Annotated in this window: 48 protein-coding genes, 1 pseudogene and 1 riboswitch; of the genes and pseudogenes, 16 read left to right on the top strand and 33 right to left on the bottom strand. The window is 62.8% G+C overall.

The features are described from left to right. The 4 genes and pseudogenes from BAUR9175_RS15935 to BAUR9175_RS15920 form a co-directional block, all read right to left on the bottom strand. The coding region (locus BAUR9175_RS15935) for an ISL3 family transposase (RefSeq protein WP_146000922.1) at positions 1 to 751 on the bottom strand (751 nt) is incomplete at its 3' end. A gap of 134 nt (positions 752 to 885) precedes the next feature. Further along, a pseudogene (locus BAUR9175_RS15930) lies at positions 886 to 2,011 on the bottom strand (ISL3 family transposase); the annotation flags it as partial. Positions 2,012 to 2,089: 78 nt separating this feature from the next. Further along, positions 2,090 to 2,344, bottom strand: coding sequence for a hypothetical protein (locus BAUR9175_RS15925; protein ID WP_101584439.1), 255 nt, complete (start codon positions 2,342 to 2,344; stop codon positions 2,090 to 2,092). After that, on the bottom strand, positions 2,338 to 2,859 hold the full coding sequence (locus tag BAUR9175_RS15920) for a phospholipase A2 (protein WP_081448683.1): 522 nt from the start codon (positions 2,857 to 2,859) through the stop codon (positions 2,338 to 2,340). The genes BAUR9175_RS15925 and BAUR9175_RS15920 overlap by 7 nt, the downstream gene beginning before the upstream one ends. Positions 2,860 to 3,214: 355 nt before the next feature. On the opposite strand from BAUR9175_RS15920, the gene BAUR9175_RS19210 reads away from it, so the two are divergent. Both BAUR9175_RS19210 and BAUR9175_RS15915 read left to right on the top strand, forming a co-directional pair. Next, a complete protein-coding gene (locus tag BAUR9175_RS19210) occupies positions 3,215 to 3,493 on the top strand; it encodes a hypothetical protein (RefSeq protein ID WP_125178287.1) in 279 nt (92 codons plus the stop codon). Positions 3,494 to 3,550: 57 nt separating this feature from the next. After that, a complete protein-coding gene (locus tag BAUR9175_RS15915; RefSeq protein ID WP_009885521.1) occupies positions 3,551 to 3,895 on the top strand; it encodes a hypothetical protein in 345 nt (114 codons plus the stop codon). A 369-nt stretch (positions 3,896 to 4,264) separates the two neighbouring features. On the opposite strand, the gene panC is transcribed toward BAUR9175_RS15915, so the two are convergent. Both panC and panB read right to left on the bottom strand, forming a co-directional pair. Continuing rightward, a complete protein-coding gene (gene panC, locus BAUR9175_RS15910) occupies positions 4,265 to 5,116 on the bottom strand; it encodes a pantoate--beta-alanine ligase (RefSeq protein WP_101584438.1) in 852 nt (283 codons plus the stop codon). After that, positions 5,116 to 6,054 (bottom strand): 3-methyl-2-oxobutanoate hydroxymethyltransferase, encoded by a 939-nt coding sequence (gene panB, locus BAUR9175_RS15905; protein WP_009884992.1) that lies wholly within the window; start codon positions 6,052 to 6,054, stop codon positions 5,116 to 5,118. Before panB ends, panC begins: the two co-directional genes overlap by 1 nt. 306 nt (positions 6,055 to 6,360) lie before the next feature. Between panB and nadA the strand changes: the two genes are divergently transcribed. The 4 genes from nadA to BAUR9175_RS15885 are packed head-to-tail and all read left to right on the top strand — an operon-like array spanning position 6,361 to position 11,488. Next, positions 6,361 to 7,644, top strand: a complete 1,284-nt coding sequence (gene nadA, locus BAUR9175_RS15900; protein WP_101584437.1) for a quinolinate synthase NadA — start codon at positions 6,361 to 6,363, stop codon at positions 7,642 to 7,644. 7 nt (positions 7,645 to 7,651) lie between these two features. Next, positions 7,652 to 9,355: an L-aspartate oxidase gene (gene nadB / locus BAUR9175_RS15895; protein ID WP_101584436.1), complete on the top strand. Its 1,704-nt coding sequence runs from the start codon at positions 7,652 to 7,654 to the stop codon at positions 9,353 to 9,355. Continuing rightward, complete coding sequence (gene nadC / locus BAUR9175_RS15890; protein WP_101584435.1) at positions 9,349 to 10,272, top strand: carboxylating nicotinate-nucleotide diphosphorylase; 924 nt, start codon at positions 9,349 to 9,351, stop codon at positions 10,270 to 10,272. Before nadB ends, nadC begins: the two co-directional genes overlap by 7 nt. A gap of 1 nt (position 10,273) precedes the next feature. Beyond that, positions 10,274 to 11,488 carry a cysteine desulfurase family protein gene (locus tag BAUR9175_RS15885; protein WP_101584433.1) on the top strand — a complete coding sequence of 405 codons (1,215 nt, stop codon included), beginning with the start codon at positions 10,274 to 10,276 and terminating at the stop codon, positions 11,486 to 11,488. A gap of 58 nt (positions 11,489 to 11,546) precedes the next feature. Here BAUR9175_RS15885 and BAUR9175_RS15880 read toward each other — a convergent pair whose 3' ends face one another. Continuing rightward, on the bottom strand, positions 11,547 to 13,379 hold the full coding sequence (locus tag BAUR9175_RS15880) for a DUF222 domain-containing protein (protein WP_241211499.1): 1,833 nt from the start codon (positions 13,377 to 13,379) through the stop codon (positions 11,547 to 11,549). 679 nt (positions 13,380 to 14,058) lie between these two features. On the opposite strand from BAUR9175_RS15880, the gene BAUR9175_RS15875 reads away from it, so the two are divergent. Beyond that, entirely contained in the window at positions 14,059 to 14,592 is a 534-nt protein-coding gene (locus BAUR9175_RS15875; RefSeq protein ID WP_101557623.1) for a DUF1648 domain-containing protein, read from the top strand. A gap of 3 nt (positions 14,593 to 14,595) precedes the next feature. Here BAUR9175_RS15875 and BAUR9175_RS15870 read toward each other — a convergent pair whose 3' ends face one another. The 14 genes from BAUR9175_RS15870 to BAUR9175_RS15805 form a co-directional block, all read right to left on the bottom strand. After that, complete coding sequence (locus BAUR9175_RS15870; RefSeq protein WP_096145963.1) at positions 14,596 to 15,327, bottom strand: TenA family protein; 732 nt, start codon at positions 15,325 to 15,327, stop codon at positions 14,596 to 14,598. 94 nt (positions 15,328 to 15,421) lie between these two features. Next, the gene (thiD, locus tag BAUR9175_RS15865) at positions 15,422 to 16,288 is read right to left on the bottom strand and encodes a bifunctional hydroxymethylpyrimidine kinase/phosphomethylpyrimidine kinase (RefSeq protein WP_096145962.1); all 867 of its coding nucleotides are present in this window, start codon (positions 16,286 to 16,288) and stop codon (positions 15,422 to 15,424) included. Beyond that, positions 16,285 to 17,004 carry a thiamine phosphate synthase gene (thiE, locus tag BAUR9175_RS15860; protein WP_009885001.1) on the bottom strand — a complete coding sequence of 240 codons (720 nt, stop codon included), beginning with the start codon at positions 17,002 to 17,004 and terminating at the stop codon, positions 16,285 to 16,287. The genes thiD and thiE overlap by 4 nt, the downstream gene beginning before the upstream one ends. Beyond that, positions 17,001 to 17,867 (bottom strand): hydroxyethylthiazole kinase, encoded by an 867-nt coding sequence (thiM, locus tag BAUR9175_RS15855; protein WP_069600706.1) that lies wholly within the window; start codon positions 17,865 to 17,867, stop codon positions 17,001 to 17,003. Before thiM ends, thiE begins: the two co-directional genes overlap by 4 nt. Further along, a riboswitch (TPP riboswitch) is annotated at positions 17,855 to 17,958 on the bottom strand. (Overlaps the previous gene by 13 nt.) 266 nt (positions 17,959 to 18,224) lie before the next feature. Next, on the bottom strand, positions 18,225 to 19,436 hold the full coding sequence (locus BAUR9175_RS15850; RefSeq protein WP_009885003.1) for a sugar ABC transporter permease: 1,212 nt from the start codon (positions 19,434 to 19,436) through the stop codon (positions 18,225 to 18,227). After that, positions 19,433 to 20,257: an ATP-binding cassette domain-containing protein gene (locus BAUR9175_RS15845; protein ID WP_069600707.1), complete on the bottom strand. Its 825-nt coding sequence runs from the start codon at positions 20,255 to 20,257 to the stop codon at positions 19,433 to 19,435. The genes BAUR9175_RS15850 and BAUR9175_RS15845 overlap by 4 nt, the downstream gene beginning before the upstream one ends. Before the next feature lie 20 nt (positions 20,258 to 20,277). Further along, entirely contained in the window at positions 20,278 to 21,372 is a 1,095-nt protein-coding gene (locus BAUR9175_RS15840; RefSeq protein WP_069600708.1) for a substrate-binding domain-containing protein, read from the bottom strand. Between the two features lie 119 nt (positions 21,373 to 21,491). Then, on the bottom strand, positions 21,492 to 22,514 hold the full coding sequence (locus tag BAUR9175_RS15835; RefSeq protein WP_101584430.1) for a LacI family DNA-binding transcriptional regulator: 1,023 nt from the start codon (positions 22,512 to 22,514) through the stop codon (positions 21,492 to 21,494). 266 nt (positions 22,515 to 22,780) lie between these two features. Next, on the bottom strand, positions 22,781 to 25,306 hold the full coding sequence (locus BAUR9175_RS15830; protein ID WP_096157397.1) for a GNAT family N-acetyltransferase: 2,526 nt from the start codon (positions 25,304 to 25,306) through the stop codon (positions 22,781 to 22,783). Then, positions 25,303 to 26,844, bottom strand: a complete 1,542-nt coding sequence (locus BAUR9175_RS15825) for a lysine N(6)-hydroxylase/L-ornithine N(5)-oxygenase family protein (RefSeq protein ID WP_101584429.1) — start codon at positions 26,842 to 26,844, stop codon at positions 25,303 to 25,305. The genes BAUR9175_RS15830 and BAUR9175_RS15825 overlap by 4 nt, the downstream gene beginning before the upstream one ends. Before the next feature lie 63 nt (positions 26,845 to 26,907). Further along, positions 26,908 to 27,312, bottom strand: a complete 405-nt coding sequence (locus BAUR9175_RS15820) for a hypothetical protein (protein ID WP_226824184.1) — start codon at positions 27,310 to 27,312, stop codon at positions 26,908 to 26,910. A 348-nt stretch (positions 27,313 to 27,660) separates the two neighbouring features. Further along, positions 27,661 to 29,187 carry an IMP dehydrogenase gene (gene guaB, locus BAUR9175_RS15815; RefSeq protein ID WP_101584427.1) on the bottom strand — a complete coding sequence of 509 codons (1,527 nt, stop codon included), beginning with the start codon at positions 29,185 to 29,187 and terminating at the stop codon, positions 27,661 to 27,663. A 148-nt stretch (positions 29,188 to 29,335) separates the two neighbouring features. Next, entirely contained in the window at positions 29,336 to 29,998 is a 663-nt protein-coding gene (locus BAUR9175_RS15810) for a GntR family transcriptional regulator (RefSeq protein WP_101584426.1), read from the bottom strand. A 114-nt stretch (positions 29,999 to 30,112) separates the two neighbouring features. Next, on the bottom strand, positions 30,113 to 31,111 hold the full coding sequence (locus BAUR9175_RS15805) for a pseudouridine synthase (protein WP_096145956.1): 999 nt from the start codon (positions 31,109 to 31,111) through the stop codon (positions 30,113 to 30,115). Between the two features lie 125 nt (positions 31,112 to 31,236). Between BAUR9175_RS15805 and BAUR9175_RS15800 the strand changes: the two genes are divergently transcribed. Further along, positions 31,237 to 31,683: a hypothetical protein gene (locus BAUR9175_RS15800; protein WP_101584424.1), complete on the top strand. Its 447-nt coding sequence runs from the start codon at positions 31,237 to 31,239 to the stop codon at positions 31,681 to 31,683. A 72-nt stretch (positions 31,684 to 31,755) separates the two neighbouring features. On the opposite strand, the gene BAUR9175_RS15795 is transcribed toward BAUR9175_RS15800, so the two are convergent. Beyond that, the gene (locus BAUR9175_RS15795; protein ID WP_180959261.1) at positions 31,756 to 33,357 is read right to left on the bottom strand and encodes a polysaccharide pyruvyl transferase family protein; all 1,602 of its coding nucleotides are present in this window, start codon (positions 33,355 to 33,357) and stop codon (positions 31,756 to 31,758) included. Between the two features lie 173 nt (positions 33,358 to 33,530). Here BAUR9175_RS15795 and BAUR9175_RS15790 point away from each other — a divergent pair, with 173 nt between their 5' ends. From BAUR9175_RS15790 to BAUR9175_RS15780, 3 genes are read left to right on the top strand one after another with little or no spacing between them, the layout of a single operon-like run. Next, the gene (locus tag BAUR9175_RS15790; RefSeq protein ID WP_101584420.1) at positions 33,531 to 33,926 is read left to right on the top strand and encodes a polyketide cyclase; all 396 of its coding nucleotides are present in this window, start codon (positions 33,531 to 33,533) and stop codon (positions 33,924 to 33,926) included. Next, on the top strand, positions 33,910 to 35,055 hold the full coding sequence (locus BAUR9175_RS15785; RefSeq protein WP_101584418.1) for a lysophospholipid acyltransferase family protein: 1,146 nt from the start codon (positions 33,910 to 33,912) through the stop codon (positions 35,053 to 35,055). The genes BAUR9175_RS15790 and BAUR9175_RS15785 overlap by 17 nt, the downstream gene beginning before the upstream one ends. Positions 35,056 to 35,115: 60 nt before the next feature. Further along, positions 35,116 to 37,629, top strand: a complete 2,514-nt coding sequence (locus tag BAUR9175_RS15780; protein WP_101584416.1) for a PEP/pyruvate-binding domain-containing protein — start codon at positions 35,116 to 35,118, stop codon at positions 37,627 to 37,629. A gap of 25 nt (positions 37,630 to 37,654) precedes the next feature. Here BAUR9175_RS15780 and BAUR9175_RS15775 read toward each other — a convergent pair whose 3' ends face one another. The 5 genes from BAUR9175_RS15775 to BAUR9175_RS15755 all read right to left on the bottom strand — a co-directional run bounded on the left by BAUR9175_RS15775 (position 37,655) and on the right by BAUR9175_RS15755 (position 43,597). Continuing rightward, positions 37,655 to 39,076: an FtsX-like permease family protein gene (locus BAUR9175_RS15775; protein WP_096157404.1), complete on the bottom strand. Its 1,422-nt coding sequence runs from the start codon at positions 39,074 to 39,076 to the stop codon at positions 37,655 to 37,657. Continuing rightward, positions 39,073 to 39,858 carry an ABC transporter ATP-binding protein gene (locus BAUR9175_RS15770; RefSeq protein WP_009883263.1) on the bottom strand — a complete coding sequence of 262 codons (786 nt, stop codon included), beginning with the start codon at positions 39,856 to 39,858 and terminating at the stop codon, positions 39,073 to 39,075. Before BAUR9175_RS15770 ends, BAUR9175_RS15775 begins: the two co-directional genes overlap by 4 nt. A gap of 226 nt (positions 39,859 to 40,084) precedes the next feature. Next, complete coding sequence (gene groL, locus BAUR9175_RS15765; RefSeq protein ID WP_009883264.1) at positions 40,085 to 41,677, bottom strand: chaperonin GroEL; 1,593 nt, start codon at positions 41,675 to 41,677, stop codon at positions 40,085 to 40,087. A gap of 36 nt (positions 41,678 to 41,713) precedes the next feature. Further along, positions 41,714 to 42,007 carry a co-chaperone GroES gene (gene groES / locus BAUR9175_RS15760; RefSeq protein ID WP_009883265.1) on the bottom strand — a complete coding sequence of 98 codons (294 nt, stop codon included), beginning with the start codon at positions 42,005 to 42,007 and terminating at the stop codon, positions 41,714 to 41,716. A 423-nt stretch (positions 42,008 to 42,430) separates the two neighbouring features. Continuing rightward, complete coding sequence (locus tag BAUR9175_RS15755) at positions 42,431 to 43,597, bottom strand: resuscitation-promoting factor (protein ID WP_226824182.1); 1,167 nt, start codon at positions 43,595 to 43,597, stop codon at positions 42,431 to 42,433. Positions 43,598 to 44,325: 728 nt separating this feature from the next. Between BAUR9175_RS15755 and BAUR9175_RS19755 the strand changes: the two genes are divergently transcribed. Continuing rightward, a complete protein-coding gene (locus BAUR9175_RS19755) occupies positions 44,326 to 44,448 on the top strand; it encodes a hypothetical protein (protein WP_257944352.1) in 123 nt (40 codons plus the stop codon). Beyond that, positions 44,445 to 45,470 (top strand): IS3 family transposase, encoded by a 1,026-nt coding sequence (locus tag BAUR9175_RS15750; protein ID WP_101584410.1) that lies wholly within the window; start codon positions 44,445 to 44,447, stop codon positions 45,468 to 45,470. The genes BAUR9175_RS19755 and BAUR9175_RS15750 overlap by 4 nt, the downstream gene beginning before the upstream one ends. 126 nt (positions 45,471 to 45,596) lie before the next feature. Here the strand turns inward: BAUR9175_RS15750 and BAUR9175_RS15745 are convergent, their stop codons facing one another. The 6 genes from BAUR9175_RS15745 to BAUR9175_RS15720 all read right to left on the bottom strand — a co-directional run bounded on the left by BAUR9175_RS15745 (position 45,597) and on the right by BAUR9175_RS15720 (position 51,106). Next, positions 45,597 to 46,517 (bottom strand): TatD family hydrolase, encoded by a 921-nt coding sequence (locus BAUR9175_RS15745; protein ID WP_101584403.1) that lies wholly within the window; start codon positions 46,515 to 46,517, stop codon positions 45,597 to 45,599. After that, the gene (gene metG / locus BAUR9175_RS15740) at positions 46,517 to 48,232 is read right to left on the bottom strand and encodes a methionine--tRNA ligase (protein ID WP_101584401.1); all 1,716 of its coding nucleotides are present in this window, start codon (positions 48,230 to 48,232) and stop codon (positions 46,517 to 46,519) included. The genes BAUR9175_RS15745 and metG overlap by 1 nt, the downstream gene beginning before the upstream one ends. Before the next feature lie 146 nt (positions 48,233 to 48,378). Further along, positions 48,379 to 49,299 (bottom strand): 16S rRNA (cytidine(1402)-2'-O)-methyltransferase, encoded by a 921-nt coding sequence (gene rsmI / locus BAUR9175_RS15735; protein ID WP_180959260.1) that lies wholly within the window; start codon positions 49,297 to 49,299, stop codon positions 48,379 to 48,381. Beyond that, positions 49,299 to 49,784 carry a DUF4190 domain-containing protein gene (locus BAUR9175_RS15730; protein WP_101584400.1) on the bottom strand — a complete coding sequence of 162 codons (486 nt, stop codon included), beginning with the start codon at positions 49,782 to 49,784 and terminating at the stop codon, positions 49,299 to 49,301. The genes rsmI and BAUR9175_RS15730 overlap by 1 nt, the downstream gene beginning before the upstream one ends. Before the next feature lie 88 nt (positions 49,785 to 49,872). Continuing rightward, positions 49,873 to 50,322, bottom strand: coding sequence for a DUF4190 domain-containing protein (locus BAUR9175_RS15725; protein ID WP_257944351.1), 450 nt, complete (start codon positions 50,320 to 50,322; stop codon positions 49,873 to 49,875). A 163-nt stretch (positions 50,323 to 50,485) separates the two neighbouring features. Continuing rightward, complete coding sequence (locus BAUR9175_RS15720) at positions 50,486 to 51,106, bottom strand: DUF4190 domain-containing protein (RefSeq protein WP_101584396.1); 621 nt, start codon at positions 51,104 to 51,106, stop codon at positions 50,486 to 50,488. 130 nt (positions 51,107 to 51,236) lie between these two features. Between BAUR9175_RS15720 and BAUR9175_RS15715 the strand changes: the two genes are divergently transcribed. The 3 genes from BAUR9175_RS15715 to BAUR9175_RS15705 all read left to right on the top strand — a co-directional run bounded on the left by BAUR9175_RS15715 (position 51,237) and on the right by BAUR9175_RS15705 (position 55,643). Next, positions 51,237 to 53,249 carry a dolichyl-phosphate-mannose--protein mannosyltransferase gene (locus BAUR9175_RS15715; RefSeq protein ID WP_257944350.1) on the top strand — a complete coding sequence of 671 codons (2,013 nt, stop codon included), beginning with the start codon at positions 51,237 to 51,239 and terminating at the stop codon, positions 53,247 to 53,249. A 130-nt stretch (positions 53,250 to 53,379) separates the two neighbouring features. After that, positions 53,380 to 54,759, top strand: coding sequence for an acylneuraminate cytidylyltransferase (locus BAUR9175_RS15710; RefSeq protein WP_101584395.1), 1,380 nt, complete (start codon positions 53,380 to 53,382; stop codon positions 54,757 to 54,759). Further along, positions 54,756 to 55,643 carry an N-acetylneuraminate synthase family protein gene (locus BAUR9175_RS15705; RefSeq protein WP_101584393.1) on the top strand — a complete coding sequence of 296 codons (888 nt, stop codon included), beginning with the start codon at positions 54,756 to 54,758 and terminating at the stop codon, positions 55,641 to 55,643. The genes BAUR9175_RS15710 and BAUR9175_RS15705 overlap by 4 nt, the downstream gene beginning before the upstream one ends. The last annotated feature ends 242 nt before the right edge of the window (positions 55,644 to 55,885 follow it).

Here is a 55,885-nt window from a genome sequence, read left to right as displayed (position 1 = left end):
CTTCGACAGCGTCGGGCAGTTCCTCAACTGAGGCTGTTTTGAAGCCGGAGAATCCGTCCATCGCGACGACGTCGATGCCATCACGCCAGTCCTTCGGACGGGCTTTCAACCATTGCTTGAACACCTGTTTCGACCGGCCGGGCATCATGTCGAGCAGACGTGCTGGGCCTGTTCCCTCGCTGATCGGGGTGAGGTCGATGATGACGGTGACGTACTTGTCGCCACACCGGGTGTGCCGCCATACGTGCTCGTCGACGCCGATCACGGTGACCCCGCCGAAACGGGTCGGGTCGTTGATCAACAGCCGGCGACCTTCAGCGAGGATTGCGGAGTTCGCGGTGTGCCAAGACACGGCGAGTTTGCTTGCGATCACGGACACGGTGTCGTGGTCGATGACGAGAGCACGCAGCGCCCAGTCGAGGCCGGTTCGAGAGATCTTCGCTCGTGGTGGTGCCGCAGCTGTAGTGTCTTGACGCCATACGCGGCCGCACTCGACGCATTTGTAACGGCGGAGGCGAATATGAAGCGTGGTCGGCCGGTGGCCGAAGGGTTCGTGGGCCAGCTGGCGGACGACGGTGTCGCGAATGATCCCGTGGCCACCGCACCGACGGCACCAGTCATCAGCAGTGTTGGGCCGGCATTCCAGGATGGCCTTGTGCCCGGTGATGTGCTGGCCGATGCAGGCGAGGTCGAGGGTGTCGAGTCGGCAGAATGTCGTGAGGTCAGGGGTCGAGAAAGTAGGCTTGGCCATGTCGAGGTCTTTCGGATGGACTGTGTGAGAACTTCCATCATCGGAAGACCTCGACGTCTATCCGGGCAGCGACGCGCCGTGTTCTGGAATCACCGATCTACACTCTCAATTACGAAGAGCCGATTAAGGGCTCTTCATAAATAGGGCTGTAGGAGTCGATCCATTCCGCCTGCGTGGAGTAATGATCGAATGAGGTAGTTGCTTCGGTTGCGAAAGCCCAGCGCGATGCCTCGCAGGTGCTCCAGCCTTCCATTCAACGCCTCCGTGGGCCCGTTCGAGGTTCGCGGATGATCGAAATACGCCAGAATATCGCCGCGGCGACGCTGGAACGTCGTGCGGAGGCTCCGCAATTCTATGAGCTCGTCAGGGATCGTTGCTGACAGCTTATTGATCAGTCCGGCCATGATCGTCTTGCCCTGTTGCGGGAGCCCGGCGTAAGCGGCGATTGTGTCTTGGTAGAACTACCAACACACCACCAGCGCAGCATGATTGTCCGCAGCGAAGACGCTGTTGAGGTGGTGTTTCTGCTTGTCAGTGAGCAGTCCCACTCTCGTGCGGATCGTCTTTCTTATCCCGTACAAATCGTCACCAGAGTGGCCTCGACGCCCATAGATCTCGGTTTGGAGTCGTCTCCTCGTTTCATCGAGCTTGGTGCCAACGAGAGCAACGACATGGAATGGATCCATGACCGTTGTTGCTTCTGGTAGAACGTCAGTGGCGGCTTTCTTGTACCCGGCGAAGGCGTCCATCGCAATGTGGTCGATGCCGGACCTGAACTCGTCGGGTTGGCTGCTTAGCCAGTCCCCAAAGGCTTCGGCCGAACGGCCAGGGACGATGTCGATGAGCCGCGCTGGCCGGGATGTGAGGTCGACGATGACAGTTACCCACCGGTCGATGCCGCGGTGGGACCAGCAGTGCTCATCGACGCCGATCGTGGATACTCCATCCAGTCGGGAGCCGGCGGCCGAGGTCGAGGACGGCTGTGCACACGGTGTTCCACGACGTGGCGAGGTTCTTCGCGATCACGTGGATGCTCATCTTATCGATGACCACGGACTTCAGTGCCCAGTGGCGTGCGGTGCGCGAGAGCTTCGACCTTCCGACACACGCCTTGTCCACGGGTTGGGTCCAGCGTTGCCGACACCCAGGGCACCTGTAGGTGCGGATTCGGATGGCCAGAGTCACTGCGCTCAGCCCGATCGGGGGATGGATGAGTTTGCGGATCCTGGTGGACCGGACGAGTCCGCGTTGCTGAATCTCTTCCAGGCCTTCAATCATCATTCCTGAGGAAAGACCGGTGCTCGAAAAACACGCCGAACAACTAATAATTAATTAGGTTCAGCCTTCCATGCTCGACGCTTGCTTGTTCGTGTTTCCTCCTACGAACAAAATGATTGACCATGCGATAGCACCCAATATAAATGGTGAACTCAACACCCAGGACGCGATCATAAATGCATTAATCGTTACCCATCCGTCCTCAGCAGTCGCCGCCCATACGGTTGCACCTAAGCACACGATCAGCAAAATAGCACCGATTGCCGCCAATGCAATATACAAAATTCTAACTAGAACACTCTTCGGCATCACCATGGGTTTCCTTTTCCTTTGTAGTGTTTCTTTCCACCTGCTCGCACACCTTCAAAATATACGACTGCGACAGTGTAACAAGTAGCTTTTCCGCTTTTCTGTTTTTTGCATATCTTTTGCATGGCCGAACGAAATTCTACATCACAAATATTGCGGTTCTTTTTAGAGTTCTTACCGTAACATCTATCATGACTATTGCATGCAGGCTTGAAGAGGTTGTTCCACTTTTTCGCGGCTTTTTTAAGGGCCTTTGGTGTGGAGCATCCGTTCGGTGCCGCCTGAACAGAAATCTCAGTTGAGCTTAGCTCTTTAATCAACGCATCTTCTGAGATGTCTCCTTCGACATCCTCCCCGCTGGCCTTCAGCTCAACTAGAGCCTCATGCAGACGGCTCACTGCTTCCCGATCAATGTCGTCAGACTCTGCGGCTGAGACCGGCGCGATTCCTGTTGTCATGGTCAGCGCGAGTGCCACAAGGGCCACAGCAGTAATGTAGGCCGTTCTTGCAACTACTTTCATCTCGGATTCTTTCTACTCTGAGGGTGTACGAACTGCCAGGATCGCACCTTCTCAGCCTTAACACATCGCACGTACGAAGTAGATTGCATAGTTTTATTTTCAGCGAAAAAGCCCCGTCTCACACGGAGGCGGGGCTTGTGATCTATCTCACGTTTCAGGCTGTAGGCTTCCCGGCATCAAGCCAAGCCTGCTCTAGATCCCTAGGGAGTCTTCCACGATCACCAATCTCACGTTCTTCGTACTGCTCCTGAATCCACTTCCGAGCTGTAGCCTTGTCTTCATCTTCAAGGAGAGATCCGCTGACGTTATTTACGATGAGCCGTATAAGTGCGAATCGAAAGGAGTCAGCACGACCGTGAAGCTACGAGTCCGCGGTCTTCTTAGCCTGTACCCAGCTTCGAAGAACGGCGGGAAAGCCGGCAAAGCACAGAGCCGGGCAAAGAGCGACGCAAACATTACGGTCAAGGCAAACACCGGGTTCTCCAACCCTTACTACACGCCCAAGACTGGTTACAACGGTGGACGCGGCACCGGATACTGGAACGCCACCAGCACACTGATCATCAACAGTCATCCTTCACTCTCGGGAAAGCGAACAGGATCAAACTCAAAGACCGTCTGGAAGAAGATTTAGACTGCAATCTACCAAGCAAATCAAAGATCGACAGGCTAAACGAACTGCGAGGTCCCCATGGACGACGAAGTCTTTCACCTGATTGACGAGCGAGATATCGATCGTGAAGCCACTGCTGACACATTTCGCGTTTCGTTCTGGCATGGCGACGAAAACGATCCACAGGATCTCACTTCGGTCGCCGTATACGAAACTTCAGTTGCAACTCTCGACGAGGTCATCGCGTGGGCGAAGCGCGGGCAAATTCCTGAGCCTCGGCTAGTCGAAATATTCGCAGTAGTCGCTTCTGCAGAACAGAAAGACAGCATACAGATTGCGAGTTATGACCACCGCCCAGATCTGAAGCCGGGCGAAGTTCGTGACACCGGCTACTCTGAAGCGTCGATCTTCCTACACGGTTAACTGCTCGACAGCGAACAGGATGCATGAGTCAATTGCTCTCGGCGGTTCCGTCTTTTGCGGACGGGACCGCCGACTATTCCGCTCGTCGCTCCCACCACACATCATCCGACTGCAACCACGCTCCCAGCGTAGAGCACCGCCGGTCATGCAAACGCACGAACATCCCCATCGAACCCGAGGCGCTCGGGTGCGCCGTGATCTGGAATCACCGACCTACACTCTCGTTTACGAAGAGCCGTATTTCAGTGACTTAACATTTCTTTCATAAACTGGTCACGATTCGGTGTCGAAGGAGAAATATCGGCGGCATTCTTCAATACCGCCAGCGGAATTTCGCTGCCTTATCCGACCAGCAATTCAACTCGAATTTCACACAGAGCGGTGGAATTCCAGTGGCACATTGTCGATGAGATGAGTCCCTCCGACGGTGGCAGAGACGAGCAGCAGACCCTGCCCTTCGAAGTCCTGTGCGCACGGCCGGAAGGTCGTCGCATCAACGAGGCCGAGGTAGCCCAATTCGAGATCCCCTCGCTCAGCGGCGGCCTGAAGAACCGCTTCCGCTGCGGCTTCGGCACCCACTGGCGATCCGTCGGAGGCTGCCTGCGCTCCCGCATCCAAAGCACGAGGTATGGCCAATGCGGCGACACGATCGGCAGGTGCGAGATATTCATTGCGACTCGACATGGCAAGACCGTCGTCGTCGCGGACGACAGGCAGGCCGATCAGCTCGATATCGAAGTTGAGGTCGGAGATCAGGCGCTTGACCAGGCAGAACTGCTGAATGTCCTTGAGTCCGAACACCGCGGAGTCCGGTGCCGTCAGGGTGAAGAGCTTAGCCACGACAGTGAGAACCCCGTCGAAATGTCCGGGCCTGGCAGCGCCTTCGTATACTGCTCCCATCCGTCCGGATGACACGGTGACCTCGGGTGCAGACGGGTACATCTCCCCCAGCGCCGGGGCGAAGACGAAGTCCACTCCGGCGGCCTCGCAGACTTCCAAGTCAGCCTCGAACGGCCGCGGGTATTGGAAGAAGTCCTCGTCGGTGCCGAACTGCAGCGGGTTCACGAAGATGCTCGTCACGACCGAATCTCCCGATTCCCGGGCCCGGTCCATCAGTGCCTGATGCCCAGAGTGCAGGGCACCCATCGTCGGTACGAGTGACACGGTGCCCGACTGCCGCTTCCGCCAGGCGCGCAGGGCCTGGATTCCACCGACCTCCATCACTCGAAACTCCGCTCCGGCTCGGGGAATGCGCCGCTCTTAACCTCATCGACGTAGCGACCGACAGCGTCGCTGAGCACCGAATGCAGGTCGGCATACCGTTTGACGAACCGTGGCGCTTTGCCGGTCCGCAGACCGGCCATGTCCTGCCAGACGAGCACCTGGGCGTCGCAGTCGGCACCGGCACCGATCCCCACAGTCGGGATCGTCATCTCCGCCGTCACCTGCCCAGCCAACCCGGCTGGAACCATCTCCATGACCACAGAGAATGCCCCCGCCTCGGCGACGGCACGAGCATCGGCCAGCAGCGCATCACCGGCATCCCCACGACCCTGAACCTTGTACCCGCCGAGGTTGTGCTCGGCCTGGGGCGTGAACCCGATGTGGGCCATCACCGGAATGCCTGCCGTCGTGATCGCCTTGATCCTCGAGGCCACGGCCACTCCCCCTTCGAGCTTGACCGCGTGGACGCCGGCTTCCTTCATGAAGCGCACGGCCGTTGCGACCGCCTGCTCATCGGAGATCTCATAGCTGCCGAAGGGAAGGTCTGCGACGATCAGCGCCCGAGAGGTGGCACTGGAGACCGCTCGCGCCAGCGGGATGAGCTCATCGACGGTGACGGGCAGTGTGGTCTCGTGGCCGTAGACATTGTTCGCCGCGGAATCGCCGACCAGCAGCACCTCGACGCCGGCCTGCTCGAACAGTGCGGCCGTGTACTGGTCGTAGCTGGTCAGCATCGCCCAGCGCCGGCCCTGTGTCTTGGCTTTGATGAGGTCCAGAGTCCGCACCCGCCGAGGTGGTGCCGCAGCCGCACCGGCAGCAGCAGTGGATGCGGGGCCGCTCCCATAGGGCGGAGTCATCTCGGGCTGGTCGGATGTGGAGTTCTCAGGCTGTGCAGGTGCGGGTCGATCTGGTGTCGGACTATCGGGCAGGGGCATGGGCATCCTCTTCGGTCGGCCTTCGTCTGGTTGGCAACGCTGCGACAGCGCCGCATATGCGCAAGTCGGCGGCAGGCTGTGGTGCCGGCCGAATCGCGCGAGTTCACGTTCGGGTCGACTCGGATTGCGAGCCAGTTTCCAGACTAGATCATCGACCCTGGTCCGCCGCACGGTGGTGTTTTACATTACGAGCAATGATGATTAAGCTCAAATCTGCGCAAAACTTTTCCGGGAGCTTACCGCTCTGCTCCGGGAGCGCGCTGACCTGTTCCACGGGCGCGCCGCTCCACTCTGCGAAGGACGATGATGACCACAACAGCCTCGATCGAGCTCACCCTCAAGGACATCTCCGCGAAGGGCAAGAACGACGAAATGTGTTCGACCGACCTCATCGATGCCCCGTGGGACGTCGACGCCAAGCCTGGCTATGGGCCCGGCGCTTCGATGGACGATTCGATTCCCGTCTCAGCCCCACGCCAGGGTGAGATCCCCGCTGAGTACCGGGATGCCTCGGCGGACGAGCTCAATGACCGGATCATCCGCGCCAAGGAGAAGCTCGGCGACCGGGTCGTCATCCTCGGCCACCACTATCAGCGCGTCGAGGTCGTCGAGCACGCGGATTACATCGGCGACTCGTTCATGCTCGCCAAGGCTGCCCAGAATCATCCCGAGGCCGAGGCGATCGTCTTCTGCGGCGTCCATTTCATGGCCGAGACCGCTGACCTGCTCTCCACACCCGAACAGTCGGTCATCCTGCCCAACCTCGCGGCCGGCTGCTCGATGGCTGATATGGCCGACATCGACCAGGTCGAGGACTGCTGGGAACAGCTGACCGATCTGTTGGGTGACGAGCCTGATGCTGACGGCAAGGTGCCCGTCATCCCGGTGACCTACATGAATTCCTCGGCCGCGATCAAGGGATTCTGCGGCCGCAACGGCGGCATCGTGTGCACCTCCTCCAACGCCGAGGTGGTCCTTGAGTGGGCCTTCGAGCGCGGTCAGCGTGTGCTCTTCTTCCCCGACCAGCACCTGGGCCGCAACACCGCTCTGAACATGGGCATCGATATCGAGGCCATGCCACTGTGGAACCCGGCTCGACCCCTGGGCAACAACTCCCCCAGCACCATCGAGGACTCGAAGGTCATCCTGTGGCAGGGATTCTGCTCGGTGCACAAGCGCTTCACCCCCGCACAGATCGACAAGGCACGCGTCGATCACCCCGATGTGCGCGTCATCGTCCACCCCGAGTGCCCACAGGAAACCGTGGCCGCTGCCGATGAGTCCGGGTCGACGGCCTACATCACGAAGGCCATCGCCGAGGCGACCGAACCGACCACGTTCGCCATCGGCACCGAGATCAACCTCGTTCAGCGGCTGGCGGCCGAGCATCCCGAGCACACCATCTTCTGCCTCGATCCCGTCGTGTGCCCGTGCTCGACGATGTACCGGATCCACCCCGGCTACATCGCCTGGGTCCTCGAATCGCTGCTCGACGGCACCGTGATCAATCAGATCTCCGTCGACGCCGAGGTGGCCGATCCGGCCCGTGTATCCCTGGAGCGGATGCTCGCCGCGAAGCCGCGGATCTGAGCGGCTCGTGAGTCACGTACTCATCATCGGCTCCGGCATCGCCGGGCTGACCACCGCTCTGCGGCTGGCCGGCAGACACGAGGTCACCGTGGTGACCAAAGACGGTGTGGGCGAGTCGAATACGGCCATGGCCCAGGGCGGAATCGCCGGAGTGCTCGCAGCCGATGACACCGTCGAAGCCCACGTCGCCGACACCCTGGTCGCCGGTACCGGGCTCGGCGATGAGGCCGCCGTCCGCGTGCTGTGTACCGAGGGCCCTGACCGAATCCTCGAGCTTGCGGCCGCAGGTGTCGACTTCGACCGCGACAGGACCGGTGAATGGTCGCGCGGCCTGGAGGGCGCGCATTCGATTCCGCGCATCCTCCATGCCGGAGGCGACGCCACCGGCAAAGCGATCATCGAGGCGCTGACGAACGCACTTCGTGCCGCAGTCGCTGCCGGCAGGGTCCGATTGCTCGAGCACACGATGCTTCTCGACCTGGTCACCGCACCTACGGGGCCTTCGGAGGCTACGGGTCCTGCAGGTTCTGCGGTTCCTACGGGGCCGGCGGGGTCTGTGGTTCCTACGGGGCCGGCGGGGTCTCCAGCGAGACACACGAGCAGGTGCACCGGAGTGTCGCTGCTGCGCAACGGAGTCCACGAATTCCTCGCGGCCGATGCAGTGATCCTGGCGACAGGTGGGGCGGGTCAGCTCTACGCCCACACGACGAATCCTGAAGGCGCAACCGGCGATGGACTGGCCGCCGCGATCCGTGCAGGAACCGCCGTGTCCGACATGGAGTTCTACCAATTCCATCCCACCGCGTTGGCCGGATCCGGGTTCCTCATCTCCGAGGCGGTCCGTGGCGCCGGAGCTCTCCTCCTCGACGCGAACGGTCACCGGTTCATGCCAGACATCGATCGCCGAGGTGAGCTGGCGCCCCGTGATGTCGTGGCCTTGGCGATCCACCGGAGAATGGCCGAACAGAATGATCTCCCCTGCTATCTCGATGCCCGATCTGTTCCCGAAGTCGTGACTCACTTTCCCAGCATCGCCCGCGGCCTGGCTGCTCATGGTTTCGATCTGGCCGCCGATCTCATCCCGGTCACACCGGCCGCCCACTACTTCATGGGCGGCATCAACACTGACCTGGACGGACGCACCAACATCGCAGGACTCTTCGCCGTCGGCGAGGTCGCCTGCAGCGGTGTGCACGGTGCCAACCGTCTGGCCTCGAACTCCCTGCTCGAGGGAGCCGTCTTCGGAGCCCGCGCGGCCGAGGCGATTGCGACGGAGTTCGAAACGCGAACGGGGCCGATACCGGAACCGAGCCGAGCATCGCATTCGGCGACGGCAGCGTCGTTGTCGTTGTCGACGAAACTCGGTTCGTCCTCCAACCGGATCTCTCGTGAGGAACTCCAAGAACTCGCGTGGACCCACCTCGGCGTGGAACGAGAGGGACACGGACTGCGCACCGTGCTCGACCGCCTCGGCGAGGGTAGGCCGCTCGTCACTGATGTTGAACCTGCCGAACTCCGCGAAGGATTCGAGACTGCGAATCTTGCGCATATTGCGCGATACATCGCGGCTCAGGCCCTCGCCAGGCAGGAGAGTCGAGGTGCCCACACCCGCACCGACTTCCCCACGTCCGGCGCACTGTCGACGCGACGGCCCGAATCCGTCGACCTCATGTCCACCTCTTCCCTGCTTCAGGAGGCCGCCTCATGCTGAGCGCCACGACCATCAACTCCGCTCTCCGTCTCGCTCTCGACGAGGACGCACCGTGGGGCGACATCACCGGTGAGACGTTCATCCCGGCCACCGCCTCGGCGACGGCGAAGCTGAGCGCACGCGAGGCCGGAGTCCTTGCTGGAATCGATGTGTTCGCTCGTGCCTTCACCCTTGTCGACCCGAGCGTCGATGTGGATCTGACCAGCGCCGATGGCAATGCCTTCGCAGCTGGTGACACGTTGGCGACAGTGTCGGGCCCCGCCCGAGCAGTCCTGCGAGCCGAGCGGATCGCACTGAACTTCTGCCAGCGGATGAGCGGAATCGCGACTCAGACCAGAGCCTTCGTCGATGCAGCATCGTCGAATTCCGCAGGCACGAACACGGACGGTCGTGGTGTGCGCATCGTCGACACCCGGAAAACCACACCAGGCCTGCGGGCCTTTGAGAAGCACGCGGTGGTCTGCGGCGGTGGGCACAACCACCGGTTCGGACTCTCGGACGCGGTCATGGTCAAGGACAATCACCTGGCCGTCCTCGCAGGTGAGGGGGCAGATGTAGCGGCCGCGATCCGCTCGGCTCGGGACCGACTGTCGCATACGACGACGATTGAGGTTGAGGTCGATCGCCTCGCGCAGATCCAGGCGGTACTCGACGGCGGCGCCGACATCATCATGCTCGACAATTTCTCCCTGGCAGCTCTGCGTGCCGGCGTGGAGCTCATCGCCGGACGAGCGATCGTCGAGGCCAGCGGAAATGTCTCTCTCGAGACCGTCGGTGATATCGCCGCCACCGGAGTCGACGTCATCTCCTCCGGGGCACTGACTCACAGTGTCCGCGCGATCGACCTGGGACTCGACCTGGACCTGACAGCCGAGGTCGGCGGAGTTGAGTCCGACAGCAGTGTGGGGCTGAGCTGAGATGGGACTCGAACAGGAGCCAGAGGCGAAGGCACCGCTCTACCTCGACACTGCTTCGGCGGCACCCGTGCGCAGGGAGGCACTCGAGGCGGCCTGGCCATATCTGACTGGTGCGTTCGGCAATCCTTCGAGCCATCATGAGGTCGGCCGCACCTCGGCAGACGCGCTCAAGGACGCGCGTAGACGAGTGGCGAAGGTGCTCGGCATGCGCAGCACTGACATCGTCTTCACCAGCGGCGGTACCGAATCCGACAATCTTGCGATCATCGGTATCGCTCTCGGGGCTCTAGCCGATGGCGATGCTGACCCCGGTGCAGGACCGGACGCTCCGCCACCTCGGCGACATATCGTGACCTCTGCTCTGGAGCATGAGGCGGTGCTCGCCGCGACGGATTTCCTGGCTCGTCGGCACGGGTTCGAGATCACAGTGGTGCCCGTCGGACCCGATGGCACGATCGCGGTTGAGGCACTCCGTTCGGCACTGCGCGAGGACACGCTCCTGGTCAGCCTGGGGTATGTGAACAACGAGATCGGCACGGTCGCCGATATCGCAGCCCTGGCCAAGGTTGCTCACGATGCTGGCGCACTGTTCCACACCGATGCCGTGCAGGCTGCGGGTTGGCTCCCGCTGAGCGGACTCGGCGTCGATGCCATGAGCCTGGCCGGGCACAAGGTCGGTGCGCCGAAAGGTATCGGAGTCGCTGCAATTCGCGCACGGATCCCGCTTGAACCGCTTATCCACGGTGGCGGTCAGGAGTCTGGGCGTCGATCGGGGACGGAGAACGTTGCCCTTGCCGTCGCGTTTGCCACCGCGTTGGAACTCGCCGAGGCGGAGCGAGTTGAGATCGCTGACCGTGTCCTGGCCATCCGGGATGATTTCATCGCAGAGGTGCTGACCACGGTCTCCGGAGCGTTCCTCACAGGCAGTGACTGCTCGCGAACTCCGAATCATGCTTCGTTCTGTTTCTCAGGCACCAGTGGTGAGTCCGTACTGCTCGAACTTGAACGCCTGGGCGTCACTGCTTCGAGTGGTTCCGCCTGCGCCGTCGGGTCAGATGAGCCATCGCATGTGCTCACCGCGCTAGGTATTGCTGATGATGTCGCGAAGACGAGTGTGCGCTTTACTTTCCCAGCAGGCTTCACCGCCGAGGAGGGGCGTCGGGCAGCGCATTCCGTATCTGCTGCGGTGAAGAATTTGGCTCTCAGTTACACCTGAGCGTCCTGAGCGTCCCCAGCGGTCTGAGCAGACTGAGCGGCCTGAGCGGTCTGAGCGGTCATTCGTCGAAGAGTGTGTCGATGACTTCTTGAGCCACGAACCTCGCATGCAATATCGGCCGCCTCGCCGGATCAATCGATGCCGGAGGTACCCACGCGGGTCTACCGTCTTTGAGCATCACTGTCTCCCAGTCCGATCTGTCCAGAAGGTGGTGATGGGCAGAACAACTCAACGTCATATTATTGACATCCGTTCGACCTTCTTGTGCCCACTCAACAATATGGTGGGCATCGCACCATCCCGGCGGTGCATCACATCCCGGGAACGTACACCCCTGATCACGTGCTGTCAGGACCGCGATCTGTTTCGCATTCGCGAACCGATTCTCCGTCACGACCTGCATCGTCTTCGCCTTCTCCGAAATGAGTTCGAAGAACACCGCCCCGTTGAGGCCATTGCGAGCCAGTTCACTGATCGGGACCGGGTTCTCAGTACCTGTGGTGCCGGTACCGGTTCCGTTCGCGAGGTCTTCGGCCTTCGCGGTGACGACTAACGCGTATTGGGCGCCTTGGCCGGTACGAGTCATGTCTATTCTGCCGATGAGTGTCGCGAAGCGTTCGTAGATCCACTCCTGAGCACTCAACCTCTGCCCGGTCATGTCGACGAGGGTTCCGTCTTCTAAGACACCGGACTCGTTCACATCCGATGCGCTGTTGTCGCTGCTGTTGCTGGTGTTGTTTGCGATTTTGGTTCGTGCTGTCAGCAGCCCGTTGAGTTGCCCGCCCGTGACGGGGTCAAGGAGACCCGTGAGTTCCCAGTCACCGTTGTCACGGGCATGCATGGTGACCTTGTACATGGACCGGTCTGTGGCATCGATGGGTTCTTGACCATCGGGATCAATATGGGCCAGGATCCGAGCGAAGATCGCTCGCAGGTCATGGACTCTCACGCTTGGTGCTTTCTCGACGAGTGTTGTTTCGGCGTAGTCGCGATTGGCTTGGGTGGTCCAGGTGGGTAGTTTCTTCAAGCAGTCCTTGATGACCGTGGCCTGATCGGCTGAGAGTCGGCCTTCGTTGAAGGCATCAGCGACCGTGGGAAACAGTGGTGCTTGTGGCTGCCCGGTCAGAGTCACCCGTCCGCCGAGGTTTTTGGCCATGTCGGTGCGGCGGTTGGCTTCGCGGCTGGTGATGTTCAACCTGTCTTGGATGAGGGCCTTCGTTGTTTTAGCACCATAGTCAGTCGGTGTTCCCACTCGTTCACATACTGCCAATGCCAGGGTGGATAGTGCTTCGTTGACTCGGTGGAGGGCTTCGAGTCCGTCGATGAGTGTGATCGCGTCATCGGGACCCATCAATCGGTCGAAGGTCCGTAGCCCGTCCTTGAGCCCGCTGAGTGCGGTGAGGCTGGTCGTGACTTCGGGAGCAAAACGTGAGAGATCGGTCCATTCCTCGCTCGAGAGCAGCGGGTGAGGACTCGGAGTACTCGAACCAGTTTCGGTCGGGCCAGGCTTACCTGAACCATCGGCTGCCGGTGCGGTGCTGGCCACGGCGGAGTCATCGCCGGGCGCTGCTTCATGAGCGTCTTCGGGCACCGCTTCATGAACGTCGTCGGTCGCGCCATCATCAGCGGATTCCGCACCCTCGGCTGTTGGCTCTACGGCCTCGTTCGCCGTATCGGGTTCACCGGTGGGTACAGGCGCGAGTGCTTCGAAGGTTTTGGCGAGGGGGTGGCCGGTGAGGTCGAGGTTGGAGTCTTTGAGCTGGTCGAACAACGTCAGCTCATCATCAGAAGACACATCAGCTGCGTCTGGACCCGTGGCGGCATCACTGGAATCGGAGCGTGGGTCACGCTTTTCCGGGTTTCCTGGGGTGCGGTCGGGGGTGAGAGTCATGGTACTGAAGTCCATTCGCCAACATCGTCGTTGCTCTTCTTTCAATTATACATTCATTTCGCTTATTTGCACCCTCTTTTTCGAATCTTGTTCGATCATGATTTGATTCTTGTACCTATTGATGGCCCATAAATCTTGGGATGTTTGCAACGCCCCAGGTCAGCATCCCTCCCATCGAACGCGGCACTACCAATGCCCCAAGGTCGTCTCCGGCCTGGTCGGGCGGAGACGGTTGCGGCTCCGTCCCCTCACAGGCATTCACTCGCGAGCATTCACACGCGCGGAACCGGAAATGGCATGCAGGCCACTTGTTGCCAGGTGGACCTATCTTTCTTTTCGGGCCGGGAGGAAAATGGAGACATGCATTCGATACGGGTGTGAGGAGGCCGTCATGGATCTGCTGATTCTATTCATCATGGGTATGTGTTTCGCTACCGTCGTGTTCTTCGTCGGACGTTTTGCCTGTCCGCGACACGACCGAGTCCCCCTGATAGAAGTCGACCATGTGCTCCTGTGGACCACCCTGCGTCGCGGTTGGCATGCGATGGGCTCATTGGGCCCCACGCCTCCGGGCAGAAGCGGTCCATCAGGGAGCCATCCGGCCTGATCTCTCCCGACACCGGGCACCAGGCTATCGGGCACCCGACACTTGGCACCGGGCACCGGATAGCCTGGCAATGTGCCTTCCTCAACGAGACCGAATCCGAGCCGGCGCCCTGGAACCGCTGCGTTGATCTTCGCAGCGGCGTCCCTGGCGGTGCTCATCTCTACCGCGTTCTGGGTTTGGTTCAATGCACCCGACCAGGTGCCGAGCCATTTCGGGGCAAACGGTCAACCTGACGACTGGGCGTCGAAGGGTGAGGTATTCGCGTGGCTCGTTCCTTTGGGAGTGGGACTCTCGGTGCTGCTCTCAATTCGCTCGATCTTTGAGAAGATGCCGCTCAGCCTCGTCAACATTCCGCACAAGGAGTACTGGATACAACGCGGCGAACGCGTCTATCTCTTCGACTGTCTGATGGAGTTCATGCGAATCACCGCTGGTGCCTGCGCTCTGCTGTTCGCCTTGTCTCTTGTGCAGACGCTCAGCGTCGGGTTAGGCAGATCGTGGCCGGAATCCCTTGTCTTCCTCCCGACCGGCATCTTCCTTGCCATCGTCGCAATCGCACTGTGGAATCTCTTCCGCCGTCTCAAACCAGACGTCACCAACGACTAGTGCTCAGCTCTGCGGCACGAACACTCCTGCATCCCAGCCTTGGAGCGCATGGGCAGAGGCCCAGAAGTGGAGTTCGTACACACAGGCCTGCTCGAACGTGGCACGCATTCTTGCGGCCACCTCGGCGGGGGCATTGGTGAGTTCCTGTTCAAGCAGCTGTACGGCCTGCCGGGTCGACTCATCGAATTCAGGTGAGTCGTAGGTCTGGACCCAGGTGCGGTAGGGGTGGTCAGCACTCATCTGGCCGGCCCGTTCGACGAGGACCTTGCCCATGTGTGCGTAGACCCAGAAGCACGGCAGCACTCCGGCCACGCCTTCGCCATAGGAGCGGCTGGCAGCGGTGGCCACGAGGTAGGACACGTAGCCCAAGGTGGTGGGTGAGGCCTTGAAACCGGCTCCGCTGTTGACGAGTTCATCGTGGGACGCGGCCAGGCGAGAATCGGCGAGCAGCTCACCGTGCATCTCCTCTTCCACACTGATGGCCTCGGCTGCCGAACTGGCCCAGAATCGTGCTTCGTCCCGGTCGTTGGCTCCGGCGGCGAGGAAGGACATCGCCTTCGCGTAACCGGTGAGGTAGATGCCGTCTTGGATGATGTAGTTCGTGAAGGCCTTCACATCGAGGCTGCCCTCGGCGAGCTGGCCGAGGAAGGGCAGGCGCTCGATCTGTTCGACGATCGGGCGGACACGGTCCCACAGCTGAGTGGTCTGGGGGCCTGCGGAAAAGTCTGTCGTCATTGATATCTCCCTTGTTCAGGGGACCTCGGCGGTCCCACAGCGTCTTTGAGCGGTATTCGGATGGCAAGCCCATCCGGGTGTGTGACTGGTTGTTCTAACGGCGGACGATGTCGACCTGGTGGTCGACGGGTCCGTGAGCGCCCTTCGGATCGAAGCTGACCTGCCAGTTCGCGGCGGACTTCAGCGCCCGAGCCAGATAGTTCAGGGCATTGTCGACGGCTTCGTGGAGGAGATCCGAGCTCACATCGTCAACTGCACGTGCACGCTTGAGCACGGCCACCTCGGCGGTGATCGCGGCCGACAATGTGCACCCGGTTCCGTGCGTATTCGGTGTCTCCACTCGTGGGTGGGTGAACTCAGTGACCGTGCCTTCTGCGGTGACGAGAACGTCGGCGACATCGCCCTCGAACGCGTGCCCACCCTTGAGCAGCACCGCGCGCGGTCCGCGGTGGACGAGCTGTCTGGCCTGGACCAACATCTCCTGCGGGTTCTTCGCCACGGGCTCGTCGTCGCCGATCAGCAGCGCAGCTTCGGGCAGGTTCGGGGTGATGAGGTCGGAAACCGGGAGCAGGTGATCGCGGACGGCGGTCACGGCATCGACCTCGAGGAGGCGGTGCCCGGACGTCGCGACCATGACCGGGTCCACGGTGTAGAAGCCCAGCTGGCCCTGGGCCGCTCGTGCGACGACGAGTTCGACGAGGGAGCGTGAGCCGAGCATCCCCGATTTCGTGGCATCGACGGGCATATCGTTGAGCACACTGTCGAGCTGGTCGGAGACGAAGTCATCGTCGATTCCATAGACCCGCGAAACGCCGTGCGTGTTCTGCGCGACCAGAGCGGTGATGGCCGTGGTGCCCAGCACCCCGCGGGCCGTGAAGGTCTTGAGGTCGGCGTGGATGCCGGCTCCCCCACTGGGGTCGGTGCCTGCGATGGACAGTGCGATGGGTGGCCGTGTGGTCACTGAGCTGCCTCCGCGAGTCCGTCGCCGAATTCCGCGAGCAGTTCTTCGGCTGCGGCACGCGGATCCTCGGCGCGGCAGATGGCAGAGACCACACAGATCCCGAGCAGACCGCGGCCCCTCAGTTCGGCGGCACGATCGGTGCTGATCCCTCCGATGGCAACCGCGGGAAGTCCCGCTTCACCCACAAGCTCGCCGAGGCGGTCGGGCCCGATCCCGTCGGGTGCGTCGGTTTTCGTCGTGGTGTCGTAGACGGGCCCGATGCCGACGAGGTCGACGACGCCGGATTCCCGGGCGGCTGCGAATTCGGTGCTGTTGGCCGCCGACAGCCCGAGCAGCGGTTCTGGGCCGATGAGTTCGCGTACTTCTTCGACCGGGGTGTCGGACTGTCCGACGTGAATGTGGACTTCTACTCCCTCGGCGAGGAGTCGCTGGGCGACCGCGACTCGGTCGTTGAGGACGATGGGGACACGACGGTTCGTGTCGACCAGAACGCTGTCGACGGCTGCGATGACCTCACGAGTCAACGTGTAGAACGCATCGTCGTCGATGTCCTTGTCGCGGACTTGCACGATCCCCACTCCCCCGCCCACAGCCTCGCGGACGGTATCGGCGACGCTGCGTCCAGCTTCGCGGCACTGTGCCGAATCGGTGACGAGGTAGAGCCGAGCGTCGATTCCGGCCAGGCGGGTGTTCGCCTCGGGAGACGAGGCGCTCATGACTGTGCTCCGTCGATCGCCTCGGCGTCGATCGCACTTGATTCGACCCTGTCTGATTCGACGTGGACCCCAGCCAGATCATCACCCGTGATCGTGTGCAGCGCATCGAGGAAGTTCACGGAGAAGCTGCCGGGTCCGCGTGCACCCTCGGCGGCGGTCTCACCGGCGACCTTGAAGTGAGCGTGGGCTGCGACCACGGCCTCGAACCTCGCCGAGGCGGTCGTTGCGCCCACGAGATACGCGGCGGTGACTGCGCCGAGAGAGCATCCGGTGCCGATGACCAGCGGCATAAAGGAGTGTCCCCCATCGAGGCGGGCGACATGGTCGGCCCCGTCGAAGTGAGCGACGATCGCGTCCTTGGGACCTGAGACGGCAACGATTGCTCCGGTGGACTTGGCCAGTTCGGCCGCGGCCGGAATCACCGCATCAACCTCGTCGGTGGAGTCCACTCCCCGACCACCCAGGCCCACTCCGGCCAGTGCCGCGATCTCGGAGGCGTTGCCACGGATGGCAGTGGGTGAAGAGTTCGCCGCGCGACGGATTCGTGTGGTCCGGAAGTCGACCGCCCCAATGCTCACCGGGTCGAGGACCCACGGCTTGGAGTCTTCATTGGCTGCGTCGATGGCGGCGTCAGCGGCAAGGAACTGCTGATTCGTGGCGGTGCCGAAGTTGACCAGCAGTCCGCTGGAGATGCGCGTGAACTGTGCGGCATCGGCCTCGTGGTCGAGCATCGCCGGGGCGGCACCGACGGCCAGGAGCACGTTGGCGCTGAATTGCTGCACAACGGTGTTCGTGATGCATTGGATGAGTGGATTGCTCGCACGCAGTCGTGCATTGGCAGAACGCAGGTCGAAGTCAACCATGACGATCCCTTCGCTAGTATGGCCCAGATCAGGTTCGATGGGTGTCCTCTCAGCCTCACGCGATCAACGTCAGGCACCCCATGTCATTGCCCACGACTGTATCAGCACGTCTGAAGTTGGGCGAAGCGGCAACGCTGAGGAGCGCGAGCGGAAACCTGAGAAGGGCAAACCGGAACCCGGGCCCACCTCGGCGCCTATATGCCAACACATCGAGCGGACCACTGATCATCGGGGGCACCAGTTGCAACTGGTACTTTCGACGCTCAGTGGTCCGCTCGATGAGCTTGCTTGGCGAGAGGGCGACCGGCGCTAACCGCGACCGGCGCTAACCGTGACCCTCGCTAACCCCGACGTTCGCTAACCCCGTCCGACGTACCTTTGTCCGCGGCGGCTCAGTGCGTCGATGACGACGGCCGTGAGCAGGACGAGCGCGGTGATGATCTGCTGTGCATCGGAGTTGAAGCCGATGAGGTAGAGACCGTTGTTGATCGCACCGACGACCAGGGCACCGAGTACGGCTGCCCAGGCTGTACCGCGACCACCGAAGAGCGAGGTGCCCCCGATGACCGCTGCGGCGATCGCGTTGAGCAGGTCCTGTGTGCTCACCAGCGTCGATCCCGCGTTGGTCGTCACACCGGTCTTGATGAAGCCGAACAATGCGGCCAGCACACCGGCGGCCATGAACACGCTGATGCGCACCCAAGTCACCCGAATGCCCGCACGTCTGGCGGCTTCGACCTTGCCGCCGACCGCGTAGATCGAGCGCCCGTACTTGGTCTTGCGCAGCACCAGATCGATGACGATCGCGATGACGATCATGAGGAAGAACGGCATCGCCAGACCGAAGTCCTGGTTGACCAGGATGAGGAACCCGAACACGACGACGGTGAGGATGGCAATGCGCACGATCACCGAGGTCCAGCTGGGACTGTCGAGTCCCTCGTTGTGACGGCGCAGCTTCGAGTAGATGATCCCCGCACCGAAGCCGATGACGGCGACTGCCCCGAATACGTAGGCCCAGATCGCCGGGAAGTAGAAGCTCGCAAAGTCGAAGGCGAAGGTGTCGGCCATCGACAGGTTCTTCTGCACGCCCAGAGTGGTCAACGTCAGCCCGGTGAACGCCAGCAACCCTGCCAAAGTGACCACGAAGGCCGGTATCCCGACCACCGCGAAGAACCAGCCCTGGATCGCGCCGACGACGAGACCCAATACCAGCATGATGACCAGTGCGATCAGAGGCGGAACCCCTTGCCTGACCACCAACACACCCAGCAGTGAGGCGGAGAGCCCACCCAATTGCGCCAGCGACAGGTCGATCTCGCCGAGGAGCAGGATCAGGTTGATGCCCAACGCCAGGATCGCGAGGAACGCGACCTGCGTGGACAGGTTGACCAGGTTGGCCGGTGAGATGAACTTGCTGTTCGCCGATTGGAAGACGATGACGATGACGATGAGCGCCAGAATCACCGGAAATGAGCCGAGCTGGCCCTCCTTGACTCGACGCACGAATGTCGCGAAGAACCCCTCGCTCGAAATGCGTTCGTCGGTGATGAACGAGTTGCGGGTCATCGGCGCTCACCCCTCCGGGTCGCTCGCTGAGTCACGACATTGTCGTTGGCTCCCGTGATCGCGGCGACCAGCACGTCCGTGCGCTCGTCACCGGGGAAGTCACCGGCATCCTTGCCCAAGCGCAGAACGTGGACGCGGTCGCACACGGCCTGCACATCGGCCATGTTGTGGCTGACCAAAAGCACTCCGAGGTCGCGTTCTCGCAGGCGCTCGATGAGGTTGAGCACCTCGGCGGTCTGTGCCACACCGAGCGCCGCCGTCGGCTCGTCCAACATCACGATCGATGGTTCGCCGAGGAGGGACCTGGCAATCGCGACCGTCTGACGTTGTCCGCCGGAGAGAGCCGCGATCGGCACCCTCACGCTGGGGATCTTGGCCGAGAGGCTGCGCAGCAGCTCCCAGGATTTGGCCTCCATGGTGACCTCGTCGAGAACACCGCCGCGGGTCTTCTCGTGGCCGAGGAACAGGTTGGCGACGACGTCGAGGTTCTCGCACAGCGAGAGGTCCTGGAAGACTGTCGCGACTCCCGCCTTCTGCGCGTCCTTCGGCGCCGCGAATTTCTGGGACCGCCCGCCCAGGATGATCTCACCTTCGTCGGCGCCGTGGACTCCGGCGATGACCTTGACCAGGGTGGATTTGCCCGCGCCGTTGTCGCCGACGAGTCCGACGACTTCGCCGCGGCCGATGGTCAGGTTGATATCGGTCAGTGCCTGGACCGCACCGAATCGTTTGTTGATCCCGCGCAGCTCGAGGACTGGTTCGGCTCCGGTCTCCGGCACCCGCGAGTTCGCGGGCGCCGGATCAGTGGGTTGAGAATTCATATGTTCCTACTCGCCGATTTCTACTTGACGCCGGCGTCTTCGCAGAGCTTCTTCACGTCTTTGGTGCAGATGTCTTCCGCCTTGATCTGATCACCGACGATGTCCTTGACGGTGTCCGTTGTGACGACCTTGGCTTCGACGAAGTCCGTCGGAGTGTCCTTGTAGGTTGTTCCAGCCTTCGGCTCCTCGCCTCCGGCCAGGGCGACGGCTGCCTTCGCAGCGAACTCCGCCTGTGGTGGGATCGACTTGTAGATCGTGGCGTACTGGTCACCCCTGAGGATGTTCTGCAGTCCGTCGACCTCAGCGTCCTGTCCGGTGACGACCGGCTTCACCTTGGCCTTCTTGGTGGCGGCGAGGACACCACCGGCAGTTCCATCATTGGCTGAGTAGATGGCGATCGGCTCTTTGTCCGCACTCTGCAGCTGGCCTTCGACCCACTGACGGGCATCGTCCGGGTTCCAATCGAGGGTGTCATGGCTTTCGGTGATGTCGACGCCGGCCTTCTTCAGGGTCTCCTCGGCGCCGGCCTTGAAGTCAGCGGCGTTCGGGTCCTTCGGATCTCCGTTGACCATCCACACCGGTCCCGACTTCGGGTCTTTGTCCTCGGCCTTGAGCCCGTCGAGGACGGCCTGGCCCTGCAGGTTGCCGATCTTCTTGTTGTCGAACGAGGTGTAGTAGTCCGCACCTTCGAAGAAGCGGTCATAGGCGATGACCGGGATCTTCTTGGCTTGAGCCTTCGACAGGGCCGAAGACACTGCCGAGGCATCGACCGGGTCGAGCACGATGGCGTCGACGCCTTCGGTCACCGCAGCCTCAAACTGCTGTTGCTGCTGCGTCGCGTCCTGGTTGGCGTTGCGGTATTCGACCTTCGCATCAGGGTTGGCTTCGGCGACGTACTTCTCGAAGTTCGGCTTGTCCAGCGATTCGTAGCGGGTGGTCTTGGACTCCGGGAGGAGCAGGGCGATGGTGACTTCACCGTCTCCACCCGAACCGCCACCGGATTCCTCATTGCCTTGGCCCTTCTGACTCCCACAGCCGCTGAGCGCAAGAGCGCCGATAGCAACCGAGGCGCCGAGGACGGCGAGCTTCTTCCGGGACTGCAGGTTGTGCCTCATTGTGAACCTTTCAATTTTTCTGACAACGTTGTCAGGCTGTTCAAAATAATGCGCCGATCCGGGGCCGGTGTCAACTGTTTCGGCGAAAAATTGTGATCGGAGTCTCTCTCCGAACAGCGTCACTTGTCCGGAGATTCCTCACCGCTTCCACGGGCGATCACATGGACTGGAACCCGAGCCGAACCTCGGCGAGGACCCCCTCCCGCCCCGGAACCGGGCGGATCCTGCAGACGTCGGACCGCCTCGGCGACCATGGACTGCACATCACGGTCGATGACGGTCACGTCCAAGAGCTCCGCGGCGGGAAAATCGTCAATGCCCACCAGCGCCGGCCACTCATCGAGCCGGCGACAGGCATCGATGGCCCCCTGCGTCAGGGTCGCGGACAGGGTGATGAGCGCGCTGGGGGCGCTGCGCGATCCGAGCCAGGCGGCGACGACGTTCTTCGCGCTGGCCAGGTCGTGGGCGTCTTCGCGCATGTAAGCTCGCCATCCGACGTCCGAGCGCCCGGCGAAGGCCGATTGGATTCCGGCGAGTCTGGCGGTGGTGATGGGGCTCGTCGAGTGATCGCCGATGACGCCGAGGCTGATGTGCCCGTGGTTGAGGAGTTGAGTCGCGGCCAGTCGCCCGGCAAGCTCCTCATCACCGGCGATGAGGTCGACTCCGGGTCCTGCCGTCGACGGATCGAAGGACACGATCTGCACGTCAGCGCTTGCCGCATCAGCGTAGAACCGAGCGGCGTCCGGGTGCGATCGGATGACGCAGATGCCGGTCATGTCATTGGCCAGGCATTCGTCGAGGAAGCCGCGTTCACGGTCGGGGTCGTCGGCGGTGACCGTCACGACCGGGCGCAGTCCGATCCTGCTCAGCTCGGCCTCCAACAGGGTGAAGAGACGAGCCTGGAACGGGTCGTCCCCGTCGCTCATGACCACGCCGATGTAGGGAGATCTGCCACCGGCGCGCAGGCGCCTGGCCGTGGAATTGAGGCGGAATCCGAGCTCGGCGGCGGCGTCTTCGACCTTCTCGGCGGTCCGCGCGGCCACATGCTTTTCGCCGTTGAGCACCCGGGATGCGGTCTTGATGCTGACTCCTGCGCGCGAAGCGACCGTGGCCAGAGTCGGCCGATCGTTCTGCTTCGCCATGACCACACCTTTGAGTCGGGAATCCTACGGACCGCTTGCGGTCAGCGCGCAGGCGACCGATAGGAATGATGATAGCCGCTGGTGCTCACATGATCGCAGACCATCCGGCGATTCCGCCTTCACCCCACACCCACGCCGAGGTGGCCGCTGGGTTCCAGCGGCCACCTCGGTAGATGCTGTGCACTTCGCAATCGGGCGGTGCACGGTGCGATCGGGCGATGAGCTGCGCGATCGGTCGGTGGGGTCAGCGCGGTCGGTCGATCAGATCAACGCGCCACGGGGTTCCTCATCGTTCCGGCGTAGAGCAGCGATTCGGCCTGGTTGCCGATGTCGACCATCTGCACGGTGTTGCGCAGCTGCAGCCGGTTGAGGCAGGAATGGGCGAAACGTTCTGCCCGCAGATCCACGTCGCCTGCGAGCCCACGGGCGAGTTCGGGATGCTCGGTTTCGTAACGATCGAGCACCTCGGCGACCAGGGCCCAGAATTTCTGTGCACCCAGCACACCATCGGAATCGAGGATCCCGCCGAGGTGGCGCAGCACCCCGTCGAACATGTCCGTGAACACAGACAGGGCCTTCTCGTCACCGGGAACCAACGCCCGGATCCGCTCGACATCGTCAGGCAGTTCACGGTGACCGAGGACGGCGACTTCTTCGCCGATGTCCTTCATGAAGGCACCGGTCACGACGTGGTTATCCAGGATGAGGATGAGGTTCTCACCGTGCGGCATGAACACGAGATCGTGGGCCAACAATGCGTGGACGAGCGGTTGCAGATAGGCCCGCAGATAGGAGCGCACCCAGTCCTCAGGACGGAGACCCGAGGCGCGGATGAGTTCGCTGGCGAAGGCGACTCCCCTATGATCGCGGTGCAGCAGTGCCGCCATGGTGACGACCTTCTGACCAGGTTCGATGACGCTCAGCGGGTTCTCGCGCCAGAGTGCGGCGAGCATCTTCCGGTGCGGATTCGTTTCCTGGGTGCGGTGGTAGACGTCTCCCGTGTAGCCCAACGCGGTGCGTTCCCGCAGGACTCGGAATCCGGCATCCCCGAAGGCGGGATCGGTTCCGACGAGCTCCGCGATCCAGTCGTTGATGGCCGGTGTATCGCGCATGTACTTCGGGGACAGTCCGCGCAGGAAGCCCATGTTCTGCACGGCGAGCGCGACCTTCACATACGGGGCGTCTGCCCGTGAGTGATTGAAGAAGGTGCGCAGCGACTGCTGCGGCTGATGCTCGTCGAGGCCGGCACCCAAGGGCAGCAAGTCGCCGCGTGCGATGTCGGCGGCGAAGGTGATCGCGAGCCGGTGGTCGGCCTGCCACGGGTGGACCGGGAGGAGATGGAAGTCCTCCGGATTGCGGCCGGCTGACCGGATTCGCGAGTCGAAGAGTTCACGCTCCTCGGCACTCAGCGCCCACTCGCAGTGTGCGGCTTCATCGAGTCCGACGCCGACCGAGAGGTGGCTGTGCTTGCGGCTCGCTGCCACCCATTCGATCCGAGTGGTCTGACCGTTCTCCGGTGCCCATTTCCGGTAGTCGGAGAGGGAGAATCCGATGCGTCCGTTGTTCGCGATGAACCCGGGGTGGCCCTCGGTCATGGCCGCCTCGGTGGTCTGGAAGTCGGCAGTCAGGAGATCGGTGGAGTCCGGACGGTGGCCCTTGACCGCCCCGGCGAGTTTGAAGGCGCTGCTGGCCAGGGTCGACGCGAGTTCCTCGAGGTAGGTCGACATGAGGTTCTCCGGGATGCCGAGGGCATCCTGAAGCTCGACGACGAGTTCCTGCGCGTCGAGGTCCAACTGCGTGTCACCTCGGCGGCGGGTGATGCTGGCCTCGTCGATGACCCAGTGCTCGAGCGGCAGGACTCGGGCGGAGAACGTGTACGTGACAGTGTCGGCAGCGTCCTTCGAAGCAACCTCGCCGACCTTCAGCTCCCAATCATCGGACCCGGCATTCGGGCCGGTGGCGCGGACCGGGGCGATGAGTCGTTCGTGGGCGAATTCGGACAGCGCCTTGGCCACGTGGTGGCGTTGGGCGACCGCGAAGGTGTCGGGGTTGAGATGGGAGTAGGTTTCGGGAACCGCGAGGTCTGGCGATGGTCGTTCGTCAGCAGCGATCGGCACTCCCCCTGTGGCGGGAACGCCGGCTTCGACATCCTCGCGGTTGAGAAGTCCAACAAGCTCACTGGATTCGAAGTCCTCGTGAGTGCAGATGCTGATCAGGGCCCGCTTCCGCTCCTCCCCCATCATGATGGTCGCCTCACTCACCGGATTGAAACCTGCTGCCCGGTTCTTCTCGAGGATGGCGGTGTTGCGCACGTCGGGTTCGACGATGACTCGGCGCCCGCCTCGGCCACCGTGTTCGATCGGGCGGAGGCAGAAGTCGATGACCTCGGCCATGATCCGGTTCGTGAGTCCGCGCACCCCGTCACCGTCGGGTGGGGCGACGAGCAGGTGCATTCCGATGTCCTCGGGTCCGGTGGGGACGACGTCGCCTGGAATCAGAGTGGAGGGCAGGTACGTTTCGACGTAGAAGCAGTCGATGCCGTCGACCGAGCCCACCCATCCGTTATCATCGGCGGAGTTCTGCACGCCGCCGAGGTAATCGCAGACTCCGGACTCGTCGAGTCCGGTCATCTGCCAGTAGTGGGCGCGCGGGTGGGTCAGCCACACGTGGATGTTCTTGGCATCCCGGTCGAGATCCAAGGCTCGGATGTCGACGGTGCGAGATTCTGCTGATACTGCGGTCGTTGTTGATGCCGCGGTGGCGGCTGCGTCTGTCATGAGTTCGGTGGTCATACGTGTGTCATCTCCCTGTCTTCTGCGGCCCGGGAATCGGAATCAGAATGAGGCTCGGAATCGGCGTCGGTGTCGGCGAAGTCGAAGTGCGATTCGAAGTCGTCCCGAGTGCTCAAAGGTGCGGTGCCTTCTTCAGCGGCGCTCTCGAGTGCCCCATCGTCGAGCACCCCGTCATCGTCTGCCCCGTCGTCCGGAATGCCGAAGGTCTGGAACGCGATGGTCTTTTCGATCGGGTATGGTTCGCGTCCGGTCACATGTGAGAGCACGACCGATGCGCGCCAGGGCCCGAAGCCGAGGTCGGGTGCGGTGACGCCGTGGGTGTGCTCTTCGCCGTTGAGGACGTGGATGGTGCCTGCGTCGTTAACCGTGTAGTGGCGGCTGACGTCGAGGCGGCCCTTGGCGTCCAAACGGATCTCGTCGCCCAGCGGGGCGAGGAAGTCCGGGACCTGGGACTTGTAGCCGGTAGCAGAGACGACCGATCCGCTGCGCCGGTCGAAGCACTTGTCCAGTGCCGTGTTGCGGAAGCGCAGGGCGTAGTCGCCGGTGTTTACGTCCCGTCCGGCGGAGATCAGTTCGGATTCGGCCAGCAGGTTGGTGCGCAGCTTCCGACCGCAGCGGCTGAGACGGTAGAGCGTGTCGTGGATGTCATCGACGAGCTCGGCGCTGATGCCCTTGTACAGGGTTCGCTGTTCGCGGCCGAGCAGCTCGCGCAGGTCATCGGGCAGGGCACGGAAGTGATCTGTGTACTCCGGGGATGTCATCTCCAGGGTCAGCTTCGTGTACTCCATCGGGAAGAAGCGCGGCGAGCGTGTCACCCAGTCGAGTCGCACCTTGCGAGCTTCGGCCTCATCGATGAGATCACGGTAGATCTCGGCCGCGGACTGTCCGCTGCCGACGATCGTGATCGATCCGCTCTCCAGCAGAGCCTCTCGATGGTCGAGGTACTGAGAAGTGTGGATGACCGGGCCGCCGCCCTGCGCAACCGGGCCACCGACGCCCTCGGCACTCTCGGCATCCAAACCCCGCAGAGCGGGAGGCAGGACCGGTGAGGTGCCGACGCCCAGGACCAGGTGGCGGGCGCGGTAGGACTCGGTCCTCAGCGCCTGACCGGACTGATCGGCCACCTCGGCGGTGACGGTATAGATGTCATTGTCCCTGGTCACCGAGGTGACTGTGCGGTTCCAGCGCAGGGTGTCTAACTGCGCGGCGACCCAGCGGCAGTACTCGTCGAATTCGGCGCGCAGGGGGTAGAAGGATTCGCGGATGTAGAAGGGATAGAGGCGGCCGCTGTCCTTGAGGAACTGGAGGAAGGAGAAGCGGGAGGTGGGGTCGGCCATGGTCACGAGGTCGGCGAGGAACGGAACCTGGACCGTCGCGCCTTCGATCATCATGCCCGGGTGCCAGCGGAATTCCTTGCGCTGGTCGAGGAATACCCCGTCGACGTCGGGCAGCGGATCGGATAGGGCCGCAAGCCCTAGGCCGAAGGGTCCGATGCCGATGCCGACGATGTCGTGGATGTGTGTCTCGGGTGTGCTCATGCCGCACCTCCTTCGATCGTGGTGAATGTCTGCCCTTGGCCCAGCGTCGACTTCTGTTCCTGGTCAGGATTGATCGTAGGTGTCGACGGATGTGTTGATCGCTGCGAGCATCGCCTCGGCCGCGACGGCGGGAACGGCGACAGGGCAGTTGAGATGGGCGACGTAGCTGGGGTGGTGGAACCAGACGGCGTTGCGGGCGTAGAGGTCATCGGCCTCACGCAGGGCGGCGAGGTTGCCGATGCCCTGACCGTCGAGGTCGAAGCCTGCGACCCGTGCCTCGAGGCTGGTGCGGTCATTCGCCGAGGTGGGTGCGTCGACATCGGTGAAGCGCTGGGCGAGTGCATCGACGACCTCGTGCATGAGCTCGGCGTAGGCATCGGCACTGTGGGCCCCCAGCAGTGCGTCACCAGTGCGCACAGAGGCCGCGTCGGTCAGCGGAGTTGGGGTGTCAGAGAGCAGTGAAGTCATAGCGGTACGGTTGCCTCCTTCGGTTCACGGTCCGGTAAGGCCGGACTACATTAGGGAAACCTACCCTAAGTAAACGTAGAAGCAAGGCGAGTGGTGCCACCGATCGTCGACTACATGAGTAACCTCGGCCGCGACCCAGAGTCGCCCTCGTCAGCTCTCGCGCGGCCAAGCCCACGATCAACGACAGGCGTATACCGCCCAGGAAACTCGCACGTGGCCTTCGTCACATACGGGCGATTCGTCTGACATCCTGAGACAGCGAAAACGGCCGTAGTCCCTGCACAGGAGGCAGGAACCACGGCCGTTGACGGTCACGCGGCACCGTCCGAGACGGTCGGTCGAGAACTCTTACTTCACGACGTAGTTCGGGGCTTCGACGGTCATCTGGACGTCGTGCGGGTGGCTCTCCTTGAGGCCCGCAGTGGTCAGGCGGACGAACTTGCCCTTGGCCTTGAGGTCCTCGATGGTCGGTGCGCCGACGTAGAACATCGACTGGCGCAGACCGCCGGTGAGCTGGTGCGCGACCTGGCGGAGTGGTCCGCGGTAGGCCACGCGGCCCTCGATGCCCTCTGGGATGAGTTCGGTATCGGTCTCGATATCGTCCTGGAAGTAGCGGTCCTTCGAATACGACTTGCCCTGGCGCGGAGCCATGGCGCCCAGTGAGCCCATGCCGCGGTAGGCCTTGTACTGCTTGCCGTTGACGAAGATGAGCTCGCCGGGCGATTCGCTGCAGCCTGCCAGCAGGGAGCCCAGCATCACGGTGTCGGCACCGGCGACCATGGCCTTGGCGATGTCGCCGGAGTACTGGAGTCCACCATCGGCGATGACCGGCACACCGGCCGCACGTGCGGCCTGGGCGGCAAGGTAGACGGCGGTGACCTGCGGGACACCGACTCCTGCGACCACGCGGGTGGTGCAGATCGAACCTGGACCGACACCGACCTTGATGGCGTCGGCACCGGCGTCGATGAGGGCCTGAGCGCCCTCCTTCGTGGCCACGTTTCCGCCGATGATCTGGACCTTGTCGAACGTCGAATCGGCCTTGATCTTGCGGATCATGTCGGTCACGCCGCGAGCGTGGCCATTGGCGGTGTCGACGACGAGGACGTCGACGCCTGCCTCGGCGAGGAGGGTTGCGCGTTCATAGGCGTCGCCGTGGAATCCGACGGCAGCACCCACACGCAAGCGTCCCTCGTCGTCCTTCGTCGCCAGCGGGTATTCTTCGGTCTTGACGAAGTCCTTGACGGTGATGAGGCCCTTGATGACGTTGTTCTCGTCGACCAGGGGCAGCTTCTCGACCTTGTGCTCGGCGAGCAGTTCGAACGCCTTCTCCGGGGAGACGCCGTCCGGGGCGGTGATCAGCGGCATCCGTGTCATGGTGTCGGCCACGGTGCGGGTCGGGAATTCGCTGCGGGTGACGAAGCGCAGGTCGCGGTTGGTCACGATGCCCAGCAGCACATTGTTCTCATCGACGACGGGCAGACCGGAGATCCGGTACTTACCACAGATCTCGTCGAGTTCTTCCAGCGTCTTCTCTGGGGTGATCGTAAGCGGGTCGTTGATCATGCCGGATTCGGAGCGCTTGACGTAGTCGACCTGGGCAGCCTGGTCTTCCATCGACAGGTTGCGGTGGATGATGCCCAGACCGCCGATGCGGGCCATGGCAATGGCCATGCGCGACTCGGTCACGGTGTCCATGGCGGCCGAGACCAGCGGGATGTTGAGCTCGATCTCTTTGGTCAGACGGGTCGTGGTGGAGGCATCTGAGGGGATGACATCGGTGTCACCGGGCAGGAGAAGGACATCGTCATACGTGAGTCCCGTCAGCGAGAACGGATCGTTTGCGGCCTGTGTTTCCTGCTCGGGAATCCCCATGGGTACAGCCTTTCGACGCGGTGAGTACGGTGGCTCAATGCTATCGAAGTCATACAGCGCTTATCTAGCGTTTCAAGTACCGAGCACTGTGAGACTGCCGACACCAATACTCAGGAATGCTCGCCGAGGTGGTCCCACTGTTCCGTGGTCAGCGGCCTTCGCCGACCGAGCGTGCCAGGTCGAGTGTCGAGGCCTCGGAGTCATCGAGGTGGATGCGCAGCTGGCCTTCGGCTCCGTGTCGGTCCCCCGAGCGCATCTTCTCTAAGATGTCGCGGTGCGGGTTCGCCCAGTGGGAGTGGTATTTGCCTGGTTCCTGCGAGCGCGCGAATGTCGTTGAGAGGCGGGCCATGAGGTTGAGGTAGAACTCATCGAGCATCGGCGAGCCGAGCAGGCCGACGATGGCCCGGTGGAAGGATGCGGAGTGCTCCTGCGCGTCGGTCCAGCTCTCGTTGTTCGGAGCGGTCTCGGCACGGACGACGGACGCTTCGACGCGTTTCATCGCCTCCTCGGTGGCGTCCTGTGATTCCTGGACGGCACGGATCTCGAAGACACGTCTGGCCTGGTAGAGGTCCTTGAGCTCGTCGAGGTCGAAGGTGCGCACGAAGAAGCCGCGGTTGGTCTCCTGAGTCAGCAGACCGGCGTGGCGGAGCAGGCTCAGAGACTCGCGTGCGGTGTTGCGCGAGACGTTGAATTCCTTCGCCAGCGCACCATCTCGGACCGGGGATCCGGCAGGGTATTCGCCGGTCGTGATTCGGGACCGGACCAAGGCGACGATCGCCTCTGAGGTACATCCGGGTGCGTGTGGGCTCATATCACCAGGCTACCGTGTAGTCACCGTTCGTGGGCAAAGCCGCGGCCCAGCCGTCGATGATGATACCGACTCGAGACACGAAGCGCTGCTGCACGTGATCCGGGGCTGGCGCTGCTAGAGCGTCTCGCCGAGACTGAGGCCGGACTCGAATCGTCGCGGTCGCCCGGTCAGCGGATCGTCGAACCCGATCGATGCCGCCAGCAGCTGCAGCGGTGCGCTGAAATCGTAGGGGTCCGGAGCGCGATCGACGGGGTAGACCGGGTCACCGAGGATGGGCAGCCCAAGCGAGTTCATGTGGACTCGCAACTGGTGAGTCTTCCCCGTCAACGGTTCGAGCTGGTACTCCCCGATCGACGGGCACTCCCCCACCGATCGCCGAGGTGGGGGCTCGGTTGCGTCGGACCACCTCGGCGAGGGTGGGGTGCGTTCGCCCAGCAGGCTGATCTTGGAGAAGGCGTTGGGTTCACCCTCGACTTCGAGGACCTGTCTGCCGCCGCGCGGCTTGACCAGTCTGGATTCCTTGACGAGCGGGAGTTCCAGATCCGCAGGCGGCATCGCAGCGAGGGCACGGTAGGTCTTGGTCACCAGCCGGTCCTGAAACAGGCGCTGATAGCGGCCGCGAGTTTCGGGGCGCTTCGACAGGATGAGCAGTCCCGCCGTGACGCGGTCGAGACGGTGGATGGCCACCAGATCGGGTTGGTCGAAGTCCAGGCGGGCCCGGGTCACGACGCATTCGCGGACGAAACGGCCGTTGGGAGTGCTCGCGAGGAAGTGGGGCTTGTCGACGACGAGCAGATCGTCGTCCTCGAAGACCACGGAGATCTCGAAGGGAATCCGCTCCTCGGCCGGGACAGGCCGGTGGAAGAAATAGAAGCCGCCGGGGACCACGGCATCGTCCCAGCGAATCGGTTCGCCCACCTCATCGCGCATATCGCCCGAGGTGAGCAGGCTGCGCCGCGCCTCGTCGTCGGCCTCGGGGAACTCTGCCTCCAGCCACTCGCCGATCGTGTCCGGGACCGGAAGATGGTTCTTGTCGTGCGTCTCCTTCCCACCGGGGGCGCGCAGCGAGGTCGCGGAGATCCCTTCTCGAGGTGGGAGCGGGCTGCGTGGCATCGGATCAGTCTAACTGTCGATGCGATGCCGTACTCGGCGCTGAGCCTGCGCAATGTGCCGTGGGCCAACGAAACGTTCCGTGGGCCTGCGAGAATTCTGGGGCGCGGAGTCCTATGGTGGGAGGTATGGACAACACCGAACTGACGGAAGAGTTCCTTCTCAACGAAGTCATCGCTCCGGTTGTTCTCAGACTGTTCTCCGATGATGAATGGGACAGCTTCGGGGTGAACCACCCCACGGCCGATGAGGAGACCTGGGTCGTCAGCGTTGTCGCTGACCAGGAAGCTGTCGACATCCCCCTCGAATTCGCAGAGGGATCCGAGTCGGTCGAGGACCTCCAGCTCAAGCTCATTGGCGAGCTCAGAGCATTCATCGACCGGTCGGAGTTCGGGCAGCGCCACGATGAGGACGAGCCGGCCGAGGAACACATCGCTGCTCACCTGAACGCGAGCCGGCGCCCCCTCCCGAACATCACCGGACGGCCGGAGTGTGTGATGCGGACGCTGAGGATCCGCTCGCGCAACCTCCGACTCGACCGGCGTCGCTGCCGCTCGGCCCACCGCAGAGACTGACTCGGGGTCCGCCCGCTGATGAGAACCCAACGGCCACCTCGGCGGAGGCAGTCGTTCAAGAGGGGTGGGAATTCAGCGGTTCCCGAACCGCGAGGCGCTGCGGGCTGCTCCTCGCAGCCTGACGTTGAGTTTCTGCATCTGCCGCATCGCCCGCACAGCAGGCTTCCTCTCGCGCAGCTCCTTCGCACGGTCGGTCCGGCTGAGTCTCGCCTCTGTGCGTTCGACCTTGTCCTCTGCACGTCTGAGCTTGTCCTTCAACCGGTTGACCTCGGTGCGGGCCAAGGCCGCGCGGCGATCCTTCACCGCCATCACGAGACCGTAGTCCTGGACGGAGTTGAGTCGTTCACGGACCAACTCGACATTGGCGACGTAGTCGTTCGGCACTTCGTCCGCATGAAAGAAGCCCGGCGCTTCCGTAAGCTCACCTGCACGCTCATCGCCCGGCACTCGGGCTTCCTCAGAACCGATGGTGGTCTCGACGAGGAAGTCCCACCACTTCCGGTGTTCCTCCCGCCGCGCGACCGAACGTTGGCGCAGGGTCGTCTGCAGCGAATCTCGGTTTCGGGCCACGCCGACTGCCGTGTCGACGATGTCGTCGATCGAGTCGAGAGGGAGCACGAAGTCGCGCATGCCCACGTTCTCTGCAGCACCCCTCATCCGGATCGAAGAGTAGAGGTTGGGAGCCAGTGAGATGAACGGAACCGCGGCCGCTCCGGCGAAGATCCCAGCGTGGTACCGGGTGCCGATGACGAATTCGGCGCGTTCGGTCAGGGCGACGAGCTGACGGGCCGTGAGCATTCGGGTCGGCTGCACCAAATCGTTGTCAGCAGAGTCCGCGATCTGGGCGTCGGTGAGCTGGTCCCGCGTCTGCGGAGCGGGCGCGAACGCACCACCATGGGGCACCAGCAGCAGCCGCAGACCGGTCTCCTCTGCGATTCTCCTGACGATCTCGATCACGCGCAGCCTGTAGTCGGAGTCGGTGATCATCGGCGAGGATGCCTTCTCAGCGAAGCTGGCCACAATGAACGGCTTGTCTGTCAGATCCGCGACCGCTTCCCTGTCCGCATCACCGGCAGTGAGTGAGAACGCATCGTCGACCTGGCGACGGATCTTCGCGTCTCCTGCACCCAGCTCGCCGGCGAGCTGGGTGGTGTAGCTTTCGCGGGTGCCGACGAACTCGGCCTCTGCCAGCAGATCGTGGACGATGCCCCGATCCTCATCGTAGATCAGCGGGCCCAGCGTCTGACTCGTCAGCGCATAAGGCTTATCGAATATCCGAGCAAGCTTGGCCAGGGTCGCCCGCTCGAAGATGTGCTGAGCGAACATCGAGTTGAGGTTTCCTCCGCCGGCGATGAGAACGGCATCGGAGTTCCGCACGGTTTCGATCACGCGGATCGCGGGGTCATCGGCGGCGAGTCCGCCCTTCTCCCCGCCGGATTCCGCATAGTCGAGGATCGTGCGCATCCGTGTGATGTTCGGCGGCCGGTCCCGCTTGAAGCCGATCCGGGAAACGGCATCGACCCCGTACATCTTCGCCGCGTATTCGGGTTCACCGGCAATGAGCGTGATTTCGACATCGGCTCGGGCACGGAGCGCATCGAGTGCGAACTCGGTCATCGCTTCGTCGCCGAGGTGGTAGAAGCGGCTCCACCCGATGTCGCCGATCATCGTCATTCGTTTCATATTGATGTTGAGTGCCCTTTGCGCGGTTTCCGGAATGTCGCCGTCAGGCTAACGAGCGATGAACGCCGGAAAGTGAACGGCTCGGTACCTGGAGGTGAACTCGTCCATGGATTCCGTGACAACGCGCTCTGGTGAAGACCACCTTCCTGTGATGCACTGGGTGCATGAGCTTCGACGCGCACCACATTTCGCAGACGATCCGCCGAGACCCCTCCGACATCGCTGTCTTCGCCGGCAATCCGGCAAACCTCACGCAGTGGGCCGCGGGCCTGAGTGAGGGCATACGCAATGAGGCAGGAAGGTGGATCACCGATTCGCCGATGGGTGAGGTCGAGGTCAAGTTCCGTCCTGGCATCGAATTCGGGATCCTCGACCACGACGTGATCTTCCCGGACGGCACCAGCATGCACAATCCGCTGCGGGTACTTCACAACGATGACGTCAGCGAGGTCGTCTTCACCGTCTACCGCCTCCCGAATGTCAGTGACGAGGAATTCGCCCGGGATATCGCGGCAGTGGAGAAGGATTTGGAACGTCTGCGCGATGTCCTCGAAGGCTGAGCAGACAGCGGCTTCCCTGGGTTGGGGGCACCGGTTCATCAACGCCGCCATGCGCACCGTGTACTTCGGTCGCATCCCTGTCCTCGACGTCGGTGCCGATCCCGCTGCCAGGAACGAGTCCGCAGACCGGAGCAAAACCTTCGTCCGCGACGAATCCTCGAGCGACTCCACTACACGATCACCCCCGCGCCTCATCATCTCCAGTCACCGCAATGGAGCCATCGACGGTCATCAGGTTCTCGCCGCATTCCCGCGCGTCCAGTTCCTCATCTCGATCCAGCTCATCCGCAGCTGGTTCCTGCGTCTCTTCATCGCCGGCATTCCCGTCGTCCGTCCCAAGGACGTCGAACGCTACAACCTCGATCCAGCTTCGGTGACCAGTCCGGTCGAAGCCGGTACTGCACACCTGCGCCGAGGTGGTGATCTGGGCATCTTCCCCGAAGCCAGCAGCGAGTGGGGCCACCGACCCCAGCACTACAAGTCGGGTGCCGCCCGCATCGCCTGCACCCTGATCGAGGAGGGCATCGATCTCGAGGTCATCCCGGTCGGTCTCTTCTATTCGACTCCTGACCGGTTCCGTTCCCGCGCCGAGGTGGTCCGCGGGAAGTCGATCACGATTCCTGACCGCAATGGCCAGGATCGATCTGTGTGGGAGGATCAGGTCGCCTCGGCGATGGGATCGGCCCTCGACGAGGTCTCGGTGAACTGTCCCGATGAGGAGACCTTCGAACGGATCCAGGCGAACGCGCTCGACGTCGCCCGCAGTACCTCGGGCGGAGCGGCCACGTTCGCGAAGGCCTTCCTGGACCTGCAGCGTGAATCGACCACGGCCGCAGCTGATGGCGCACCCGCGGCTGCGAGTCTCGCGGTCACCGTGCTGCGCTGGGTGGGGCTCGCACTCATGTGGCTCTTCGCTCCCGTACTCGGAGCAGCTGCCTTTGCCGGCTCGCGCGCAGACGGTCGCAATACTGTCACATTCTTCCGACTCCTCGGGAGCTTCGCAGCGGTTATGGTCTGGGTAACGGTACTCATCGTTGCCGCATTCTTCTGGCCCTTGGTCATCGGAATCGGCATCGTCAGTGCGGTCTGCGGCTGGCTGCTGTTGGGCCTGCGTCGCTTCCGTCTGTGACCCGATCGACCTCTGACCCTTCGACATTTGCACCCACCTGCGACATCTCAAGGAGCACTCGTGACACTCACCCTCGGCTTCACCGATCCTCTCGCCACAGAACTGGCGACCAGCGGCGGCAAGGGCGCCAGTCTCGCGAAGTCCGCGCAGAATCTGCCCGTTCCCGGCGGCTTCATCGTCACCGCCGAGGCCTACACTCAGTTCGTCACACCCCTGCAGTCACAGATCACCGAGCTCATGGACACAGAGCACCCCGCCGAGGCGATCGGTGACCTCATCCGCAGCACCCCGGTCCCCGATTCCTGGCTCGCTGACTTCGAGGCGGCGGCTCAGGCTGCTGGCCTGAGAGATGAGGCCGTGGCGGTGCGTTCCTCGGGGACCATGGAAGATCTGCCCGGAGCGGCCTTCGCCGGTCAGCACGACACCTACCTCGGTGTTCGCGGAACACACGCCATCGCCGAGGCGGTGCGCGACTGCTATGCCTCACTATGGAACCCGCACGCCTTCCGTTACCGCCAGCAGCTCGGGGTTGACCAGCTGGAGGCGAAGATGGCCGTCGTCGTCCAGCTCATGGTCGCAGTCGGCGCCGAGGAGGCTGCCGGGGTCGCGTTCTCCGTCGATCCGGTGCGCGGCAACACGGACGAGGTCCTCATCAATGCGGCGTTCGGTCTCGGCGAGACCGTCGTCGGCGGCGAGGAACCAGTCGACGAATTCCGCATCGCTCGCGCCGACGGCACCCAGGTCGCAGCAGAGATCGCGGACAAACCCAAGGCACTCGTCATGGATGGGCACGGCGATGCGCGCACGAGGGAGGTCCACCTCGGCGAGGATCAGCAGACTCGTCCGGCGCTGACTGCTGAACAGGCTCGAGCGGTGGCCGAACTCTCCGTCCGCGCGGAGGACCATTTCGGTTTCCCGCAGGACATCGAATGGGCCTTCAGCGGTGATGACCTCTTCCTCCTGCAGTCGCGACCGATCACTCGCGTCGCACCTCGGTGGACCCGGGACGAATCCGCTGAACGATTCCCCACTCCTGTGACGCCTCTGACCTGGGATCTCGTCGAGGCAGGGTTCCACTACTCACTCAACCACAGCTTCGACCTCATGGGCCTGCCGCCCTTTGACGACAAATGGTTCGTGATGCGCGACTTCTACATCTACGGCAACCAGACGGCCGTCGACCTCTACGCCGGGAGACTGCCGACGAAGATGCTCTCCAGCGTCGAGACCATCACCGAATCTCTGCCGGAGATCGCTTCTCAGTTCGGCTGGGTGCAGGAGCTGCCGGTGCGGTGGATGCGTGATCTCGACACATATCTCATGGGCATCGGCAAGCTGTCCCACGAACCTTTGGAGGACAAGTCGCTGGCCGAGGTGTGGGATCACGTGATCGCCATCAGCGACCTCGGCACCGAGTACTTCCGCCCCAATATCGCGATCTCCCTGACGCAGCAGACCCTCTACGGAGCGCTCTCGCACATGCTCGAGATGGCGCTGGACAAGGAGACTGCGCAAGTCGTATTCGAACGGCTGCTGGCATCGACAGAGACGAAGACCTCGCAGGTCAACGCAGAACTCTGGGAGCTTTCACGCACGGTGCGCAGCAATCCCGAGCTGGTCTCGACGCTGCGCAGCCACACCGGAGAAGAGGGACTGGCGGTTCTCGATGATTTCCCCGCCTTCTTCGAGGAATTCGCGACCTCCCTCGCCAAGCATGGCCACCGTGAACTCGACTTCGATGCCTACCATCCGACCTGGGTCGAGGCCCCGCACATCGTCCTCGATCAGGTCCGCCTGCTGGCCGACCGGGAGACGAACGCCGCAGCGGACTCTGACCTGGAGCGCAAGGTCTTGCAGGCCGAGACCGAGCGTGAAGTGATCAATGCCGCCCCGGAGAAGCTGCGCTATCTGGTCCAGGAGGTCATCCGTCTGGCACGGGCGTACACGGCGCTCGATGACCTGGAGCACTACCAGACCACACGCCTGACGCTGCCGATGCGCCGAGCCCTGCGCGAACTTGGTCGCCGGCTCGTCGACCAAGGTGTCCTCACCGACCCCATGGACGTCTACTTCATCAACTATGAGCCCCTCAACGCAGCGATCCGTGGTGCCGACGGGCAGCACTCCCCCGCCGAGGCTCTGGCTGGCCTAACTGCGATCGCGGAGAAGAACAAGGCCGGGTATCAGGAAGCGGTCTCACGGACTCCCGAATGGGAGCATGGTCGTGCTCCCGAGGTCGGCGATGACACGGACGGTGACTTCATCAAGGGAACCGCCGGCAGTCCCGGCGAGGTCACAGGTGAGGTCTTCGTCGTCCACAGCCCCGAGGACTTCTCATCCTTCCCGGACGGGGCGATCCTCGTCGCCCGGACCACAAATCCGGCGTGGACGGCTCTGTTCTACCAGGCCAGCGGCGTCATCACAGAAAGCGGCGGAGCACTCTCCCACGGCGCGGTCACAGCTCGTGAACTCGGCCTGCCCGCAGTCATGGCCGTCCGAGACGCCACCAGCCGCTTCACCTCGGGCCAGACTGTGAGCGTCAACGGCAGCAACGGCACGGTGACACCGGACTGAGACCCACCTCGGCGAGGGCCAGGGCTCATACCGCCTGAAGAGCGTCCACGGGACTGATCGACGTGGCCGCGCGTGCCGGGGCACGGCTGGCGGCGAGCACGGCCAGAAGTGAACCGGCGACGACGGAGATGATCACCCACCAGGGCACGGACGGAGCGAAGAATCCAGTCAGCGGTGACAGCAGCACCAGGGCACCGATCCAACCGAAAGCGATGCCGAGTGGCACCGCGACCAGGCAGGCGGTCACGCTCAGCTGCATCCCCTCGGCGATGATCATGCGTCGCACCCGTCGCGGAGTCTGGCCGAGGGCCATGAGCAGACCGATCTCCTGAGTGCGCTGTCGCACGGAGAGCGTGAGCGCGTTCGCGACTCCGATGACGGCGATGATGACGGAGAAGAGGACCATGCCGAGGAAGAACATCATCGTCTGATCGATGATGGTCTTCAGCACATCCTCGAAGCCGCCCCACCCGTCGTCGCCGAGCGATTCGGCGTAGTCGAGGAGCTGATCTCTGAAGGTCGTCATGGCCGTGGCGAACATGACGATGAGCGTGATGCCGATGACGAGTCCGATCACCGTGCGCGCATTGCGGGTGGGATGGCGAGCGATCGTCGACGCAGCCAGACGCGCGGTTGCCGTTCGGCCGAGCAGCCACCCGGTCAGTGTCTGCAGCGGCGGAAGAATCCACGGGTTGCCGACGATGACGCCGACGAAGGTCAGTGCGGCACCGACGGCGACGAGAAGCACGCCCAGGACACTCACCGTGTTCCCGCTGGCACCGACGACGCCGCTGATGAGGAGGGTGATCCCCATGGACAGCAGGATGAGTGCACCTGCCAAGGCTCCCATCGAAGCGCGCGCGTCCTCGGGGCGACGCTCGACAGCCTGAGAGGTGGCCTCGATCGGCGAGATGCCGCTGATGCGTTGGGCGCCCAGATACGCGGAGAACCAAGTCACGACGATGGTCGCCGCGCCGGGGAGGAACATCATCGGACTGAGCAGTTCGGGTTCCACGGTGATCTGTTCGCCGAGGTAGGCCGTCGTTGCCTTCGCAAGTGCGGTGGAAACGAGGAACGCGGCGATGGCACTGGGTATCGAAACGAGCAGTCCCTCCACCGAGGCGGCCCGACGCAGCCGTCGGGAGGAAGCTCCGATGAGCCGCAGCAGTGCCAGTTGACGGCTGCGACCGGCGATGATGATGGAGAACGTATTCGCGATGACGATGCTCGAGACGAACAGTGCGATGACGAAGAAGACCAGCCCCACCGTTGTGAGCAGGCCCTGCGCTGTGTCGGACTCGGAGACGATCTTCGCCGATGACATCCAGGCCGTGAGAATCTCGATGCCCTGCATGATGACTGTGCCGAAGAGTGCGGCGATGAAGACGACGAGGAAGCTGGGTGCGAACTGGCGCGGGTTGGTCCGGATCTCCCGCATCGGGTTCATCGGCGCCCTCCAGCCTCGACAGCCTCGGCCTGCGCGTCGAGGTCGAGCATCTTCTGTGCAATCACCTCGGCGCTGATCGAGTCGTTGAGCTCTGAGACGGGCGTACCGTCGGCAATGAACACGACGCGGTCGGCATAGGCGGCCACGATCGGATCATGCGTCACGAGCACGATCGACTGGCCGAGCTCGCGCACGGCCTCGGACATGATGGCCATGACCTCGCGGCCCGACCGTCCATCGAGGTTGCCGGTCGGTTCGTCGGCGAAGAGGATATCCGGTCGGGTGGCCAAGGCACGGGCGATGGCCGTGCGCTGCTGCTGTCCGCCCGAGATCTCGCTGGGCCTATGCTTCAGCCGCCCGTCGAGGCCGAGGCGCTTGACGATGCTGGAGATCCAGGCGCGCTCATCGGCATTGGGCTTGCGATCATCGAGTTCGAAGGGCAGCACGATGTTCTCCCTGACGGTGAGGGTCGGCACCAGGTTGAACGCCTGGAACACGAAGCCGATCCGCCGCCGACGCAGGGCGGTGAGCTCATCCTCACGCAATGCGGTGATCTCACGTTCGCCGATGTGCACAGTCCCCGAGCTCGGCCGGTCGAGTCCGGCGAGGATGTGCATGAGGGTGGATTTGCCCGACCCCGAAGGACCCATCACGGCCGTCAGACGTGCGGGAGCGATATCGAGAGAGACCTGGTTGAGAGCGACCAGCGCTGCCCCGTTCGGATCAAAGATCTTCGAAACATCACGAAGTTGAGCGATGGGCATCGGTGAGGCGGTCGTCATAGGGTCCCTACATTGTTGCGTCAAACTGTCTTGTCCAGACTAACGACCCTTGGCGGCGAGGAACATAGGATCTGACTGATCAGTAGGTGTGAGCCGCCTGTACAGCACTGGGACGACGGCACGGGGGCGACGACACGGCGAACAACCTCGGCGGGCGAATACACAGCGGGTGAATACACGTGTGGCCCGGAACAAAGTTCCGGGCCACACAGGTATCAGATGAGGATCAGTCCTCGTCCTCTTCTTCCTTCTTCTCGACGACCAGTGTCTCAGTGGTGAGAACCAGTGCGGCGATTGAAGCGGCGTTGCGCAGTGCCGAGCGGGTGACCTTGACCGGGTCGATGATTCCGGCGCCGATGAGGTCGCCATAGGAATCGGTAGCGGCGTTGTATCCCTGGCCGGAAGCAAGTTCCTTGACCTTGGACACGACGACGTAGCCGTCCTGGCCAGCGTTGGCAGCAATCCAGCGCAGCGGCTGAACGACTCCGCGCTTGACGATGTCAGCACCGGTGGCTGCGTCGCCGGTCAGGCTCAGGTCGTTTCCGTCCAGAACCTTGGCTGCGTGGATCAGAGCCGATCCACCGCCGGCGACGACGCCCTCTTCGATGGCTGCACGGGTAGCAGACACAGCGTCTTCGACGCGGTGCTTGCGTTCCTTGAGCTCCACCTCGGTGGCGGCGCCGACCTTGATGACTGCGACTCCGCCGGAGAGCTTAGCCAAGCGCTCCTGCAGCTTCTCGCGGTCCCAATCGGAGTCGGTGTTCTCGACCTCGCTGCGGATCTGGGCGACCCGACCATTGACGTCCTCGTCGGAGCCAGCACCATCGATGATGGTGGTGTTGTCCTTGGTGACGGTGATGGTGCGGGCGTTGCCGAGCTCTTCCAGGGTGACCTGGTCGAGCTTCATGCCCATATCAGCGGTGACGACCTGGCCGCCGGTGAGGACGGCGAGGTCTTCAAGGATCGCCTTGCGGCGGTCGCCGAAGCCGGGAGCCTTGACGGCGGCAACGTTGATGATGCCGCGCAGCTTGTTGACGACTAGCGTCGACAGAGCTTCGCCTTCGATGTCCTCGGCCACGATGAACAGAGGCTTTCCGGCCTGCTGCACCTTCTCCAGCACAGGGAGGAGCTCCTGGATGTTGGAGATCTTGCCCTGGTTGATGAGGATGAGCGCGTCGGAGAGCACAGCTTCCTGGCGATCAGCATCGGTCACGAAGTGCGGCGAGAGGTAACCCTTGTCGAACTGCATTCCCTCGGTGATTTCGAGTTCCACAGATGCGGCCTGGGATTCGTCGATCGTGATGACGCCGTCCTTGCCCACCTTGTCGAAGGCATCGGCAATGAGCTTGCCGATCTCTTCGGACTGAGCGGACAGACCGGCGACGTGTGCGATCTCCGAGGAGTCGAGAACATCGCGAGCGATGGTTCCAAGCTCGGTGGAGACAGCCTCGACGGCGGCTTCGATTCCGCGCTTGAGGGCACCTGGTGCGGCGCCGGCAGCGACGTTGCGCAGACCTTCGTTGACGAAGGCCTGTGCCAGGACGGTCGCGGTGGTGGTTCCGTCACCGGCGATGTCGTTGGTCTTGGTGGCAACTTCCTTGGCCAGCTGAGCGCCGAGGTTTTCGTATGGGTCGTCGACCTCGACCTCACGAGCGATGGTCACACCGTCGTTCGTGATGGTGGGTGCGCCCCACTTCTTGTCGAGAACAACGTTGCGGCCCTTGGGTCCCAGCGTCACCTTGACGGTGTCCGCGAGGATGTTCACACCCTTTTCGAGTGCACGACGAGCCTCGTCGTTGAATTCAAGATTCTTAGGCATTCGTCCTCCTGTCAGTGAAGTAGTTGGTCAGGGGATTCAGCCGATGACGGCGAGCACGTCACGAGCCGAGAGCACGAGGAACTCTTCTCCTGCGTACTTGACTTCGGTGCCGCCGAACTTGGAGTAGATGACCTTGTCGCCGATGGCCACGTCAACTGGGACGCGGTTTCCATTGTCAGCAACGCGGCCTGGGCCCACTGCGACAACTTCGCCTTCCTGAGGCTTTTCCTTGGCGGTTTCGGGAATGACCAGACCACTGGCGGTAGTCTGCTCTGCTTCGACCTGACGGATGACAATCCGATCTTCGAGTGGCTTGATGGAGACCGACATATCGGGCCCTCTCCCTTCGCTGGGTTCAATTCTTCTTTGAGTCAGACGGCGGCTGCTGCCATGAATCTCTCGTCGTCGCGGGTGCCGAGCGATTCGACCGTCTCATGAAACTGGCACTCACTGAGTGCTAGTGCTAATTCGACTTTAGAACGCTCTTAGCACTCGGTCAACTCGAGTGCCAAGGATTGTCCACGCTCTGGGCGAAACCCCAGGAAAGGTGCCCGAAACCCCAGGAAAGGTGTTCGAAGGCGACCCTGCCGGCGGCAAAGTTAGGGCACCTTCCGCTGCAAGGTGCCCCTCTCGTGAATGCAGGTACGGACCCGGAAGATGATCTTCCGGGTCCGTACCTGTGGCTGTCGTCTGTGACCTTATCGCTTCAGTTCAGCATGTCGCTTACTGCAGGTCAGCAGTCGCGCTCTGCGATCAGGCGCAGGCCCACTGGCTCCAGCCGGCTTCACGCTGCAGCTTCTTGGCACGATCGAACTGCTCCTGCGGGCTGGCATCGACCGGATTGCCGCTGCCTCCCATGTTCTGCCATGTCTGGAGCTTGAACTGGAACAGACCGAAGTGTGCATGGTTCGACTGGTTCACAGCCTTCGGGTTGAACTCAGACTCGCACTTGGCAACCTGGTACCACTTGGATCCTGGTCCGCCGAGCATGTCCTTGATCTCCTGGGTGCTCATGTCGCCACCACCGGAGCCGGAGCCGCCGCCACCGGTGCTCTTGTCACCGTCGTCGGAGCCGCCCGAACCTTCGTCAGAGCCGCCGTCGCCTGTTCCGGCGTCCGAACCGTTGTCGGAGTCGTCAGGCTTCTCTGCGGGGGCTTCGGGGGCTTCCTTCTTCTTGGTGCCCTCGATGACAACCTTGGCCTTGGGCTCGGAGAGGACCTTCTCGTCCTTCTTCTCCTTCTTCACCTGTTCGCCATTGACGGTCTTGACCTTGTAAGAGACCTGCTTCTGGCCGTCCTTACCCTCTTCTTCGACCTTGGTCTCACCCTGGTACAGGGAGTCAGACTTCTTGGTCTCGGTCTTGGCCTTGATGGCTTCCTTCTCCTTGACCGTGTCGTTCTTCACACGGTTCACGGTGAGGACCTGGCCGTCGGAGACCTTCGAGCTGAGGGGAACGGACATGAAGTCGTCCTTGTCGAGCTTCAACTTGGTCTCGCCGAGGGCTTCCTTGGCGGTTTCCGCTGCGGCTGAGACCTTGTGGTCCTTGCCATCGGCAACAATCGTGATGTCCTTAGCGGTCGTCACGTCAATGTCATTGCCTTGTTCCTTGAGCTTCTGGTTCGGCTTAGCGTTGAGGTCGGCGCCCTTCGCGTCCACACCGAGGTCGGCCAGCGCCTGACCGACGGTGTTCGCGTTGGTCCACTCGTCGCTTTCCTTGCCGTCGACGGACAGCGAAAGCTTCTTCGCGGTATTGACGGTGATCGTCATATCCCGCGAGATCTTCTTGTCTACGCCTGGCTTGACCTTGTCGCGCTTCTCGATGTCGAGGTCGCGGCTGTCGAGGACGTCCCCCACGGTTCCACCGAAGGTCCGAACCTCTTCGGCCTGACCATTGACATCCAATGTCACTGGCTTGTTCATGGTCACCACGGCACCCGTGCCACCCACGAGTCCGGTAATCACTACCGCCTGTGCAGCAATTTGCACTTTGCGGTTCTTGAGAAAATCAATCACAAAAATATCCCTGGGGCAGAGGTCATCAACTCATCCACTGTAACCGATTCGTTACAAGATACGCAAAACATTACGAACATGTAACAACGAGGGTGCCTGAGCTGGCGCTCTCACCAGGACTTCCCCGTGTTTCCGGGCTTCGTCACAATCGTGACATTTACCCGCCGAGGTGGCTGATCGCGCGTCATCCTCAGCCCCACCGAGGTGGCTGATCGGCTGGCCGTGTCGATACATCGCTGGAGCGCCGAAACCACTCTGTGTGCCCTCTGTGTCAGGCTGTTTTGTGACAGTTATCTGACCACACTGGCGGGGAGAGAAGTCTGTTATGTCTTTTAAAGTTCCGTCCCGTTCCTCGAATCACGGACATTTCACCACGGCCCAGAAACTCGAGATCCTGGACGAATATGACAAATGCATCGAGATGGGTTCCAAAGCCCAGCTGGCCCGGACTGTCGGGGTCGACCCCGGCACTATCCATAAGTGGTTCATCGACCGAGAGAATGGTTGCCTGACCTCTCGATCGGATCGGCTATCCCAGCGACAACAAGCTCAAAGCCGCTGAGAAGAAGCAACTCACACAGCTCCAGGCCGAGAACGAGGCGCTGAAGGCCAGGCTGGCCAAGTCTGAGGCGGCAGTGGACATACTGGGAAAAGCGTCCGCGCTCTTGGGCGCGATGTCCAAGAGCGCGGCCTCGACAGACCTGACGCTGCCCGAGGTCGAGGAGACCAGGCCGGACTGGATGAACCCGCCACAGTGAAGGCAATCGGGTACCGGTTCATCGGCGATCTCGTCGGGGCAGGCTGGTCTATCAAGGCCGCCTGCGAGTTGATGGGCGTGCACCGCACGAGCTGGTATCGCCACCAGAATCCCTCGGCCCCGGCCGGGGTGCACGTCCCGCAGAAGGAACGCGACTACCCGAGCCGGATCACCACGGCCGAGGCAGACGCGTTCATGGCGCTGTTGAACTCCGAAGACTACGAGAATCTGTCTGTCACCCAGGCGTATTGGCGGATGCTCGATGCCGGACAGGTGCCGTTTTCCGCGTCGACGGCTCACCGAGTGGTGGCCGCACACGGGCAGAACGGCGACCGTCGCGCCCAGCGCCGTCGAGGCCAACCCAAGCGGCCTAAACCGGTCCATGCCGCGTGCGCACCGAACCAGCTGTGGAGTTGGGACATCACAATGCTGCGCGGTCCCGGCAGGGTCATTTATCGTCTCTACGCCATCGTGGATGTCTTCTCCCGCAAGATCGTTGGCCACCGGGTTGAGACGTCCGAAATACCCATCTACGCCCGGGCGATGATCGATCAGGCCGTGGCAGCTAACCAGCAGCACCCTGACGTGTTGCACGCCGATAACGGTGGTCCCATGCGAGCGGCAACGACTGTCCAGTTCGCTCAGTCCCTGGGGATCAAGCTGTCCTTTTCCCGGCCCAGGGTTTCGAATGACAACCCGTTTAGCGAGTCGACGTTTAAGACCATCAAGTACCACTTGGGCTTTCCCGACCGGTTCGAATCCATCGACCATGCTCGTGACTACATGGCCGCGTTCATCGCTGACTACAACGCCAACCACCGCCACAGCGGCTTGAAGTACTACACACCCAACGATGTTCACCACGGACGCACTGACCTCGTTCGAGCTCGTCGCCAAGCCACTTTGGAGGCTCGTCACTGCGCGCACCCAGAACGATTCCACAACTACCCTGTAGTCGCTGGCCCGCCGACTCACGCCGGCATCAATAGCCCAGAAAACACCGAGCTGTCACAAACAGCTTGATATATACCGTGTGCACAGGGGTTTCGGCGCGACACCGGTGTGTCGGCGAACGAGCGTCGCGGGGGCTGCCATTGTTGCCCGCGACCGCGCCGAGGCTGTCGTTAAGTTGTTTAGCTGGTCGGCTGTTCAGGCCCAGCTTCCGAGCGCGGTCTCCGCGTTCTTCCACACGGCGGCGCAGAGGTCCTCTTCGCTCATTCCACGTACCTCGGCGAGCATGCGCGCCGTGACCGCGGTCAGGTACGGGCCGCCGGGCTTGCCGCGGTGCGGGTGCGGGGTGAGGAACGGAGCGTCGGTCTCGGTCAGCAGCCGATCCAGTGGAGCCGCAGCCGCCGCACGTCGGAGTTCATCCGCGTTCTTGAACGTGAGGTTCCCGGCGAAGGACATGTAGTACCCGGCGTCTGCGCACTCGCGGGCCATCGCCTCGTCGCCGGAATAGCAGTGGAAGATCGTGACCTCGGGGGCACCTTCCTCGCGGAGGATGCGCAGCACGTCGGCGTGGGCCTCACGGTCGTGGATCTGCAGGGCCTTGCCCGTGCGTTTGGCGATCTCGATGTGGGCACGGAAGGAGCGCTGCTGCTCGGCGACACCGTCTTCGCCGGTGCGGAAGTAGTCGAGTCCCGTCTCCCCCACCACGCGCATGCGGTCGTTGGAGGCCACGAGTGACTCGATCTCCGTGAGGGCATCGTCGAGCCTGCCGCGTTCGGCCAGCCTCGGTGCCTCGTTCGGGTGCAAAGCCGCACCGCCGAGCATCCACGTTCTGCCTTGTACCGACTGCTGCGTGACGAGCTCGGTCGTCCACCGTGCGGCAGGCAGGTCGCAGCCGATCTGCACGATGCGCTCGACACCCGCTGACTGGGCGGTATCGAAGAAGAAGTCGAGGCTCGGGAACTCCTCGTCCTCGGCAGGTCTCACCTCGGGCTCGGGTTCGCCAGCCCCCAATGGCAGCCGCGCACCCGTGCAGATGTCGAGATGGGTGTGGGTGTCGACTACAGGGTGGGCAAGCGGCTCAGGCACCGGAGGATAGGTTCCGGCGGCGCGAGAGGCCATTATTCGGTCTCCTCCACGAACTTGGGGAACACTGGGACCGGCTTCGGCAGTGGGATGCCTGGCTCCAGCGGGAAGTCGATTGCGGCGAATGAACGCGGATCCACCTCGGCGGCATTGACACCGTTCTCGGCGGATGCCGCGGCCATCGGTGCGATGCCCGCCGCTGCGGATGCGGCACCTGCGGCGACGCCGACTCCGGCGCTCACGGTCACGGGGGCCATCGCCTCGGCGCCGGCACCACTGTCAGTCGCAGTCGGCAGCACCTTCGCACCGGCTTCACCGACGCCCTCGGGCACGCCGAGGAGGTCGAGGATCTTGCCGGCGGAGTCGGGCATGACGGGCTGGATGAGGATCGAGATGATGCGCACGACCTCGATCGTCACCCACAGCACAGTGGCCATACGGTCAGTATCGGTCTTCTTCAGCTTCCAGGGTTCCTGGGCGGAGAAGTAGCGGTTGGCTTCGGAGAGCACCTTCCAGCAGGCCTCGACGTAGAGGTGGAGGGCCTGGGTGTCGACGTGACGGCGAGCGGTGTCCGGGACCGCGCGGGCCATCGCCAACAAGGCTTCGTCATCCTCGGTCAGTTCACCTGGCTGCGGTACCTGTGCCTCGCAGTTCTTCGCGATCATCGACAGCGAGCGCTGGGCGAGGTTGCCGTACTCGTTGGCGAGGTCGGAGTTCTTGCGGGTGATGATCGAGTCCTTCGTGTAGGACCCGTCATTGCCGTAGGAGAACTCGCGGAAGAGGAAGAAGCGCAGGGTGTCGAGGCCGAACGCGTCGACGAGGTCGATGGGATCGACGACGTTGCCGACGGACTTCGACATCTTCTCACCGGCGTTGAAGAGGAACCCGTGGGCGTGGACGCGCTTGGGCAGCTCGATGCCGGCGCTCATGAGGAACGCGGGCCAGTAGACGCTGTGGAAGCGGATGATGTCCTTGCCGATGATGTGAACGTCGGCGGGCCACCACTTGCTGAGGCGGTCCTCGTCGTTCGGGTATCCGGCGGCGGTGAGGTAGTTCGTCAGGGCGTCGATCCACACGTACATGACGTGCTTTTCGTTGCCGGGCACCGGCACTCCCCAGTCGAAGGTGGTGCGGGAGACTGAAAGGTCCTTCAGGCCCGAGGCGACGAATGAGGCGACCTCGTTGCGGCGCGAATCGGGGCCGAGGAACTCGGGGTGGGTCTTGTACAGCTCAAGCAGCTTGTCCTGGTACTTCGAGAGGCGGAAGAAGTAGGACTCCTCTTCCGTCCAGGTCACCTCGGTGCGGGTGTCCTTCGACAGGCGCACACCGTCGACGACCTCGGTCTCATCCTGCGTGTAGAAGGCCTCATCGCGGACGGAGTACCAGCCAGCGTAGGTGTCGAGGTAGATGTCGCCGGACTCTTCGAGCTTGCGCCAGATCGCCTTAGACGCCTCGTAGTGGTCCTCGTCCGTGGTGCGGATGAAGCGGTCGAACGTGGAACCGAGCGCGAGCTGAGTGTCGCGGAAGTTCTTCGCGTTGTCGTCGGCGAGCTGCTTGGGCGAGATGCCGAGCTTGTTCGCCGCCTGCAGCATCTTCAGACCATGTTCATCGGTGCCGGTTGCGAAGAACACCTCGTGATTGTCGAGGCGCTTGAACCGCGCGATCGTATCGGCCGCAATGTACTCATATGCGTGCCCGATGTGGATGGCCCCATTGGGGTAAGCGATAGCTGTCGTCAAGTAATAACCCATAGGTCACTCAGTCTAAGGGACGCCAGGCCGCAGGCGCGCAAGGGTCCGTGAGACTCGACCCCCGAGCGCGCACGGGTGGGTGCGGTGCTCAGGTCTATCCACACCCTCATACGCGCAATTCCGCAACTCGGAGGGGCCCTCGGGTCTCATTCCCGGTGCAGCCAGGCCTCGTAGACCTCACGTTTGGACAGTCCGAACTGCTTCGCGACCTGCCCTGCAGCATCTTTCGCGCGAACTCCGGATTCCACGAGTTCGCCGACGGTGTCGAGGTGATCTTCCGGGGCCGTCTCGACCGCGGTGGCTCCTGCGAGGACAAGAGCCAGCTCCCCACGCAGTCCGTCTGCCGCAAGGTCACGCAGCGAGGACACGGTCCCCCGCATGGTCTCCTCGTAGGTCTTCGTCAGTTCGCGGCTGATGCTCATGGGCCGGTCTGGACCGATGACCGTAAGGAAGTCATCCATCGTGTCGGCGATGCGGTGGGGGCTTTCGAAGAACACCATGGTCCGCTTCTCACTGCGCAGTTCTTCGAGGAGGTTCTTGCGTGCCCCGGATTTGCGCGGCAGGAAGCCTTCGAAGCTGAACCTGTCGCTGGGCAGTCCGGAGACGGCGAGCGCCATGAGCACGGCAGAGGGTCCCGGCGTGGAGGTGATCGGCAGTCCGGCCTCCGCGCATGCCTTGACGACGCGGTACCCGGGGTCCGAGACGGCGGGCATTCCCGCATCGCTGAGCAGGACAACCGTCTGCCCGGAGCGAATGAGCTCGACGAGCTCGGGCGCCCGAGACTGTTCGTTGTGATCGAAGACGCTGATGACACGTTTGGTGTGCGTGAGTTCCAAACGCTGCGTCAGCGACAGGAAACGGCGGGTGTCCTCGGCTGCGATGACATCGGCTGTTTCGATGGCACGCTGCATACGCTCACTCGCATCGCCGAGGTTGCCGATCGGAGTCCCGACCAGCACGAGTCTGCCGCCCGCTGAGGCCGAGGCAGGATCGACACTCGCTGGCTCAGAGGCATCATCATCGACGAGGAAGTCATCGTTGCCATCGGTGTCCGGGCTCCCGGACATCAACCGGCTGACCCCGCACCGACCATGGCGACTCCGAAGACAAGAACCATGATTCCGACGTAGCCGACCCAGAACAGCAGCCACAGTGCGGTGCCGATATAGCCGACCCACAAGGAGGCGACGGCCATTCCGTCTCCACGCTCTCCGGACTGTCGAATCTGCTTACGGGCAATATGGCCCATGATGATTCCGGCGATGCCTGCGAGGAAGAAGCTGCTCATCACTCCGAAGATCGAGGCGACGAGGGCAATGATCGCCATCGTGTTCGTGGGCGGAAGCGGCTGGTAGCCATACGCCGCTCCGGGTCCTCCAGCGGCGTATTGGGTGTTGGCACCATATGCGGCGTTGGGGTTATAGCTCGCAGCGCCGTTGTTGGCATTCGCGTAGTTGGCATTCGCGTTGTTGTAGCCGCTGCCCGTTGCGGGGCCCGACTGCGGCTGCTGGTAATACATGTCTGGATTGTTCCAGTTATTCTGACTGCTCATGGCGCGATCTCCTTGCGTATGCCTACAACGGTACCGAGTCGACCTCTGCGACAAAAGGTGAGGTTGTTACAGATGAGTCTCATTTCAGTCAGTAGGTCGCTTCTTCGGCAGCAACGCCCATCATGATTGCGAGCACCATAACCCCGATGTAGAGGCCCCAGAAGATCAGCCAGAATCCAGCACCAAGGTAACCTGCCCAGAGCGCCGTCAGTGCCAGCGCGTCTCCGCGTTCACCGCGCTTGCGTATCTGCTTGCGGGCGATGTGGCCCATGACGATCCCGGCGATGCCTGCAGGGACAAATGATGTCATGGCCCCTGCGAGCGAAAGCACCATGGCGACGATCGCCACGGTGTTGGTCGGCGCGATCGGCTGGTAGATGTACGTCACTGGGCCAGCAAATCCGGGGTTGGGCCCGAACCCGACATTGGATCCGTAGGCAGCCGAATTTGGATAGGCGGAATAGCCTGGGTGGGTCCCGTAAGCCGAGTGACCCGAAGCTGCGTTGTTGCTGCGGGCGGGCAGTTGCCGAGTGTACATATCTGGTTCGCTCCTGTTGTCGTGGCTGCTCACGGGATGATCCCTGCTGGAGAGATGTTCCCCTTGCGTCTGACTACAACGCTATCGAGCCGCCCGGCTACGAACGGGCCAAACCTGTTGCAATCCTGCACCAACGGTGTCAGGAGACGATCCTGACGTTCCCTCAGTAGCTCAGCCCCGCAGCGAGGACCCCGAGGCCCAGAACGCCGACGAAGATGACGATCATCAGCAGAGCGAAGCCGATGCCGATGTAGCCCATGACCAGCCCGGCGGTGGCCTGACCGCGGCCATCTTCGCCGGTCCTCTTGATCTGGCCACGGGACACGTGGCCAAAGATGACGGCGAGGATCGGGGCGATCCACAGGAACATCGCCACGATCGAGAACAGTATGCCGATGACGGGGACCATTGAGAGGATGCTGCAGACCAAGCCGCCGCCGAGTCCAATGATGCCCATCCACATCGCCCAGCCCGACAGGGTGTTCACCTTCGGGCGCACCATCATCATCGGCGCCCCGTAGGTCATCGGCTGGCTGTACGCGCCCGGCTGGCTGTACCCGTAGGCGTCCGGCTGGCTGTAGACCGCGGGGCCGGACTGGGTCTGCTGATACGGATTCGGGTTCGAATACTGGTTCGGGTTCGAATACTGCCCCTGGTCCTGGTACTGGCCTGAACCGTACCCGGGCTGCGGCTGCGACGCTCCGTAGGCGTTGTTGAACTGTTGGGATCCGACCTGTGGTGGATCGCTCGGGCGATAGTTCGGGTTGTAGGACACGCTCTTCACCGTTTCATTCGTTTGCCGCCTGTTGAGGACTACCTTAGTCGTCCTGACAGCCTGAAGGACAATGCTCCGACGACTCACTCTGAGGACCAGATGGGAACAAGCGTCTCCTCGGACCTTAAACTTGACGATAATGACTCAACCCGACAATCCCCAGGCGCCGAGGCGGTCCACCGACCCCATCGATGAGTCGACCGACCCCACACACTCCCAAACCGGCGCCCCCTCGCCCACAACGACCTCGGCTCCCACCAAGCTCATCGCCCGAGAACGACGCGCAAACCGGCGCGAATCGATCCGCGCCAATGCCGCCGCCATCCGCAGGCGCTCCTTCACCGCCGGAATGTGGGCGACTCGGGCACCGATCTGGATGTGGCCGGCCCTGCTGATCATCACGGCCATCGGCGGTGTCCTCAGACTCTTCAATCTCGACTTCCCCCATCGCCTGATCTTCGACGAAACCTATTACGTCAAGGACGCCTACTCCGTCTTCAAGTACGGCTACGAACGCTCCTGGCCGGAGAACGCCGATGACTCCTTCAACGCCGGAGACCCGAGCGTCATCGAGTCGACCCCCGAATATGTCGTCCACCCGCCGTTGGGCAAATGGATCATCGGTGCCGGCATTCACCTCTTCGGCGCCGACGACTCCTTCGGCTGGCGGTTCTCAGTCGCCATCGTCGGCACCCTGACGATCTTCCTCATGGGCTTCATCGCGTGGAAGCTCTTCCGCTCCGCATTCTTCGCCTGCGTCGCAGCCGGTCTGCTCTCGATCGACGGTGAGCATTTCGTGCATTCGCGCACCAGCCTGCTCGACATCGTCCTCATGGCCTTCGTGCTCCTGGCCTTCGCCTTCATCATTCTCGACCGAGAGTTCGTCACGAAACGACTGGCCACATACACGGCCTCAATCAGACCCCCAGACCGATCTCGGTCCTATGCGCTTACTCCCGACTCAGAACGTCGCACCCCCACCGAGGCGGTCGCGACGTCGAGAGCTCGTGTTCGTCGCCCCTCGCGAGGCAAGGATCTGATCAACTTCGGGCCCCGCCTCGGCGTGCGTCCCTGGCTCATCGCCGCAGGCATCAGCCTGGGTCTGGCGATGGGAGTGAAGTGGTCGGGGCTCTATGCCGTCGCCGCATTCGGGATCCTCGTCGTCGCCTGGGACGTGCATTCGCGCCACCGCGCCGGCATCGTCCACCCCTGGCTCGGCATGCTCATCCGTGACAGCATTCCTGCTTTCATCAAGCTCGTGCCCGTGGCGCTGCTGACCTACATCGTCACGTGGGCCGGGTGGATCCGCTCCGACGATGCATGGGACCGGCAGTGGGCGTTCGAGAACGGCGGCTGGTGGAGTGCCCTACCGGACTGGCTGCTGTGGCTGCCGTCTCTGGCCCACTATCACTACACGGCATATTCGTTCCATGTCGGCTTGGACTCGGAACACCCCTATATGTCGAACCCATGGGGGTGGATCGTCCAGTGGCGGCCGACCTCCTTCTACTACGAATCTCCTGATCAGGGGAGCATGGGATGCGCCGTTGAGCACTGCTCTGCGGCGATCACCTCGGTCGGCAATCCGGTGATCTGGGGACTGGCGCCCATCGCCATCCTCGTCGCACTGGTTGCCTGGATCATCCGCCGCAACGTCCGCGCCGGCGTCATCCTGGCCGGACTCGCCGCCACCTGGCTGCCTTGGTTCGCCTACCAGGAACGCACCATCTTCACGTTCTACACGATCGTCATGGTGCCCTTCGTCGTCCTCGCATTCACCTACTGCCTCACCCTCCTCTGGGGCCGAGTGCCCATCACAGCGTCTGCCCCCACCGCGACTGCCACCTCCGCGACCGGCCCCGGCGACCATTCAGACCCTACCGACCCAGCAGATTCTTCCGCCCCCACAGACCCGGCAGACCCGGCAGACCCGGCAGCCGATGCCACCCACCACGCGCCCAAACCGCGTGGCCCCATGTTCTCCGGTAGCGGCACTCGAATCCCCTGGCCACTGTTCGGACGCCGGATGGCCGTAGGGCTCATCCTCGTGGCCGCGATCATGGCCTTCGCCTACTTCTGGCCGATCTACACCGGCGAAGTCATCCCGTTCGAAGCCTGGAACAACCGCATGTGGAACGTCACCTGGCGCTGACCGCTCAGCTCCACAACCGGTAACCGACGCGGCCCCCGGCACCTCGACACACACCCGCCACGAAGGTGTCGCCTCGGCGACATTGCTCGTTCACCTCAGGGCCACATGCCGTCGCTAGCGTCGAATCATTGTGAACTACCAATCGACTCTGACTCCCCCAGCGCCCACCGACGGCGTGGCCACAGCGCCCGCTGACAATGAGAGCGCAGCACGGCCGCATCGGGCCGTGGCCATCATTCCCGCCCGGGGCGGCTCCAAGGGAATCCCGCTGAAGAACCTGCAGAAGGTCGCCGGTGTCTCGCTTCTGGCGCGCGCGATCAACGCTGCCAAGTCGACGCCGAGCATCGACCGTGTGGTCGTCTCGACCGATCATGAGGGCATTGCCGCAGAGGCAATTCGATCCGGCGCCGAGGTGTCCCACCGTCCCGCTGACATCGCCAGCGACACCGCGACCAGCGAATCGGCACTGATCTACACGCTGGCCAACCTCGGCGAGGAATTCGACACCACCGTGTTCATGCAGTGCACCTCGCCGTTCATCGACTCAGCCTCGATCGACAACGCAGTTGCCGCGGTCCGTGACGGTGACGCCGACGTCGTGTTCTCCGCCGTCGAGGACCACTCATTCCTGTGGCGCCTCGATGATGGCGAATCTGCAGTCGCCGTCGGGCACGAAGCCAGCTTCCGACCCCGCCGCCAGGACCGGGCCAAGCACTACAACGAGACCGGCGCGTTCTACGTCATGCGCACTGATGGTCTGATCGAGCACGGGCACCGCTTCTTCGGTCGCGTCACGATCGAAGAGGTCCCACCCGAGCACGCCCGCGAAATCGACGACATGTCCGATCTGTCGCTGGTCCGCGCGATCGCCTCCACACAGGAGACCGCGCAGGTCATCGACGTCGACGCCCTTGTCACCGACTTCGACGGAGTCCACACCGACGACGGCGCCTACGTCGACGAGGACGGCAACGAACAGGTTCGCGTCCACCGCGGCGATGGCATGGGAGTCTCACGCCTCGTGAAGTCAGGGCTGCCTGTCATGATCCTGTCGAAGGAACGCAACCCAGTTGTCACTCGCAGGGCAGAGAAACTTCACGTGGATGTCACTCAAGGCGTCGACAATAAATCAAAGGTCCTGCAGTCGTGGATCGAAGAACAGGGCCTCGACGCGACCCGAGTGGCCTACGTCGGAAACGACATCAACGACCTCGAAGCCTTCGACGTCGTCGGCTGGCCCATCGCAGTCGCGGACGCCCACCCCAAGGTGCTCGCAGCGGCTCGAGTGATCCTCGATCGGCCCGGCGGAAAGGGAGCGGTCCGCGAAGTCTGCGACCTCATCCCAGTGCCGAACTCAGCAACGGAGCAGCTGCCGGCTCGAACATTGACATCGGTGCTCAGCTCCGACTCACACCACACCAATGCTCACCGACCATCCATCCAGCAGCAACAGCCGTTGCTCACGAATCACGCAGAAGGTTTGCGTACCAATCGAAAGCAGGTTTCATGACTGATCAACTCGCCCCAGTGGCCTTCGGCAACCACCTCGTCGGCCCGAACCAGCCCGTGTACATGATCGGCGAAATCGGCATCAACCACAACGGCGACGTCGAAATCGCGAAGCAGCTCATGGATGTCGCCGTCACCGCCGGTGCCCAGGCCGTGAAGTTCCAGAAGCGCAACCCCGATGTGGCTGTGCCCGAACACCAGAAGTCGAAGATGCGCTCGACCCCGTGGGGCGAGATGACTTACCTCGACTACAAGTGGCGCGTCGAGTTCGGCCAGGAAGAATATGCCGAGATCGACCGCTACGCCAAGGAAGTCGGTCTGCAGTGGTTCGCCTCCCCCTGGGACACTGACTCCGTGGACTTCCTCGAAAACGAGTTCGACGCCCTGACCTACAAGGTCGCCTCGGCTTCGCTGACGGACTTCGAACTTCTCCGTGCCATCGCCGCAACCGGCAAGCCCGTCCTGTGCTCCTCGGGCATGTCCGACTGGGCCACACTGGATGCAGCCGTCGAGGTCTTCGACCGCGACAAGCTGGTCCTCATGCACGCCACCTCGACCTACCCGCTGCCTCCCGAAGAGGTCAACCTCAAGGCCATCACCACCATGCGCGAGCGCTACGGTGTGAACGTGGGCTATTCCGGCCACGAGCTGGGCCTCGAGATCTCCTTCGCCGCCGCAGCTCTGGGCGCCGCGACCATCGAACGCCACATCACGCTGGACTCCTCGATGTGGGGCTCGGACCAGTCCGCATCGATGGAACCACGCGAGTTCACCTCGCTCGTCAAGGGAGTCCGCGTCCTCGAGACCGCCTTCGGCGACGGCGAGAAGCGCGTCATGCCGGGCGAAGAGTCGAAGATCGATTCCCTCCGCAAGGTCAGCGTCTAATCTGACCTGATCGTCTGAACCTTCGCGCGATCGTCTGATCGTTCGACTACGGCCCCATCGCCTCGCCGAGGTGGTGGGGCCGATTTCGTGTCCCCTCGCCGAGGTGGACTGTTCCGGGTTAGCGGCAAGAATGTGTGTATGGGGCCAGCGTGTTGGATCTGGATTTCACCCTGATCGTCCGCCCCACCCTTTCCGGATTCCAGTCCCGTCCTCGACGCTGAATGACGTCCCGTAAAGCGCAT

The sequence above is a fragment of the Brevibacterium aurantiacum genome (assembly GCF_900169065.1).
Taxonomy (GTDB): Bacteria; Actinomycetota; Actinomycetes; order Actinomycetales; family Brevibacteriaceae; genus Brevibacterium; species Brevibacterium aurantiacum.
Note: the sequence above shows the minus strand (reverse complement) of the source record. Positions and strands in the feature narration are given on the sequence as shown.

Bases quoted from the DNA above. Each gene is read 5' to 3' on its own strand.
- BAUR9175_RS15925 (WP_101584439.1), bottom strand. From the start codon at position 2,344: ATGGTGATGCCGAAGAGTGTTCTAGTTAGAATTTTGTATATTGCATTG.
- BAUR9175_RS15920 (WP_081448683.1), bottom strand. From the start codon at position 2,859: ATGAAAGTAGTTGCAAGAACGGCCTACATTACTGCTGTGGCCCTTGTG.
- BAUR9175_RS15915 (WP_009885521.1), top strand. From the start codon at position 3,551: ATGGACGACGAAGTCTTTCACCTGATTGACGAGCGAGATATCGATCGT.
- panC (WP_101584438.1), bottom strand. From the start codon at position 5,116: ATGGAGGTCGGTGGAATCCAGGCCCTGCGCGCCTGGCGGAAGCGGCAG.
- panB (WP_009884992.1), bottom strand. From the start codon at position 6,054: ATGCCCCTGCCCGATAGTCCGACACCAGATCGACCCGCACCTGCACAG.
- nadA (WP_101584437.1), top strand. From the start codon at position 6,361: ATGACCACAACAGCCTCGATCGAGCTCACCCTCAAGGACATCTCCGCG.
- nadC (WP_101584435.1), top strand. From the start codon at position 9,349: ATGCTGAGCGCCACGACCATCAACTCCGCTCTCCGTCTCGCTCTCGAC.
- BAUR9175_RS15885 (WP_101584433.1), top strand. From the start codon at position 10,274: ATGGGACTCGAACAGGAGCCAGAGGCGAAGGCACCGCTCTACCTCGAC.
- BAUR9175_RS15880 (WP_241211499.1), bottom strand. From the start codon at position 13,379: ATGACTCTCACCCCCGACCGCACCCCAGGAAACCCGGAAAAGCGTGAC.
- BAUR9175_RS15870 (WP_096145963.1), bottom strand. From the start codon at position 15,327: ATGACGACAGACTTTTCCGCAGGCCCCCAGACCACTCAGCTGTGGGAC.
- thiE (WP_009885001.1), bottom strand. From the start codon at position 17,004: ATGAGCGCCTCGTCTCCCGAGGCGAACACCCGCCTGGCCGGAATCGAC.
- thiM (WP_069600706.1), bottom strand. From the start codon at position 17,867: ATGGTTGACTTCGACCTGCGTTCTGCCAATGCACGACTGCGTGCGAGC.
- BAUR9175_RS15850 (WP_009885003.1), bottom strand. From the start codon at position 19,436: ATGACCCGCAACTCGTTCATCACCGACGAACGCATTTCGAGCGAGGGG.
- BAUR9175_RS15845 (WP_069600707.1), bottom strand. From the start codon at position 20,257: ATGAATTCTCAACCCACTGATCCGGCGCCCGCGAACTCGCGGGTGCCG.
- BAUR9175_RS15840 (WP_069600708.1), bottom strand. From the start codon at position 21,372: ATGAGGCACAACCTGCAGTCCCGGAAGAAGCTCGCCGTCCTCGGCGCC.
- BAUR9175_RS15835 (WP_101584430.1), bottom strand. From the start codon at position 22,514: ATGGCGAAGCAGAACGATCGGCCGACTCTGGCCACGGTCGCTTCGCGC.
- BAUR9175_RS15830 (WP_096157397.1), bottom strand. From the start codon at position 25,306: ATGACCACCGAACTCATGACAGACGCAGCCGCCACCGCGGCATCAACA.
- BAUR9175_RS15825 (WP_101584429.1), bottom strand. From the start codon at position 26,844: ATGAGCACACCCGAGACACACATCCACGACATCGTCGGCATCGGCATC.
- BAUR9175_RS15820 (WP_226824184.1), bottom strand. From the start codon at position 27,312: ATGACTTCACTGCTCTCTGACACCCCAACTCCGCTGACCGACGCGGCC.
- guaB (WP_101584427.1), bottom strand. From the start codon at position 29,187: ATGGGGATTCCCGAGCAGGAAACACAGGCCGCAAACGATCCGTTCTCG.
- BAUR9175_RS15810 (WP_101584426.1), bottom strand. From the start codon at position 29,998: ATGAGCCCACACGCACCCGGATGTACCTCAGAGGCGATCGTCGCCTTG.
- BAUR9175_RS15805 (WP_096145956.1), bottom strand. From the start codon at position 31,111: ATGCCACGCAGCCCGCTCCCACCTCGAGAAGGGATCTCCGCGACCTCG.
- BAUR9175_RS15800 (WP_101584424.1), top strand. From the start codon at position 31,237: ATGGACAACACCGAACTGACGGAAGAGTTCCTTCTCAACGAAGTCATC.
- BAUR9175_RS15795 (WP_180959261.1), bottom strand. From the start codon at position 33,357: ATGACGATGATCGGCGACATCGGGTGGAGCCGCTTCTACCACCTCGGC.
- BAUR9175_RS15790 (WP_101584420.1), top strand. From the start codon at position 33,531: ATGAGCTTCGACGCGCACCACATTTCGCAGACGATCCGCCGAGACCCC.
- BAUR9175_RS15785 (WP_101584418.1), top strand. From the start codon at position 33,910: ATGTCCTCGAAGGCTGAGCAGACAGCGGCTTCCCTGGGTTGGGGGCAC.
- BAUR9175_RS15775 (WP_096157404.1), bottom strand. From the start codon at position 39,076: ATGAACCCGATGCGGGAGATCCGGACCAACCCGCGCCAGTTCGCACCC.
- BAUR9175_RS15770 (WP_009883263.1), bottom strand. From the start codon at position 39,858: ATGACGACCGCCTCACCGATGCCCATCGCTCAACTTCGTGATGTTTCG.
- groL (WP_009883264.1), bottom strand. From the start codon at position 41,677: ATGCCTAAGAATCTTGAATTCAACGACGAGGCTCGTCGTGCACTCGAA.
- groES (WP_009883265.1), bottom strand. From the start codon at position 42,007: ATGTCGGTCTCCATCAAGCCACTCGAAGATCGGATTGTCATCCGTCAG.
- BAUR9175_RS15755 (WP_226824182.1), bottom strand. From the start codon at position 43,597: ATGAACAAGCCAGTGACATTGGATGTCAATGGTCAGGCCGAAGAGGTT.
- BAUR9175_RS15745 (WP_101584403.1), bottom strand. From the start codon at position 46,517: ATGGCCTCTCGCGCCGCCGGAACCTATCCTCCGGTGCCTGAGCCGCTT.
- metG (WP_101584401.1), bottom strand. From the start codon at position 48,232: ATGGGTTATTACTTGACGACAGCTATCGCTTACCCCAATGGGGCCATC.
- rsmI (WP_180959260.1), bottom strand. From the start codon at position 49,299: ATGTCCGGGAGCCCGGACACCGATGGCAACGATGACTTCCTCGTCGAT.
- BAUR9175_RS15730 (WP_101584400.1), bottom strand. From the start codon at position 49,784: ATGAGCAGTCAGAATAACTGGAACAATCCAGACATGTATTACCAGCAG.
- BAUR9175_RS15725 (WP_257944351.1), bottom strand. From the start codon at position 50,322: ATGTACACTCGGCAACTGCCCGCCCGCAGCAACAACGCAGCTTCGGGT.
- BAUR9175_RS15715 (WP_257944350.1), top strand. From the start codon at position 51,237: ATGACTCAACCCGACAATCCCCAGGCGCCGAGGCGGTCCACCGACCCC.
- BAUR9175_RS15705 (WP_101584393.1), top strand. From the start codon at position 54,756: ATGACTGATCAACTCGCCCCAGTGGCCTTCGGCAACCACCTCGTCGGC.